This is a genomic window from Clostridium sp. 19966 (assembly GCF_032335695.1).
Classification (GTDB): Bacteria; Bacillota; Clostridia; order Clostridiales; family Clostridiaceae; genus JACTOJ01.
The window spans coordinates 1-51787 of record NZ_JACTOJ010000029.1 but is presented as its reverse complement, the minus strand read 5'-3'; the positions used below and the strand labels follow the sequence as shown (position 1 = coordinate 51787).

Below are 51787 nucleotides of genomic sequence, written 5' to 3'. Positions count from 1 at the left end.
TAACACATAACGCAAAACTACGCAAATATAAATACAGAAATTTGACAAAACAATAAGCCTATTTCAAGGCTTGCGAGGATTTTTTTTGTTATTTAACTGTCAAAGACCCGGAATATAATAATTATAAGAAAACCAGTATAAATTTGTATATACAAGAGAATCTGCTATTGACTATTCTTTCAAATTAATATTAAATAAATATATACTTCGTATTACGGCTTATGAAAGTGAGGAATGTTTAATGACTGAATTGAAGGTATTACCTCTTATCCCTTTAAGAGGAATTACTATTTTTCCATATATGGTTTTACATTTTGATGTGGGAAGAGAAAAATCAATTCTTGCGTTAGAGGCAGCGATGCTTAACTCTCAAGAAATTTTTCTTATATCACAAAAAGATGCAAAAAAAGAGGAGCCAGCAGAAGAAGATATATTTCAAATTGGTACTGTGTGCACTATAAAACAATTGCTTAAGCTTCCTGGTGATACTGTAAGAGTGCTAGTTGAAGGAATGTATAGAGGCAAAATAATCAAGTACATAGATGAAGAAAATTATTTTAAAGCAGAGATAGAAGAAATTAAAGAAGTCGATGCGAAGGAGAATAATAATAATACAGAAGCTCTTGTAAGAATGTTAAAAGACGCTTTTGATGAATATATAAAGTTATCAGGTGCCATGCCTGTGGAATCCTTAGTGACTTTTGAGGATTACTTGGATTCTCCAGGAAGACTGTCAGATATGATAGCTTCATATTTAATGTTAAAGCAAGATAAGAAACAAGAGCTTCTAGAAGCTTGCAACATTACTCAGAGAATTGAAAAGCTTCTAGTCATAGTAGAAAATGAAACTGAAATATTAAAATTAGAGAAAAAGATAGGCGTAAGGGTAAAAAACAAAATAGATAAAGTTCAAAAGGACTATTACCTTAGAGAACAGCTTAAAGCTATACAGGAAGAGCTTGGAGAAGATGACGAAGATAAAAAAGAGATTAATAAGTATAAGAGTAAAATAAATAAGGCTAAGTTACCTAAAAGTGTCAAAGAAAAAGCTCTATACGAATTGGATAGACTTAAAGGTACAGGAGTTAATTCAGCTGAGGGCAATGTAATAAGGACTTATTTAGATTGGATACTAGATCTTCCATGGAACAATGAAACAAAAGATAATAAAGATATTAAAAAAGCTAGAGAAATATTAGATAATGAACATTTTGGACTTAAAGATGTTAAAGATAGAATTATAGAGTATCTGGCAGTAAAGCAAATGAGTAATTCCCTTAAAGGGCCTATATTATGTTTGGTGGGACCTCCAGGTGTAGGAAAAACTTCTATAGCTAAATCTGTAGCTCACGCCCTAGGAAGAAATTTTGTAAGAATGTCCCTAGGAGGAGTTCGTGACGAAGCAGAAATAAGAGGACATAGAAGAACTTATGTAGGTGCAATTCCAGGCAGAATTGTATATGGGATGAAGCAAGCAAAATCAAAAAATCCATTATTTTTGTTGGATGAAATAGATAAAATGAATAGTGACTTTCGAGGAGATCCTTCAGATGCATTGCTTGAAGTGTTAGATGCAGAACAAAACAATACATTTAGAGATCATTATTTAGAATTAGAAATGGATTTATCTAATGTGTTATTCATAACCACAGCCAATTCTCTACATACTATTCCTAGACCTCTAATGGATAGAATGGAAATCATAGAGGTAGAAGGATATACATATGATGAAAAACTGAATATAGCAAAAAAATATTTAGTACCTAAAAAATTAAAAGAGCATGGAGTAGAGGATAATAAAATTACTATTTCTGATGCTAGTATAAGTGTAATAATAGAAGAATATACAAGAGAATCTGGAGTTAGAAGTCTTGAAAGAAATATAGGTTCAGTAATTAGAAAGAGCATAGCAGATATGCTTGAGAATAATAAGAAAAAAATAAATATCACTGTTAACCATGTTAGAAAATATTTAGGAGCAGGAATCTTTAGCTATGATAAAGCTGATAAAGAAGATAAGGTAGGAGTAGTTACAGGACTAGCATGGACTGCTTACGGCGGAGATACGCTTCCAGTAGAAGTATCTGTAATGGATGGTAATGGAAGACTTGAACTTACAGGTAAGCTTGGAGATGTTATGAAAGAATCAGCAAAAGCTGCTTATAGCTATGTAAGGGCTAATTCTGAGAAATATCATATACAAAGCGACTTCTATAAAAATAAGGATATACATATCCACGTACCAGAGGGGGCAGTACCTAAGGATGGACCTTCAGCTGGTGTAACAATGATAACCGCATTAGTATCAGCATTATCCAGCAGGAAGGTTAAGCATAACGTTGCTATGACTGGAGAAATTACTTTGATAGGAAGAGTGCTTCCTATAGGGGGACTTAAGGAAAAAAGTCTTGCAGCCTATAGAGCGGGAATTGATACAATAATATTTCCTAAAGAAAATCAAAAGGATTTAGAAAAAATTCCTGGCAGCGTAAAAAATAAAATTAAATTTATACCGGCAGCAATGGTAGATGATGTTGTAAAGGAAGCTCTATTGGAGGAAGAAACTCATGGAAATTAAGCAGTCTGAATTTATTACTTCAGCGGTAGTTAAAGGTCAGTATCCTAAGGATGAACTACCAGAAATAGCTTTTGTAGGACGTTCTAATGTGGGTAAGTCATCTATAATAAATGCTTTCACCAACAGAAGACATCTAGCAAAAGTAGGAAATACGCCTGGGAAAACTCGATTAATAAATTTTTTCCTCATTAATAATTCTTTTTATCTTGTGGATTTACCTGGATATGGTTATGCGAAGGTTTCTAAAGTAGAAAAAGAAAAATGGGGAAAGATCATGGAAGAATATTTAGTAGGCAGGGCTTTTCTTAAAAAAGTAGTTCTGCTGGTAGATAGCAGGCGTGCCCCAACTGAAGATGACATACTTATGCTGGATTGGATAAAATATCATGGATATAAAGTGGTAGTAATAGCTACAAAGATAGATAAACTTACAAAAAATGAATTGGCTAAAAATCAAAAGATAATAAAAGATACATTGAAAATTTCTGATGAGGAACTTTTATTATTTTCTTCTGTCAAAAAAAATAATAAGGAAGAAATAATAAATTATCTATTTGAAGATTTAAGCTAATTACAAATAAAATCCAAATTTCATATTAGGTAAAGTATAATACTTTGCTTGATAATGAAGTTTGGATTTTTTTCTATGATTCCAAAATATATGGATAATAAATATGCTGTGGTGTCAATTTGCTAATGTAAGAATAGTATATACTATGATACAAAAGTGAAGAGAGTTTTTTGAAAGGAAGTGTTAAAAATGAATAGGGCCCTTGATGAAGTAGCTTCCACCAGTTGTAGCGATAAAAGTATTAAAAACTTATTATGCGGAAATAACTTAATATTTGTGGTAATTATTTTTGCAGTTTTATTATGTGGATGTGGAGGAAATTCTTTCTTGTGTGGAGTTAATAATCCATGTGTTAGATCAACTAGTGGATGTAATACCAGCGGTGGAGGTTTCCAAAACAATTTATGGATATGGATACTTCTAGCTCTTTTGCTTTTTGGGGGCAATGGATTGGGCGGTACGGGAGCAGGAAATATAAATACCAATGTAATAAATGTAGACCCTGATGATAATTACGGATATGATGAACTATGTTAATATGAGAAATGATTATAAAATCAATATATTTAGGGGGATAACTAATGGAATTAAGTAAATTTAAATTCCCGAGTTTTTCAAATGATATTTTTCTTTGGGTTGTTGTATTGTTCATAGTTTTGGGATTCGGAAAAGCCGGCCCGATTTTAGGATTAAATTTTTTAACACCTCCTCCTGAAAAAGATTGTGGTAATGGTAAACATGGAAATGACAATAAGTGTGAACCGCCGAAAGCACCGTTACTTATACCTCAATTAGGAGGGATGGGCAATATTTTTGGAAGCAACATCATATTTATAGTAGCCGTAGTAGCAATATTATTTTTATGTAAAGATGAAAATAAAGAAAAACCTATTTGTGATGATCCGGAGACAGTTGAATATGATGAAGTTATAGATGGTTAATATGAAAAAAAGAGGGTGGATAAAATGCCAAAACATAGAAGGCATAGGGAACCTATGTCACAGCAACAGCAACAACAACAGACTCAGACTAATAGCAGCAATAATAATTCTCTTCTTAGCAATTTAAATCTTAGTACTATTGCAAGTTTAATAAATGGCATAGATGTAAACAGTCTTATGAACTCTATGAATAATTCTAATGTAGGTACTGGCTTAGGTAGTGAATCTGATGCTGAAAATGGTAATAAGGATGATAGAAAAAAACAAAGGGAAGAAATTACAAAAGCTCTTAAGGTACTAATAGAAGCAGATAAAAGTGAATTACTGCAGACAGTTATACAACTATATGCAGCATCCAATAAAGCTAACTCCTAAGTAATAATAGAGACTACATCATTCTATTATAGTATCAATTAAGCAATCAGCAGAATATTATAATAATATAGAATTTAATACAAAAGTTAAACTTATTATAAATGAAAGGAGTGATGTACACTATGATTGGAAGAGCAAACGATGTGGCTGTGAGGGACGGCAGAGGTGGATGTGTAGAAGTTGGAAATAATAATTGCCAAGGAAATAATCAAAATATTTTGATAATAGTAATTGTTATAGTCCTCATTTGCTGTTGTGGCGGAAGCAATACTATAATGGATCCTGGCATATGCTGTGGAGGAAGACGACGAAGAAGAAGTGCTAGAAGAACTACAACAAGATCTAGTTCAAACGTAATATTATTTTTGCTGCTGTTTTTACTGCTCTTTAGAGGTAATAATGCTGGCAGGAATGCTAATACCAATATAATAAATGTAGATGGCTTAAGAGGCCAGGATGATGAGTATTTAGATTTATAGTTTTTTAATCATAGTGTAGGTTATTCTAGCATACTAAACGTATATGGAGGTGGCACAGTTTGGCTAGGCAAAGAAAAGTGATTGATGTAGATGTATATGATGAAGATAAAAAAGAACCATCAAATCAAAATACTAATAATGAGGATTCAAACAATATTAATTTAGGAAATAACAACTTAGGAAATATAGATTTTAATCAATTGGCCTCAATGATGCAAAATGTAGATATGAAGCAGTTGTCTTCACTACTTGGAGGATTAGGAGGACTAGGCAGTTTAGGAAACTTAGGTGGTGCAGGTGGACTGCTAGGAAACTTAGGCGGTGCAGGGGGGCTACTAGGAAATTTGGCTGGAATGCTTGGTGGAGCACAACCTCAGGCTCAGCCGCAAATGCAGCAGCCTAACGCTGGATTATCAGGCATACCCGTTGGAGGAGATAGAAGACTACAGATACTTGGTGCTTTAAGGCCAATGGTATCTCCAGAGAGAGCTGCCTTGATTGATATGGTACTTCAAATATATATGATCAGTAGAATTTTGAAAAGATAATACGAATTTTTTCAAGTTAAGAGGTAAGAAGTAGGAGTGAAGAATTTATGTGAGAAATCGGCTTCTGAGGAAGCCAATTTCAATTTATAAATTCGCTGAAGGCGAATTTTAGCCATAACTTTTAATTCTTACTTCTTCTTTATTACTTTTATCTCTAACTTATTATTTGTAATTTGAGGATTGAAGTAATATTTAAGCTTCAAGTACTTCGAGAATGTCCTTTTTTACAAGCGTAGTACATTTCCCATCTATGCTTCCTCCTTCTTTTACTACTAATTTTTTAACTGTAATATCACCAGAAATTTTTCCAGTAGATTCTACAACTAAGGTTTCTTGACAAATTATATTTCCTTTTAGGAATCCTGAAATATAAGCGCTATTACATGCTATATTTCCATTATAGATAGCTGAAGAGCCAAGAAGTATATCATCCTGCCATAATATATCACCATCTACACTTCCGTCAATTTTTAAAAGACCGCTTCCACTTAGGTTACCAGTTATTCTGCATTGTTCACCTATTAAAGTTTCTATTCTTTCATTATTCCTAGAATCTTTTTCTGAAAATATAGGCATAATACTCCTCCATATAAATTATTTTTAAAAATAAAAATAAAATTTGTATATTTTTATTTAAACAGGAAAGAATAATAATGTAATTGGAGATTAAGTCTCCGATAGCCGTGAATGACAGTGTTAAATCTTATAAACAAGAATTTTATACTTCCATTCATGGCTAAACCCCCCATCCCCCTTGGGACCGTGAAACGGTCCCTTTGTTTTTGTACTCACAAAAAACTTTTCAAAAAATTTTGCCTATTAATCATTGCTTTCTATAGAATGTCCTTAAAATCTAATTTTTTATTGGCTTTGTTTTAAATAAATCATATTAAATTATATGAACCTGTCATAAATTTTATTATTGCAGGAGAACATATATGTATATAGATATATTTAAAATAATTATTTTAAAATGAAAAATTATTAATGAATTATCAAGTTAGCTTTAATAGAAAGATTTTTTTAGCTATTTATATTCACATAACAATTAGAAGAAGGGGATAAAATTGAAGAAACGAAGCAAACATTTTGTCTATCTCTCTTGTTTTTTGATAATATGTATTATTGTAAGCGGATGTGGAAAAAAGGATAAAAGCGAAAAAAAGATTATAAAAGCCTATGTGGATGTAGAAGATAAATATGTATCTGATATTATAGGTACAGCTATAGATGAATATAAAAATGAGAAGAAAGATGTGCAAATAGATGTTGTAGGTTCAGTATTAGAGAGCAAAGTGCAGCAATCTATAGTTAAAGGTGACATAGATATAATACTTTCTCCAAGGAATACCATGCTTCAGTTAAGTGAAAAAGGAGTGCTTTCCGATTTAGATGACTTTTATAAAGAAAATATAGATGAAAGATACTATAATATAATGGGATCTTATGGATTGGTAGGAGATAAACATTATGCAATAGGATTGATTCCAACTAGTCTTAATATATTCTATAATATTAGCGCTATAACAAAAATAGGATTAAAATCACCTAATAATGTTATGGATATACTGCCAATATTATCAAAACTTAAAGATTTGCAAATTAAAATACCTGTACAAATTAATTCAGGAGATAATTTTCAAAATACCACTGCTTCATTAGTGTTTTCTAATACTGTAAATGGAAATGATTTAATGAAAATATATAACAAAAGTAAAGAAGATTATAAAAATGTTAATGTACAATACTTTTTTGATGAGTTAAATAGAATAATAAAAGAAACAAAATTATCAGAAAGCAATTTTGAAGCTGCTGGAGATAGCACAGTTACAAGAATTAATTCTGGTGATACACCATTATTTATATCTTATTCATCAAATGCGAGCAAAATGGATAATTCTGCAGTAGGAATGGTACAAAACTATGACATCAATTCTAAAAAAGGGAATATGCCCATAGTTGTTAACTGCTTAATTGCAAAACCTGTAAATACCAAAAACGAAGATGAAGTTAATAATTTTATGACATTTCTTTTTAGTGACAAATTTCAAGAAAAATTAGCTAAAAATGGTATTATAACTGGAAATATAAAAGTTAATGAAAAAACATTAACAAATGATATAGAAAAATCTATAGCTAAATTAATTTCTGAAAGTGATGCTAATAGCATGTATTTTATGGAGTATTTTCCAGAAAAATTCTATGCATATATTGAATCAGCTATAAAAGATATATATTCAGGAAAGTATACAGGGAAAGAATGGAATAACATACTTGAAAGTGTATATAAAAGCTAATTTAGAAGAGAATTATAGTAGAAATATATTGAAAAAGTAAAAGAGGGTATGTCTGATACCCTGCTTTTTACTGTTCAGAAGTACTGCAGTCTTTGCAAATTCCGTAAAAGTATACTTGATTATATAAAATATTGTAATCAGTACATTCACTAACCTTTGTATTTAATCCTTCTAAACAAGAATCCTGGATGTCGTCTACTTTACCACAATTTAAGCACTGTATATGGGAATGAGGAGTTGTAGTACCATCATACCTAAAGTTACCTTCTCCCAAGTTTATTTCTTGAACAAGCTTTACTTCCACTAGAGTCTTTAGAGCTTTATAGACTGTCGCTAAACTCATAGTTGGATAAGAAGGCTGAAGTGCCTTGTATATGGTTTCAGCTGAAGGATGTTCTTTAGTAGATTTTAAGAATTTGTATACTGCAATTCTCTGGGGTGTCAATTTTAATTTTTTTTCGCGGAATATAGTAGTTATGCTGTCCATACACACCATCCTTATAAAATATAGTTATATTAACATTATATATAAGTATTCATTGTTTGTCAAAACTTGTTTTGAATTAATAATGATTATTATTAAAAAGTATAAAAATAATTTAGTTACCTTTTTAGTAGAAATATGATTATATTTTGATATTAGTATGAAAAAAACAAAAAAATACTTGAAATTTTTTTAAAACATGATAGAATTAAATATGTTAATAAATTAACAAACTAAATTAGTCCATGTTCATTTTATATTATATATTTATTTTGGGAACAGTACGAAAAGACTGTTCTTTTTGTTTTATGTATTTTTTTCCTTTTTGTTTGTCAATAATGAAGATGTCACTAAATATTAGTTGATACGTATAGAATAACAATAGCGCAATATGGTAAATTCATAGTATCATATTAAATATAGTAAACACATCCATTGTACTATTGTAGCTTTTTGAGTTATAATCTTATTGTTGTGTTTATTTTGGTGCATTAATTTTTATAGTATGATAAAATATAAACTTATTATAACTTATAACGAGGTAAGATAATTATGAATAAAAAGAATAAGAAAAATATAAAGAAGAAGAAGTTTTCTTTTAAGAAGCTTGCGATGTTTATTGCTTTTGAATTTCTATTTGTATGCGTAACTTCTCCGTTTATAGTGTTCTATGGACCTTTTAGCAATTTAAAAAGAATTGTAGTTAACAGTGCTATGGAAAGTATGACTCACCAATGGATAGCAACTACTTTCCTATCAATGGATCAGATAAATAAAATCAGAAATAAACAAACTAGTACTGCAGTTTCAGCTAATGCACAGGATGCTACAGAAGACTTGGGAGCACTTAGTATACCTAAGAGTCATGATGATAATATAGCCTTACAGAGAATACCTTTAAATAAGTCTACTGGGTATATTATGACTGTAAGCGACCCTAGCCGTGTTAGGATAGGTGTCACAAAGAAATTAAATGTAGCTGGACAAAAAACCAGCGAAATAGCTGAGGAATACGGTGGGATAGCAGCAATAAATGGAGGAGCCTTCGGTAATTCTTCTGCAGATGGGAAGCAGAACTATGGAAATGGGGGAATACCAAAGGGATTAATAATGGTGGATGGAAAATTAATTAATAATCCTGCAGGCAGTAATTCTCCATATAATGATGTTATAGCTTTCAAAAGTGATGGCACCTTAGTTGTTGGTACACATACTGTAAATGAGCTTATTTCTATGGGAGTAAGAGATGCTATAAACTTTGGACCAACTCTAATTATGAATGGAAAGCCACTTACTCAAGACGATTCGTCTTCAGGTATAAGTGGAAGAACTGCCATAGCTCAAACTAGAGATGGTAGAACTCTTTTATTTGTAATTGATGGAAGACAGTTAAGTAGCAGAGGGGCTACCTATAGTGAGGTTAGGGATATATTACTTCAAGCTGGAGCTTATAATGCTGTTTTGTTAGATGGCGGATCTTCAACAACCATGTATTATGATGGCGATATTGTTAATAGCCCTAGTGATCCATCAGGGGAGAGAACAGTTTGCACAGCAATATACGTGGCTAGTTAAAGGAGAGTATTAATGAAAAGATTAAGAAATATAATAGTTTGGATGCTTATTGCAGTAGTTTCAGAATCAGCAATATTTTTATATGTTGATAAGGATTATCTAGCAGCTGATACGAAATTTAAACCAGTAAATATAGACTTAAAGAGTAAATCTAAAAATGAATCTCTTAAATTAGCGTTACCAAGTGACTATAAAACCAGCATAAAATTATCTACTGACGGGAAATATATAGCTTTCAAAAATGGCAACAATCTAAAGGTTGTGAATACTACTACAGGAGAATCTACAGAAGTGGTTCCAGCTGCAAATGAAATTATAGATTGTTTTACATGGGTTTATGGCAATGATAGAATATTGCTTACTAAGAAGAACACAAAGCTTGGGAAATTTCATTTATATCATTATGATCCTAGAAACAAGGATTCTTTAACAGAGGAAAGAAATTATTTAAGTGCAGATGATACAACGGGAGAAGAAGAAGCTATATATTCTAAAAGCTCTAAATCTGCGGTTACAGATATATTCAATTCTCCTCTAAGCGGTGGAACATATATAAGAGTAAAGGCAAATGGCGCCGGTGGAAGGGATCAAATATATCTTATGGACAGAATGAATCAGCTAGAACCAGTTTCAAGCACCAATTTGAAAACTGCATCCATAGGAAGGAGCCTTGCTACTTATAATTCGGCGAAATTTGTTTATGAAGATACTATTAAAGGAAAGATATATTCTACGGATTACAAAGGAGTTATCCCAACAGGAACTCAAAAGGCAAGACTCTTGGGCGTGGATTATGATACAGATGATGTATATATAGGAATCATATATCAAGGGAATAAGGATCAAGTTGAGACTATATATAGTGGCGATATAGGGAAGAGCTTTGATACTTGGAACAAAATATCATTAAGTAAACCAGCTTATGTAGATAACATTATAGTTGATAATGGTACAATTTATGTTAATGATGCTATGGAAGGTAAAATTACAGATGTTGTTAAAAACAAACAAATGAGCTATGATGGCAATTTTATTGGAGTGTTTAAGAGCGGTATAGTTTCATATACTTCGGACAATATGCTTAAGAAACAGCTTTTTAAGAATATGAAGTAACCAAACAGTTTCAATTATATAAATAATTAAAGGTATCCTATTTATTACTCGCTTAATTAAGAGTAAATTGGGTACCTTTTTTTAAAACACAAATTATATTATAATGAATTATGTCAATTTACATAATCAAAGGTGGGAAACTATGAAATTGCACAAAAAAATATTTCTCTTTATTTTTATTGCATTGCTTGTTCAAGGAGGAATTTTATTTTATATCAACTCATTTTTTCTAACAGCTTTTTCAAAAGACATAAAGGTGGTTAATAGGAATAGTAATAGTGATGATTCTCAAATACTTATACAAGATAATTTAGATAAAATAGATATATCTTATGATGGAAAATTTGGAGCTTATATTTATGACCACAAATTTTATTGCCTAGACTTAAGTAACGGAGTAAGAAAGTCTATAGACTTAAACTCTCAATCAATAAATATAGTTTTTTACAAATGGATTGAAAATACTGATAATATTTTTATATGCGAAAAAGATACTTCTGATAAGTGGAATTCATTTAAAATAGATACCTATAATGCTAGTACCTTTGAATTAAAGCTCTTCAAAGACTTAACATGGACAGATATATCTAGCGTAGAAGAGATGGAAAGCTATAATAATAGCAATTTTATTATAAAGGCAAAGAACAAATCAGATAAGTATGAATTATATAAATTGGGTAATGATGTAGAAAAGATTAATACAAATAATGATAGCATAGGAGCCTTTATGGAAGCAAGCGATGGCAATATAATTTATGAGGATAAAACTAAAAATAGAATTATTAATAGCAGCAAAAAAACATTCATAGATCTCAAAGGAAATAAAATATTAGCCTTTGATAATAATGGATATGTATATGCTATTAATGGTAAAAATGATATAATAGATAAAATATATTATAGTCAGGTAAATAATAATTGGCAGGCCTTGGATTTAAAAGCAAGTACCTCTGATAAAAACATATTTATAACAAGTGATGGAAATTTATATATAAATTATTCTGCTAATGAAAAACTTATAAATATAAAGTCTAATAAGCAGATAACCTATGAAGGAAAGCTCATAGGAATATATAATGGAGGAGCTTACTTTGCGAAAGATGGTAAGCTGGTAAAAAAGATCTTTAATTAGACAAATTTAATTGCAAATAGGAGTGGTTTAATGCAAGAATTTATATTGAATAGAATTTACATGATTCCTGCTATATTAGTGGGATTCGCATTTCATGAATTTGCTCATGCTTTAGTAGCAGATAGACTTGGAGATAAAACCCCAAGATTTCAAGGAAGATTAACTTTGAATCCAATGGCTCATATAGATCTGATTGGATTTGTTATGACTATAATAGCTGGATTTGGATGGGCTAAGCCTGTTCAAGTTAATCCAAGTGCATTTAAGAATTATCGTAAGGATGATTTTAAGGTATCAATAGCAGGTCCTTTAGCCAACATAATAACTGCATTTATTTTTACAGTTATTATGGTTCTATATGCGCGATATGTTTATACGCCAATGATTGATAATCAATTGGTGGGAATCATATTTTATATGCTTTATTATATATCTTATATAAATATAGCGTTGTTTTTATTTAATTTGATTCCTATTCCTGGATTAGATGGATTCAGGATTTTAGCAGATTTATTTCCTAGAGCTTTTGATAAAATAGGAGAGGCGCTTTATCAGTATCAAATATTTATAATGCTAATATTTTTGGCTACACCTATAACTAGATATATAATCAGCAAACCGGCATCTATTATATATAGTTTATTTATAAATATACTTTCGGTAATATAAAAAATATTTTCTAATAATGGAGGACAATATGAGACTAAGGAAAAAATGGTGGGCGAGGCCTGAGATGGAGGCAAGCCCTAAAGTTATAATAAATGCAGAAGAGCTAAAAGGAAATTGGAATAAAGAATTTAAAAATGCTAATCCAATATATCTGGAATTAGGCTGCGGAAGGGGCAGGTTCATAAAAAACAATGCAGAATTGAATCCAGAAATAAATTATATAGGCATAGATCTAAAGGATGAAGTTCTTATATATGCCTTAAGGAAAGCGGAGGAACTGGAAAGCGACAATGTGAGACTGATACCTCTAAATATAGTCAAGGTATCAGAGTTATTTGATAGTGATGAGATTTCTAGAATATATATAAATTTCTGCAATCCTTGGCCTAAGGAGAGGCACAAAAAGAGAAGGCTTACTCACACAAATTTTTTAAATATGTATAAGAAATTTATAAAACCAAATTCAGAAATATGGTTTAAAACTGATGATACGGGACTTTTTGAAGAATCAAAAATATATTTTGAAGAAAGTGGTTTTGATATAAAGTATATAACCTATGATCTGCATAATAGTGATTTCAAAGAAAATATAGTTACGGAATATGAAGAAAAATTTGCTTCTTTAGGAATGAAAACAATGTTTATACTTGCTAAGCTTAGGTAAATTAATATATAAAATTCATACTTTATTAATACTTCATTAAGCGATATTTAATACCATTATATTTAATTCGTGATACAATATATATAAATAAAATTATGGAGGGATATATATGAGCTATAATATTAAAGGGTTAATAAAAGGGATGTTTCCATACATAGTAGCGTTTTTCATTATAGCTGCTATAATGAAGTTGCTAGTATATATAATACCAATAGCTCTCATTGGGTATGGGATATACAAATTATATTTTTTAGTAAAAGAAAAAATTAATAGCTATAGAAATAGAGTGGCGTTTAATCATAAACAGCAAAAAACGTTTGCATATTATCGAAAAAAGAGTTATACTAGCTTTGTAAATATTTTCACTAAGAGTAGAAATAATGAATACAAAGTTTCAGGAGAAAATACAACTTTCTATACTTCCTCTAATTCTGATAATAATTCAAAGGTTATTGATGTTGACTATGAAGAAGTAAAATAAAAATTGAAATTTAAGTGTACAAATTTCTTAATAAAAATCGACTTTGGTCGATTTTTTTATTGCTAGCGATATATAGATATAGCAATGAGGTTGTTAACAGTTTGTTAACAAAATTGACTATGGACTGACACATATGATAGCTAATATTTATATGGTATAATGTGGTTTGGGCATGGCGCTGAAAATAATGTACAGGGGTGAAGTTAAAGTGATAGAAATTGAAAATGTAACCAAAAAATTTGGCAATCATGTAGCCTTGGACAATCTTAACTTTAAAGTGGAAAAAGGTGAAATATTAGGCTTTTTAGGACCTAACGGTGCAGGAAAATCTACTACCATGAATATTATAACAGGCTATATTTCTCCTACAGAGGGAACTGTTAGAGTTGATGGGATAGATGTTTTGGAAGAACCAGAAGCCGTTAAGAAAAAAATAGGATATTTACCTGAAATTCCACCTCTATATTTAGACTTTACTGTAAACGAATATCTAAGATTTGTAAGCAGACTTAAGCTTGTAAAAAAGGATGCCATAGAACCTAGTCTTCAAAGAATAAGATCTTTGGTAAGGATAGAGCATGTTAGAGATAGGTTAATAAAGAACTTATCAAAGGGGTATAAGCAAAGAGTCGGACTTGCGCAAGCGCTCATTGGTGATCCGGAGGTACTTATACTTGATGAACCTACGGTAGGATTAGATCCTAAGGAAATAATCGAAATAAGAAACCTAATAAAAAGCATAGGAAAAGAAAAAACAGTAATATTAAGCTCTCATATCTTACCTGAAGTAAGTGCAGTGTGTGATAAAATCTTAATAATAAACAAAGGTAAGATTGTTGTTACGGGAACTGCTCAGGAACTTTCTAGAAAGATGAGCTATAGCAACAAGCTGCAGCTTAGAGTTAAATCTAGCAGAGGAGAAGCTGTTGAGACAGCAAAGAGCATAGCTGATGTGAAATATGTTGAGGAGCATGGAGTATATGAGCAGGGCACTGTTGATATAGTTGTGGAAGCAAACGATGGAACAGACGTAAGAGAAAAGCTATTTAATAAGTTCAGTGAGAAGGGATTCCCTATTTTGATGATGAAAAATATAGACTTAAGCCTAGAGGAAATATTCCTTCAAGTGACTACAGGAGACAAGGGGGAAAATGAAAATGTTAGCAATATTGAATAAAGAGTTAAGAACATATTTTTGCTCCGGAATTGCTTATATATTTATGACAATATTATTATTTTTCGGAGGAATATTCACATTCTTATACAATGTTTATTCTAAAAGCGGAGATTATGCTTCTACTCTAAGCTCTTTAAGTTTTATATTCGTATTTATAATGCCAATATTAACAATGAAAACAATAGCTGATGAAACAAAAACTAGGACGGATCAATTGCTTTTAACAAGTCCTCAAAAGATTTCATCCATAGTTTTTGGTAAATTTCTTGCAGCACTTATATTGTTCGGAATTACACTTTTAATAACATTCTTATATCCATTGCTTCTTACTTCCTTTGGTAAGGTAGCTATAGGAGAAACAATTTCAGCCTACATAGGAGTTTTTCTTTTAGGTGCTTGTTTTATAGCAGTGGGAATATTTATCTCTGCACTTTCAGACAGCCAGGTGGTAGCTGCAGTAGGTACTTTAGGGGTAACCTTTGTACTTTGGATATTAAAGATAGCTATTCAAGGTATTCCTAGCTCACTCAATACATCTACTTCTGGAATAATATTTACTTTGATTTTAATAATAGCAATATCGCTAATTATATATATTAATACTAAAAATTACTATTTCGGCGGTGGAGTATTTTTACTTGGAGCAATAATATTGCTGATAACGGCTATAAAGGATAAAGCAATATTTGAAGGATTTATAGGAAAATTTTTCGGATGGATTTCAGTTGTACAAAGAAACGATACATTTACCACTGGCATAATAAGTGTTAACTCCATAATATATTTTATTTCATTTACTTTTATATTTTTATTTCTCACAGCCAGAACTCTTGATAAGAAGAGATGGAGTTAAGGAGGGGTTACGATGGCTAAGTTTAATATACGAGAGTCCTTTAAAAATAATAAATCTAAATATGGCGGCTACTCAGCTATGATTACAATAATTATTCTTGCTATAGTAGTTGTAGTTAATTTGGTTTTTGCTCAAGGAGTAAAACAGGTTGCTGGCAAGGATGATATTACTTTTGATTTGACTACTAATAAGCTTTTTTCTCTTTCTAAGGAAAGCGTACAGATAGTTAAAGGGTTAACTAAACAGGTAACAATAACAGCTTTGTTTGAAGAAAATAAAGACGATAGTTATATAAAACAGGTAAAATACGCATTAGATAAATATGCAAACGCATCTAAGAATATCAAAGTTGAATATGTAGATCCGGTACTGCATCCCAATGCATTAAGAGAATATAAGTCAAATGATAATGTTACTACTAATGATGTTATAGTAAAATGCGGCAGTAAATATAAGGTGTTATCACTTAATGATATGTTCACAGTTTCTCAGGGATCAGATGGTTCTAGCCAGGTTACTCAAAATAATATAGAGCAGAAGATATCAGGAGCCATAACATATGTAATGCAAGAAAAAACTATTAATGCATACATTCTTCAGGGACATAATGAGGCTGAATTAGATACAAGTTTTGATACTTACATGGAAAATGAAAACTATAAAACAAGCAAGGTTAACTTGCTAACTCAGGAATGGAATCCTCAGAGTGGAGATATATTGCTCATAGGATCGCCTCAAAAAGATTTGACAGATGACGAATATAGTAAAATCAAAAAGTTTGTTGATAATGGCGGAAAAGTAATGTATTTGGCCAACTTGCTAGAAAATGATATACCTAACTTCAGAAAGCTTTTAAATTATTTTGGAGTAGATTTAAGCAAAAGCTTGATAATTGAAAGTGACCAGAATCATATAATTAGTCAGCCATATATATTGGTTCCTGTACAGCAGAGCCATGATATCACTAGTAATTTAGGCAGTGAAACTTTGATACTTCCTCAATGTCAGCCTATTACTACAATAAAAGAGAAAAAGGATACTGTTAAGGTGGAATCCATACTAAAGACCAGCGATTCTTCTTATTCAAAAGTTAACTTACAAAGCAGTACTATTGAGAAGGAAAAAGATGATTTAACTGGACCTTTCGATGTAGCTGTAGCTTCAACAAATACAGTAAGCAGCACTGATTCAAGCAAAAATTCGCAATTAGTTCTTATATCCTCTGGTATAAGCAGCATGTTTAATTCAAGTGTATTAGCTGAAAGCAATGGAGGAAATACAGACTTATTCATGAATAGTATGAATTGGCTGGCTGAAAAGAAAGCTACTTCAAATGTAAGAGCTAAGGATTTACAGACAGAATCATTAACTATAAGCGAGAATCAAAATGTGATCATGGCAGGAGTATTAATAGTTTTAATACCAGCCTTAGCAATAGCAGCAGGAGTAGGTGTGTGGCTTAGGAGGAGACATCTATGAGAAAAAAGAAAAACATAATAGCATTAGTGGTTGGACTGGTAATATTAGTGGGATGCTATGCTTTTCTTGCAACAAGACCTAAAAAACAAAACACTGCCACTAATAGCACCGATTCTACCAAAGCTCTTCAGGTACTTAAGATAGATGCTAGTAGTATAAAGAAAATAGAAGTTAAAGCTCCTAAAGGTAACATAACTTTGGATTACAGCGGTGGAAAATGGAAGGTTGATGGAGTTAATAGTAAAATAAATCAGGACACAGTAGATGCTATGGCTGCTACTGTAATAAATCTTACATCAACTAAGCTTGTGGAAAAAAATGCATCAGATTTAAGTAAGTATGGATTAAGCAATCCAGCTATCACTGCTACAGTTTATTTAAATGATAATTCGAAGAAAATTCTTCTTGTAGGAGATGGAGTAATTGGCGGAAGTGAAAATTATGTAAAACTACAGGATAGCAACGATGTTTATACTGCTAATGTTGAAAGTTATTTAAATGTAACAATAAATGATTTATTGGATAAGACTTTACCTTCCATTGACACTAGCAATATCACTGATGTGGTATATGAAAAAGATGGCAAGAAAGCAGAGATCAAGAAGAGGGAAAGCGATGGGAATATTCAATATGACTCCCTTACTTATGTACTATATAATTATTATAGTTATCCTACAGGAGTAAGTGCAGATTCGCTGAGCAAAGCTATGCAGAATATAAGCAGCATATCAGCTAGTGATATAGTGGAAGAGAATGCTAAAGATTTATCTAAGTATGGCTTAGATAAACCCAAACTTCATATAGCAGTGAAAGATTCTAATAATCAGACCCTAGATTTAATGATGGGAAATGACAAGGACAGCAGTATGGTTTATTTCAAACTTGCAGGTTCCAACACTGTTTATGATGGAGATAAGAGTTCCTTTGATTCGCTTTACAAATTAGATTTCAATACTTTGTTAGATAAATTTGTGTTTATAGTAAATATTGATAATGTAGATAGTGTACAAATTACAGCACCTTCCAAAAACTATGATATAAATATTAAGCATACAACTAAAACTTCTAATGGAAGCACTAGCACTGATAATTCTGCAGAAATCAATGGCAAGGCTATAGCAAAGGATGATTTTACGCAAATATATCAAGATATAATAGGTCTTAGCTTAGATACGGATACTGACAAGAAAGTACCTGAAAAGCCTGAAATAACCATGACATTTAATTTAAATGCAGGCAATAGTAAAAAGTTTACAGTTACTTATACACCATATAATGATGATTTTTATAGCATATATATAAATGGTCAATCATCATTTATAATATCAAAATCAAAATTAGATCAGTTATTTAAAGTACTTGGTAACATAAAATAATCATGAAATAGAGGCATGTTCTTAGATATATACTAGGAACATGCCTCTATTTTATTTATAATGGGGCTCTAAATAGGTTGAGCCGTCTAAAGGTATTAATACTTGAAGAGGAGGTCTTCCTCCTAAAAGTCCTACAGCATATACTGTATATATTTTACCTGGAGCTAATTTAATATTAGGCACAATTAAGACAACTTTATCAGTGCCTGCAGCTCTTAGCTGAAAAGTATAAGTACTTGGAACTAAAGGAATATATCCGGTGACTTCTTTATATTCCACATTTTTAAATAGTTTTTTCCCATCCGGTGAAGTTAAATCTACCGCTGGTGCATTTGGAGAAAGATGAACAAGTCTTATCATGGCATGACTTTGAGCTTTAGTGGGTAATGGTTCCATTATTGGCATTAATGAAATCTTATCATCTGTGCCTATCACGGCTAAAGTGTATATAGAATTAGGGGATATGTTAATTCTTGTACTAATTAAAGGATTAGTATTTTTCCCAGCGGTATACACTGTTACCTCATAATAACCGCCGGATCTCTTAAAATAGTTCGTAAAGTACTGATATCGTAGATTAGGAACTAAAAGTTTTCCGTTAATATAAACATCCACAGGAGCCGTTCCGGGGGATGCATGTAAAAATCTAAAATAAGATTCATTTATTGGGGCTCTAAAATTTGATTCGTATGAAGAATAATACATACCATCATCCTTTCACAATAATACATTATCATAATATGCATTAAGAAGTGTTTAGTTGACTAATATATAAAATTTATATATCAGCATATTTTTAAAGCACATTAGGACTGGGAACTTAATAAAATGATTAAGAGGTGGTGGAGCATTATGGATTATAGAGATCTTATAGCAGGAGTAGATGTTCAAATTCCTTTAAAAGATGGAAGATTTGTTAAAGCTATAAATTTTGATAATGCTGCAACTACTCCCCCATTTATATCTGTGGTGGAGTCTGTAGTGGAATTTTCTAAATGGTATTCTTCAATACATCGAGGAGTAGGATATAAATCAAAATTTTGTTCAGAGTTCTATGAAGATGCAAGAGAAAGAGTATTAAAATTTGTAGGAGCTGGAAGAAAAAATACAGTTATTTTTGTAAAGAACTCTACAGAAGCTTTAAATAAACTTTCTTATAGGTTAATTAAAGATAAAGATTGGGTAGTGTTATCAACATTTATGGAACATCATTCTAATGATTTGCCTTGGAGAGATAAATGCATAGTTGATTATATTGATATAGATGAAGAAGGAAAGCTTTTAAAGGAAGATTTAATTAAGAAACTGGAAAAGCATAAGGGAAAGGTAAAATTTGTAACTGTAACCGGAGCATCCAATGTTACTGGATATGTAAATGATATAGATTATATAGCGGAAATAGTCCACAAAAATGGGGCTAAACTTATTGTTGATGGTGCTCAATTAGCGGGACATAAAGGTATTAATATGAAAAGTGATGAGGATATACATCATATTGATTACTTGGTGTTTTCTGCCCATAAGATGTATGCTCCTTTTGGAATTGGAGCAATAGTAGGACCAAAGGAAAGCTTTGAGCATGGTGATCCTGAATATAAGGGTGGAGGTACAGTAGATTTAGTCACAAAGGATAGCGTAACCTGGGATGAGCCGCCTTATAAAGAAGAGGCTGGTACACCTAATATCATGGGAGTATCAGCATTGGTAGCAGCAATGGAACAACTAAGCTATATAGGAATGAATAATATAGAAAGCTATGAAAATATAATTTCGGAATATACGCTTGAAAGGCTGAAAAAGTTGCCTTATGTAACTATATACGGTCATTATGATAACAATACAAAAAAGGTAGGAATAATAACCTTTAATATTAATAATATGTATCATCAAAGTGTAGCTAAATTATTATCAGAAAACTATGGAATAGCTCTTAGAGATGGATGTTTTTGTGCTCAGCCATATATGCAGAGACTTCTTGGGATGAGTACTAATACTGAGGATATAAATCAATATTTAAAAAGCTATGAAAAGCCTGGAGCCATAAGAATAAGCTTTGGATTGTACAATAATATTCTTGAAGTAGATTACTTTATTAATTCATTAAATAATATCTATCAAAATTATAAGAGAGGGCTTTCCTAAGCCCTCCCTTATTTTAACATCCATTTCAGAAATTTAACAGAATTATCTTTGTTTGTGGTATTAACAATTATAGCTACGACTTTATCTTTATAATCATAGTTAATGGAATTAAATGAACTTGAAAAATCATTGGCATCAATTCCGTAAGGCTTAGTGATTTTTCCTTTATCTGAATCATTAGTTGCCTCAATAAAATTAAGCTTTGATAAATCTTTATCGTTTTTTAAATCACTTAAATCTAAAAGAGAGCCAAGTTTTGCATAATTATTGAAATCACTTTTTGAAAGCACAAGTATATCTATGTCTTTGGCAGCAATCCTAGCAGTTAAGGCTTGATCAGCATTGTAAGAATTAGAATCATCACCCTTTTGGAGAAAAGTAATAGTGATTTCACTCTTTTTATTATTAGGAAGAAGTGAAGCATTAGCTTTTTTATTGTAGTCTGAGAGCTTGCTATTATCAACATAATCTCCAAGTAATGTGATGCTTGCATAAGTACTTTTTCTAGTCACTAAAGTTGACACGAAGCTTCCTACCATGGCTACTATCACTATAGTAACAATAATATGGAACTTATAGTAATACCAAATATATTTAAGTTTTTCTTTTTTGTTCATATTAGCAGTGTTTTCTTTAAAAGTTTTTTTCTCCTCCATCCAAACCATCCTTTTTATGCATAAATTTTTTGCAGTGAAATAAAAATCCCCCAATATTATTATAATTAAATATTGAGGAATAATAAACCCTTTACATTATTATTTTTTACTTGAATAATTTTTAACAGCCAATTATAAGATTACTTTTATCAATGCAGAAATAGTTAGGAAGATTAATGCTGTTATTATCACTTATCAAAGGCTTAATATAAGATAAGGCATCTTCATTAATAAAATTCCCTCTGTCATTTATCCAATTTGCAGGAAAGTATTTCACTTTATTACATACATTATTTACGTCGGTAAGAGCAAATTTAATTTCATAAGGATCATCACTTAATCTTTTCATATATACCATGGAGCCAGTGCTTCCTTCTGAAGCATAATTAACTGCGGATACTCCGGCCTTAAAAGCTTCTTCTACATCAGTGGAAGAGGAGATATGCATACCGCATCGCTGCAGCACTCCTAACTCTAAACTTTTAACTCTTCTAGTTATTTTATGCTTTTTAATTAATGAGGATAAAAAGCTTGCAGCGCCGCCTAGTTGAGCATGACCAAATTTATCGTGCTGAATAGCAGAGTTCATTTGAGCTACAAAGTTTCCGTTAGCATCTTTTATTCCCTCAGATACAACCACATATACATGCTTCTTTTCTTTATATTTTTTTTCTATATCCTGAAGGAAATTATCTATATTAAAAGCTTTTTCAGGCAGGTATAAGTAGTCAACCACATTTTCATCATTAATTTGTGCCATAGCGGCACTAGCTGAAAGCCAACCCGTATCTCTTCCCATGGTTTCTAATATAAAAACCCCATTATCAGAATATACGGAGGAATCTAGATAAGTCTCTAGCACAGACATAGCAATGAATTTAGCGGCACTGCCGTAGCCTGGACAATGATCGGTTATCATAAGATCGTTATCTATGGTTTTAGGAATTCCTATTATGTTTTTGGATATGGAATGCTCTTTAGCATAACTGCTGAGTTTGCTAACAGTATCCATGGAATCATTACCGCCAATATAAAAGAAATCATCTATGTCAAATTTGTCCATTATGGTAAAAAATTTATCATATTCTTCATTATTATCGCTAATATTTTTTAATTTATATCTGCAAGAACCTAATGCAGAGGCTGGGGTATATTTTAATCTGTCTATATCGCTGCCTGAAAGTTGTGAGAGCTCAGTTATTTTTTCATTTAGTATTCCTTCTATACCATTTAATCCACCATAAACTTTATCATAATATTTACTTTCACTAGCCTGTGATATTACTCCGCATAAACTTGAATTGATAACTGGAGTAGGACCGCCAGATTGTGCAACTATACATTTTTTCATTTATATGCCTCCTAATTAAAATAATCACCTTATATATTATATACTAATAAAATAAAAAGTATAGTACATTTAACAAAAAATAATACATTTAGGCTACATATTTCTTGAAAACAATATCATTAAGCTATACATTTTACGTGGCAGAAAAGCTTAAAATGTAAAATGTTGAATATAGTTTTAAAATAGGACTTAAAATCTTTAAATATAGGTCATTAAAGCAGTTTACTGTAATATATTTTTATAGTAGTCATATTTTAAGGAGTGAGCATCTGTGCATTTAAATTTTCTTATTATGATAGCTTTAGCACTATCCTTTGATGCCTTCGGTGTAGCATTAAGCTTAGGATTAAATTCAAAAATAAATAGCGTTAATAAAATAGCTTTTTGCTTTTCTTTTGGATATTTTCAATTTTTATTTTCATATCTTGGATGTTATTTTGGAATAATATTTAATAAATACTTTTTAGCACTTCCTAAACTTATAGGTGGTGGTATAGTTTTTTGGGTTGGGGTTATGATGATAAAAGATGGACTTCAAGAAAAAGGCAATAAATTCATAATAGCTACTAAAATGTACATAATACTTGGTGCTTCTGTAAGCGTGGATGCTTTAATAATAGGATTTACAACATTCAACAGCATAAGGTCTCATGAAATAATATTGTTTTCTACGCTAACTATAGGTTTTATAACAATGCTTATGACAGCTTTAGCGTTTATAGTGTCAAAAAAATTAAAAAATATTCCCATACTATCGTCTTATGCTGACTATCTAGGAGGATTAATTCTAATTGCTTTTGGCTTAAAAATGATGTTTATATAATGTAACTCATTTATAATAAATGCCATAATTTATTACTATGTGAAAGTTTCTGTGCTATAATGTACTAAAGGAAACTTTCGTTTATCAAATATATTAAGGTGATGGTTATGGGACGATATAATCTTCTAAAAGAAAAAAATATAAAGATAACATCTGCTAGAAAGGTAATATTAAATATACTTGAGGAAGCAGATGAAGCTGTAAGCGCTGAATATGTTTATGAGAAATGTACAGAAATAGGAGATAATATAAATTTATCTACAGTTTATCGAACTTTGGAGACTTTTGAGGAAAAGGGAATTGTTAAAAAGTTTAATCTGGGAGATGATCGTTACAGCTATTCTATAAGTCACGACGAGCATAAACATATAGTGGAGTGCAACATGTGTCATAAATGTGTAGAGGTAGAATGCCCAATTCAGGTATTTGAAGAAATTATAAAAAATAAAACAGGTTTTACTATAATGGAACATGATTTTCATATAAAAGGAATATGTAAGCAATGCAGAGATAAACTATTAAAATAGCAAGGTTGAAAATATAAAGAAAAAGGAGAAATGTTAATGGATTTTTCGTCTATAGTATTAATGGAAAAAGATAAAGATACAGGCATACTTACAAAAGAATTAGGAAGTTACAAAGTAGATGAGGGAGCAGAACACATAACAAGAGCATTTTGCCATGCTGGAATTGTAAATGTTATTTTTGATACAGCAAGAGATGTGGAAGATTGGGAGTATTCAGCTATATGCGACGAATTTAATGAAGAAGTATTCACGGATGAAGGCTTTGCTATAGAATTTATGGAAGACGAATATAATCCTACATGGCTTATAACCTTTTCCTTTGATGAAGACTACGATGTGGTACAGGATAAAATATCTGTATTGTGCAGTATCCTTAATGAAGAATTCAGCAGAGTCTTTGAAGATATAAAATCAAAGCAGGATGAATATACAGAATAAATATATCAATTAGCGTAAGGAGTGTAATTTGTATGGCAGAAGTAAAGAAAATAAAACTAAGACAGGAGATTAAGGCAGAAGATACTTGGAATGTAGAAGCAATATATGAAAGTAATGCTGACTGGGAAAAGGACTTAGAAAACCTTAAAGCAGTGGCAGCAAGCATAAAAGATTTTTCTGGTAAGCTTTCTGATTCTAAAAAGCTATTGGAGTACTTTAAGGAAAGTGAAATAATTTCAAGAAAAGCGGAAAAGCTGTTTATATATGCACATCTTAGAAGTGATGAAGATACTGCTAATGCAGAATATCAGGCTATGAGGGATAAAATAGATAGTTATCTTCCAGAGATAAGAAGCTATGAAGCCTTTTTTGTACCAGAAATATTAAGCTTGCCTGAAGCATATATTGGAGAGGCTATAAAGCAGCAGCCAGAGCTTGAGATGTATAAATTCTTACTGGATGATGTATTGAAGATGAAGCCTCATACATTATCAAGAGCTGAAGAAGAATTATTAGCTTCTGTTTCTGATTGCTTGGATGCTCCAGAAAATATATTTGGCAGGTTATCTAATGCTGACATGACTTTTCCTGTTATTGAGGATGAAGGCGGCAATAAGGTAGAACTTACAGAAGTAAATTATATGGCTTTTATAAAAAGTAAAAAAAGAGAAGTTAGAGAAAATGCTTTCAAGGCTCTTTTTGGAACCTATGAAAATTATAAGAATACTTTTGCTGCAACTCTTACTTCTTCCGTTAAAAACTTTGTATTTAAGTCTAAGACTAAAAAATATCAAAGCTCCTTGGAGAGCTCTTTGAAGCCTAACAATATACCAGTAGAAGTTTATGAGAAGGCTTTGGAGACCATAGATAAAAATATATCGGTTTTACATAGATATGTAAGCATAAAGAAGAAATTGCTTGGACTTGATGAAATACATATGTATGATTTGTATGTTCCTATCGTAGAGGTAGAAAGCGAACATATAGAATTTGAAGAAGCTGTAAATATGGCTGTAAAAGGGATTGCGCCTCTTGGAGAAGAATATTTGAATATATTCCAAGAAGGAATTAACAGCAGATGGATAGATAAGTATGAGAATAAAGGAAAGAGAGGCGGGGCATATTCTTGGGGGTCCTATGATACAATGCCTTATGTTCTTCTTAATTATAATTATGAATTAAGCGATGTATCCACATTAGTGCATGAAATGGGACATTCCATACATTCCTATTATTCAAGAAAAACTCAGCCTTATATTTATGCTGACTATACATTATTTTGTGCAGAAGTAGCCTCTACTACAAATGAAGCTCTGCTCATAAATTATCTTATAGATAATGAAAAAGATAAAAATAAGAAAAAGTATCTTATAAATCAACAGCTTGAGCAGATCAGGACAACAGTATTTAGGCAGCTTATGTTCGCTGAATTTGAGAAGATAACTCATGAGAGTATAGAAGCAGGAAATCCTTTAACAGCAGTTAATCTTTGTGATATATGGCATAAATTAAATAAAAAGTACTTTGGGCCAGAAATGATAGTTGATAAAGAGATAGATATGGAGTGGGCAAGAATACCTCATTTTTATTCAGATTTCTACGTATATCAATATGCCACTGGATATGCAGCTGCCACATCCTTTGCTAAATCAATTTTAAGCTTAGGAGATGCAGGGGTAGATAAGTATAAAGGTTTCTTAAAAAGCGGAGGAAGCGATTATCCAATAAACATACTAAAGAATGCTGGTGTAGATATGACTACTTCTAAGCCTCTTGAAGATACACTTGCAAGATTTAGTGAGTTATTAGACTTACTTGAAGAAAAATAAGTTTCATAAATAAATTTTGAAATGTGGATATCTATAATCATAATAGGAATATCTGAAATAATAATATTTTTGCCTTTCAGATATTTTGAAAGATGTAGATATCCTTTTATTATTATATTCAATAGTAAAATTAAATTTGTCCAGTTAATTAATATTTCTTGCGAATATTATGTTAGAGTGTAGATGTTGATATTACACAGTATTTCTATATTATACAATATATTTTAAATTTTATTTTAAAATAATTAATAAACATAGGTAAATAGTTAAAAATTTGTTCTAAAAAGATGAAATGTAGTCCTTTTGATAGTATAATATAAGTCGTAGTAATTTTTTTGAGGTGTTTTTATGAGATTTGAATTTATAAATAGGGTAGTGAGCGGTGAAGTTTTAGGTAAAAGCATATTGACCAGCGACGGAAGAGTGCTTCTAAGAGCCGGGGTTACTCTGACTAGCGAATATATTTTAAAATTAAGAGAGCTTGGTATAACCTATGTTTACATAGAAGATGATAGATTATCAGATGTACCAAGTGAAGATGAAAAATTAGTAGAACTGAAAAAATCGGCTATAAAAAATATGGATATAATAATGAAAAATGTTAATAATTACAATAAAAGGCAGTTAAAGGAAGCTGTGAAAAAAATAGAGGAATTAGTGGACTATGTTATAGAATCATCAGATTTGGGTAAGTATATGGCAGATATAAAAACTCATGATAATTATACTTATCTTCATAGTGTAGATACAGGAATAATGGCTATATTTATGGGGACGGAGATGAAATATAGCGAAGATAAATTAAAAAAATTAGGATTAGGCGGAATATTGCATGATATTGGTAAGTTAAAAATCAGCAACAGCATTATAAACAAACCAGGTAAGCTTACAGAGGAAGAATATGAACAAATGAAGAATCACCCAATATTTGGAGCGGATATATTAAAGAGCAACTATAGAATACCTGAAGAGGTCATAGACATTGCTATGCAGCACCATGAAAGAGTGGATGGCTATGGATATCCTAGGGGACTAGATAAGGATAACATAAATAAGATGGCCAATATAGTAAGTCTATGTGATGTATATGATGCAGTGGTGAATGACAGGAGCTATAGAAAAAAATTAAAGCCTTATGATGCATATGAATTAATAATAGCTGCCAGCGAAGTTATGTTTTACCAAGATGTAGTTCTGGCATTTAAAAATACTTTTGGAGTTTATCCGTTAGGAAGCTGTTTAAAATTGTCTAATGGCATTGAAGGGTATGTAATTAAACAGAACAAAGGATTTCCAGATAAACCAGTGATAAGAGTGCTTTATGACAAGGAAACTAAAAAGCCTATTCCATTTTATGAAATTAATTTGTCTGAAAGCAGAGAAGTGGTGGTAGATAATATAATATAGGTGGTGAAGTATGTCAAATAAACTTGAAAAAGAACTGGTGAATTACATATTAAGCACTGGGCTATTTAAACTTGATGAGTTAAGCAGAGATACTTCAGGAAATTCTATTTGGATGCTTCAATCCTCTGATTCTAATAAGTTTGATGAAATTGCAGTGTTTTTAACAGAAAAAAATTATATTTATGGCAGAGATAAAGCGATCGATTATGTTAGCTCCAGATATATAGGAGAAAAAGGTATAAGATTAAGCTTTGTGGTAATAAGTGAAGCAGATATAAATAAAAATGAATTAATGGTATATCCCGCTGGATACATAATTGGAAGTTCTATTATAGTTGTTAATCCAAGAGAATTAAAGATAACATATAGCTACGGAGAAGGATATGCTGCTGCTGTAATCAATTATTATATTAAAAATAAAAACATAGAGAAAGAGGCCACAGGATTTTTTAAGGTACCTGTTACCAACATATTAATAATAACTAATATACTTGTGTTCGCTATTATGGTGCTAAGCAGTGGCAATATTGTAAACAGTTTATTTAGCATTGACAATGAGACGCTGCTGAACTTTGGAGCGCTCTATGGACCCTATGTAAGAGCAGGACAGTATCATAGAATTATTAGTTCAATGTTTTTACATGCAAATTTAATTCATCTTTTGCTGAACATGTATGCGTTAAAGATAATAGGAACTTTAGTTGAAAACATATATAAGAGTAAAAAATTTTCTATTATTTACGCAGTGTCTGGAATATATGGAGCCATTGGAAGTCTGATTTTTTCTAATAGTATATCTGTTGGAGCTTCTGGAGCCATTTTTGGTCTTTTAGGTGCAGCTTTTGTTTATGCTTTTATGATGAGAAAAAAAATAGGAAGAGCTTTTATTAATGAAATTTTTAAAGCTATAGTTATTAATCTATTAATAGGATTATCCGTAAGCAATATAGATAATGCTGCTCATATAGGAGGGCTTATAGGCGGGATGCTTATAGCTATATTTTTTGAACTTAGAAGATCTGGGAAATAAAAGGATTGCCATCTTATCAGGCAATCCTTTTAATGAGTACAATATAAACTTAGAAATATTTTAGTCGCAATTATAAACTGCTGCTGGGGAAATTATTTCTTTAAGTTCTTCAAAATATAGAGTCTCTTTTTTCAATAATTTTTCAGCCATAATTTTTAGCAAGGCTTCATTAGATTTTAATAATTGTAATGTATCCTCATATAGTGCGGACACAATGTTTTTACATTCTTCTACTAGTTCGTTAGGAGAAGGTGAAATGAAATTCTTCAATTCATTTAAATTAAGCAGTCCTAAGCTTTCGCCCATTCCGTATTGAGTAACCATCTTTGTTACTAAGTTTGTGGAATGCTGCAGGTCTCCATATGCACCAGTAGTTATTTTATCCTTACCAAGTGTAAGTTCTTCTGCAGCACGGCCGCCTAGCATTACCATTATCCTTCTTCTTAAATAATCTAAGTCGTGATACATTAAATCTTCTGGTATGCTCATGGTATAGCCGCCAGCACCTTTGGTACTTGGGATTATAGTCACTTTTGACACTTTTTCATTTGGAAGCTTTAATAAAGATACTAAAGCATGTCCACATTCATGATAAGAAGTTATTAGCAAGTCTTTTTCTTTTATATGTCCTCTATCGATTTTCTCATGCCCTGCTACTACTATAGAAAAAGCTTTATCCATGTATTCTGAAGTTATAAATGGACTCATATCTTTGCATGCTAATATAGCAGCTTCATTAACTAGACTTTCAATTTTAGCTCCAGAGAAATATGCTGTGGAATGTGCCCAATCCTTTACATCTATATCTTTTACGGGTTTGTTTTTCAGGTGTAGATTTAATATTTTTTCTCTAGCACTTACATCTGGGAGAGTTACTTCTATGTGTCTATCGAATCTTCCTGGTCTTAAAAGAGCGGAATCCAGCATATCTAGCCTATTTGTAGCTGCAATAACCACTATTCCTTCACTTTCATTAAAGCCGGACATCTCTGTAAGGAGTGCATTTAAGGTCTGATCACGTTCATCATTACCTCCAGACCTTCCAGAATCTCTCTTTTTGCCTATAGCATCAATTTCATCTATAAAAATTACCGCTTTTCCATGACTTCTTGCTTTTTTGAATAAATTTCTTATCCTGCCTGCTCCAACTCCAACGTATACCTGAACGAAATCAGATCCGGACATTGCGAAAAATGGAACACCGGCTTCCCCTGCAACGGCCTTTGCAAGAAGAGTTTTCCCTGTGCCTGGTTCACCATAAAGTATTATTCCTTTTGGCATTCTAGCTCCGTAGACAGAATATTTTTCTGGATTTTTAAGAAAATCCACTATATCTTTTACACTTTCTTTAGCTTCTTCATTTCCTGCTACTTTGTCAAAAGTATATTTTGTTCTGCTGCCAGCAGAAACATCAACGGTATCAACGACCCCAAGCTTATTGGAAGATAATTTTGATGTCTTTATTAAAATAAACAGAACCGAAATTAAAGATAAACCCATAACGAGAGATAAAGCTATCTCTGGAAGGCTGTAATCAGAATTCTCATCAACATTTATCCCGTCACTTAGAAGGCTTTGCTTGAAATCGCTGCTTCTAGGGTTATCAGTTGAATATATTGTACCATCCTTCAATTTTACTTTTATTTTTGAAGTATCTGTTAAATATACAGTAGCTACATTCTTATTTTCTACATCTGTTTGAAAAGCTGAATAACTTTCAGATTTATTAGAAGCAAAGGCTAAATTATAAATTACTAAGAAGGTCATAGCTACTATAGCTATTATTGCAGGAATAAATATATGTTTCTTTTTTAATCTATTCATATGTTCGACTTCCTTTCTTATGAAGAATTTTAAATGTTTTTATCCTATTTAAATACCTAATTATTATTAGATTTACATACAATGAATGAAAATTCCGAAAATTACAACTATAACTAATTTAACTACAAGCATCACGTTTAGATAATTTAATTCTGCTTACTTTATCTATTATAAATATTTTTAATAGCTTGTCTAATGATATTCATAAAATTTGTTATAGTAATTTATGGTACTATGGTATAATTACAGATATAATTATGGATTGAATAAAAAGGCTATGTTTTAAAAAAATGTGAAATCAACACTGATTTAAAACAGAACCAATTAAAAAAATGAGAAAAGGTTTAAATAAGTGTTTCTGGGGGGATATACTAAGTGAATATTAGTGAAGTAAACTTAAGATTTACAACAAAAGACATAATGTCTATAATAGAAGATTTTGTTGAAGTTTCTGGATTAACAATTGAAGCTGTGACCATCGGTAAAAACATTGAAATCAAGGGAAGATATAAAAAAATTATCAATATAAATTTTAAAGGGGTAGTTTCTTTAGTAGGAGTAACAGAATCAAGTGTGGAATTAAAATTAATAAGTTTTTCTGTTTTAAAATTACCCATTTTTAAATGGATAACAAATATAGTACTCAAAAAGGTTTTAAAAGAGCTAAGTGATATAGGCATTAATTATAAAGATGGCTTGGTAGTACTTAAGATAAATGACCTGCTTAAGCTGTCACCGATAAAATTAGGAGTAAAACTGAAAGCTTTAAAACTTGAATTGAATTCAGTTATCATAGAGGCTGTAGACATAAATATAGGAATGAAAAATAATGTCGCAGAAGATAAAACTGAAAAAGAAGAAGTGGTTAAACAAGCAGTTATGTGTAAAAGCGATAAATATTCACAAGTAAGAAGGAGAATTAAGGAAAAGATTCCGTCAAAGTTTAATGATATTACTCCTTATATAATGATAATGCCTGATTTAGCAGCACTTTTAGTAAGGCTTTATAAAGATTCCAGAGTACCTTTCAAAACGAAAGCTATATGCGCAGGGGCTTTTGCCTATGCAGTATCTCCCTTTGATATAGTTCCTGATTTTATACCTGTTGTAGGAGAAATGGACGATTTTGGAGTGGTTTTTTATGCCTTAAATAAAATATTGAACGATGTACCTGAAGACATAATAATAGAGAATTGGCAAGGAAGAGAGGATATAATTAAGATTATACGAGGTGGAGTGAATTACATAAATAATATAACTAGTAAAAACAAGCTTTCTGCTGTATTTAAAATAGCAAAGGATAAAATTAAAAATAGAAAAAAGAGTAGAGAAATAAAAGCAATTGAAAAGGAGAAAAATTAGATGCCTAAAAAAGTATATGCAATAAAAGAAGGCTTTGATTTTAATAAGAATGAAAAAATTATAGATACGATAACATATAGCTGGAGTGAATGCGAGAAATATATAAAAGGAGTAAAGGGGGCTAAATATAAAAGCTTTGAAAATATAGAAGCTGCCCGAAAATATTTAAGTGAAGGTAATAATTCTCTAAAAAAGGGAAAAGATCAATATCCTATGGATTGCTTACATATATATGTAGATGGCAGCTATAATTCAAGCAGTGAAAAATATGCATATGGATTGGTGGCTGTGAGAAATGAAGTAATAGAATATATAGAAGCAAATTCATCAATAGATAACTCTCAAAAAAGTATTAGACAGATAGCTGGAGAATTGGAGGCAGCCGTAAAAGCAGTGGAGTATGCTCTAGGTAAGGGAGATAAAAAAGTAGTCATATTTCATGATTATGAGGGAGTATGCCATCATGCAACAGGATTTTGGGATAGGAAAGAAAAATCATCCGAGGAGTACTATAATAAAATGCAAAGTTTATTTAAACAAGGCATTGAAGTTATATTTGTTAAGGTAGACAGCCATACCGGAGATTTTTTTAATGAACTTGTTGATGAGGAATGCAAAGAAAAACTATCAATAAAGTCTGATAAAGTTGTTTCAAAGTGGCTTAGTACTAATATTGTAAAAGTTGCAAATGAAGAATTAAAAGCGCAAATATTGAAGATTGCACCGGATAGTTCTGAAAACATAGCAGTTGTTAATAATAGTTCTAATAATGTTTCTAATACTATAGATGAATCTCATAGCTATATGATAGAAAAATTTAAGTCTCTAGTTGAGGAATATAAAAGTTTCTCTAAATCAAAAGAACAAATATTATCAGAACTTATTGAAAAAGAACAAATAGAGTTTATTAAATATCTTTTAAATCTTATTTAGTGCATAATAAAAAATTAATTCCTACTATAGATATAGTAGGAAAAAATACCATGTTTAAAATTATGGATAATGGCACATTCTAATTAATAGATACAGTTAGTTATTTTCGAAATAAATTTAAAGGAGTGTGTGATATATGAAAGGCTTTATTAGTGGTATAACTACCGGAGCAATTATAGGAGCTGCAGTTGGTGTAATGATGGTTCCGGAACTGGACAGATCAACAAGAAAAAAAATCAAAAGATTTGATAGGATGCTTATGAATGTGGCTGGAGACATGTACAATCCAATCAAGAAGGCTATGTTTTAAATCAGAACTATTAAGAAAAATAAATTCTTTTAAATATTGTTAAAAAGTAGCTAAAAACATTGTTGTATTAACAAATTTTACAAAAAATATTTTTGATTTTTACATTAGTGAGCTAGATTTCTATTTTCAAATCTAGCTCTTTAATTTTTTATAGCAAAAATAAACCATTATATGGTAAAAAAATAAACAAAATGTAAGTGAATACATTTACTTGAATAAAAAAATGCGTTAAATTAAAAAAAAATTAAAAAATATAGGTGTTTTTTTAAAAAATATGGTATAATTAAAACAGTTTTGAGAAATGTTTAATGGAATTATATTAAAAAAATTTAACTTAAAATTCTATAAAAGGAAGAGTGATTATGGAAATATTATCTCTAGGGGAAAAGATAAAAAGAAGAAGGAAAGAACTTGGGATGACATTGAAAGATCTAGCTGGGGATAGAATTACCCCAGGGCAAATTTCTCTAGTTGAATCAGGAAAGTCAAATCCAAGTATGGATTTACTTGAGTATTTAGCTCTTACCCTTAAAACCACAGTAGAATATTTAATGGAATCTGAAGAATCGCAGGCGGAAAAGATTTGCTTGTACTATGAAAATATAGCCGAAGCGCATATATTGAATGATGATTTGATTTCAGGCGAAAACAATCTTGAAATCTGTTTATACTATGCAGAAAAATATAAACTTGAATATAGAAAAGCTAAAAACCTATATTTACTTGCAAAAACTCATGAAAAGAGGAAGGAATTTGCTGCTGCACAACAATTTTATCTTTCGGCTAATGTAATCTTTATAAAGAATAATAATTATGAAGAAATAGTAAATACGTTTTTGAATCTAGGCAAAATTACTTTTATATTAGAAGCATATCATTCTTCTAATAGTTATTTTCAGCAAGCAGAAAAAGTATTTATTGACAATGACATTGGAAATGATTTTTTAATAGCTGAAATATATTATAATATGGCTAAAACATATTTTAAGCTAGATAATATAGATAAAGCTATGAACTATGCCTTTTTATCAAAGGAAAAGTTTGAAGCGTTGAACAACAAGAAAGAATATGCTAAAACTCTAATGCTTCTTTCGGATGAGTATAATAAAAAAGGTGATATTTTAAGTGCTATAAAGTATTCTAAAAAAACATTAGCTATATACAAAGAGATAGACGGGTTAAATGATGTGGCTGAGATAGAGAACAGCCTTGGAAAATTATTCTATGAGTTTGAAAATTTTGAGGAATCCTTTAAGCATCTTTATGTAGCTAAGAATTTAAGAGAAAAGAATGAAGATGGAAAACTTAATGATACTCTTATAAACATTTGTGAAAATTATATAAGGTTAAAAGACATAAGAAATTGTACAAAGATATTAGAAGAAATCCTTAGAAATATTAAAGATGGGGATAATGAAACTTTAATAGGATACTACCTATTAAAATATAGGGTTAGCATGCTTGAAGGTAATTTAAAAGAAGCTGAGAACATACTACTTATTGCTTTTAATTTTGCGAAAAACATTGATTGTTTAAAACAGGCAGCAGAAATTTCGATTATTTTAGGAAAGTTTTATATAGATAATAAAATGGACGCGATTGCCGCTAAACATTTAAATGAGGGCGTAGAATTGTTTAAACAAACAGGTATAATAAGCTAAAGTAAGTTCAAAGCTTAAATGTTGGATAGGTGGTATATTATGGAGATATTAACTACAGGTGAAAAAATTCGGCGAGCAAGAATATATAAGGGGCTTACATTAAAAGATATATGCGGAGATATGATTTCGGTTTCAAAATTAAGTTGTATAGAAAACAATAAAATTGAAGCTGAACCAGAAATACTTGAATCAATTTCTGAAAAGCTTGGCTTGGATTATGAATACCTTGTACAAGATATTCAATATCAGATAAAGAATAATATAGAAGAGTTAACAAAGACAAGCACTGATCAGCAATATGAGAGTGGAATATACTACAATTTAAGCTACTGCACAGAAAATGCATATTATGATCTAGCTTTTGAATTAGTTCATTTGCTTTTCGCATATTATAGAAAAAACAGCAGAATTGATAAGATTGAAGAGGTTCTTTCCATATATTTTCAGCTTAATAATAAATCTCATACAAGTCAGAATATAGTTACTTATAATGGAGATATGGGAGACTACTTTTATCTAAATGAAGAGTACGATCAAGCTATATACTATTATGATAACGCAATAAATATTTTGAATGAAAATAAGGAACTTTCTCAAGAATCCATAGCTATCTTGCTAAACAATAAAGTGAAATGTATGATTAAGCTGTTTCAATACGGTGATATAGAAGAATCAGCTGATTTGCTTAAGAATTACGCTGGTTTTGTTAAAAATGACATGAATAGAGCTGATATATATAAGACATTGGTTTTGGCGAAAATCAGCCAAAATGGTGAAACAGACAAGGGCTATGAAGAGCAGATATATATGCTGCTAAATGATAGCATAGAAGATATATGCGAAGCAAAACTCGAATTTGCTCAAGCTTTATTTTTAAGGAAAAGCACAGAAAAAGCCATGGAATATATTGAGTTTGGTATATCAAATTATCCTGCCAAGCTTAAAGAAAAGAAAGTAGCTTTTGTGCTTAACTGTGTAAATGAGCTTATAAATAATAATATATTGGAAGAGGCTAAAAAAATCTGTGATGATGCTCTTAATTATGCTATTATGCTGGACAATATAAATTATATTGAAAAGGCTTACTATTTTAAATCTACTATATTGCAAAAGATGGGTGACTATAATTCAGCAGAAATGTATATGAATTTATCAGTGGATGCACTTATGAAATACGGTAATAAAAAGGAACGATACTTAAGATATATGGAACTGGGTAATATGTACTATAAATTAGGACAACCAGCTGAATCAATTAAGTATTTTAATATTGCTATTAATGTGAAAAAAAAGTTATAATATAAGTGTACCGCATAGACTTAAGGGTAGTTTATGCGGTTTTTGCTCTAGTATTTTATAAAAAATGCTATATTTTAAGATAAGAATGATAACAGAGTCTAAAAATATAAGACTAATGGATTTTAAGAGGTGGTAAAATGGATATTGAAAAAATGACAATAAAGGTACAACAGGCACTTTCTGAAGCGCATGCAACAGCAGTAAGGTCTAATCATCAGCAGGTAGACATAATTCATTTATTTAGCGCTATCGTAAATGATGAAGACGGATTAGTTCCAAATGTACTAAGCAAAATGGGGAGAGATATAAAACTTATAAGGGAAGCTGTTAAAAAGAATATAGATAGAATGCCTAAAGTTTTGGGTGATGCTGCAGGAGCATCTGGAGTCTATGCAACAAGAAGAATAGAAGAAGTGCTTGTGAAGGCATCAGATATTGCTGAAGACTTTAAAGATTCATATATAAGTGTAGAACATGTTATGCTATCCATGATGGAAGTAGATAAAAAAGGAACAGTTGGTGAGATATTAAAACAATTTAATATTGAAAAAAATGATTTTTTGAATGCGCTTAGAGAAATAAGAGGAAATCAAAGGGTGGATTCTCAGGATCCGGAGGGTACATACGAGGCTTTAGTTAAATATGGGAGAAACCTGGTTGAGGATGCAAAAAAGCATAAATTAGATCCTGTAATAGGCAGAGATGAAGAAATAAGGAGAACAGTTAGAATACTTTCAAGGAGAACAAAAAATAATCCAGTGCTAATAGGTGAACCCGGAGTAGGAAAGACTGCTATTGTAGAAGGCTTAGCTGAAAGAATAGTTAGGGGAGATGTACCAGAAGGGCTAAAGGATAAAATAATTTTTTCTTTAGATATGGGGTCGCTTATTGCGGGAGCTAAGTTTAGAGGAGAGTTTGAAGAGAGACTTAAAGCTGTGCTAAAGGAAGTTGAAAGCAGCGAAGGGAAGATAATTTTATTTATAGACGAAATACACACTATAGTTGGTGCAGGTAAAACTGATGGTGCTATGGATGCTGGAAATATCATAAAGCCAATGCTGGCAAGAGGAGAATTGCACTGTATAGGAGCAACTACTTTCGATGAATATAGAAGATATATAGAAAAGGATAAAGCCTTGGAAAGAAGATTTCAGCCTGTAACGGTAGAAGAACCTTCCGTGGAAGATACCGTATCTATTTTAAGAGGATTAAAGGAAAGATTTGAGATTCACCATGGAGTTAGGATACACGATTCTGCCATAGTAGCTGCGGCAAAACTTTCTCATAGATATATAACTGACAGATTCTTACCAGATAAGGCTATTGATTTAATAGATGAAGCCGGAGCTATGATAAGATCTGAAATAGATAGTATGCCTGAAGAAATTGATGTAGTAAGAAGAAAAATATTTCAATTAGAAATAGAAAAAGAAGCTCTTACTAATGAAAAAGATATAGCATCTTTAGAAAGGCTTAAGTATTTAGAAAAGGAACTTGGAGATTTAAAAGAAAAGGACTCTGAAATGTCTGCTAAATACGAAAAAGAAAAATCCTATATTACGGATATTAGGGCGTTAAAAGAAAAGTTAGAGGAAGCTAGAGGGTTACTTGAAAAATATGAAAGAGAATATGAACTTAACAAAGTTGCTGAATACAAGTATGGAGTGATACCTCAGCTTGAAGAACAAATAGCAGAAAAAGAGAAGATAATGAAGGAAAATTCCAATGGAGCTCTCCTGAAAGAAGAAGTTACTGAAGAGGAAATTTCACAAATTGTAGCTAATTGGACAGGAATTCCTATAACTAATTTGGTAGAGAGTGAACGCCAAAAACTGTTAAGAATGGAAGAGGAGCTTTCTAAAAGAGTTATTGGTCAAGAATATGCAGTAACAGCTGTCACAAATTCTGTGATAAGGGCAAGAGCAGGACTCAAGGACAGTAAAAAGCCTATTGGATCATTTATATTTTTAGGACCTACTGGAGTGGGTAAAACAGAACTAGCAAAGACTTTAGCTAGAACATTATTTGATACAGAGGATAATATTGTTAGGATAGATATGTCAGAGTATATGGAAAAGTATTCTGTATCTAGACTTATCGGAGCGCCTCCTGGATATGTAGGATATGAAGAGGGAGGGCAGCTTACTGAAGCTGTCAGAAGAAATCCATATAGTGTTGTTCTTTTCGATGAAATAGAAAAGGCTCATGATGACGTATTTAATATATTTCTCCAAATCTTAGATGATGGAAGACTTACAGATAACAAAGGAAAGGTTGTTGATTTTAAAAACACTATAATAATAATGACCTCAAATCTTGGTAGCGAATATCTGCTTGAAAATAATGAAGAAGGAGAAATAAGCGAGGAAATAAGACAGCAGGTTATGGAGGAACTTAAGGATAGGTTTAAACCTGAGTTTTTAAATAGACTTGATGATGTAATATTGTTTAAACCTCTTGGAAGCAAGGAAATTAAAAAGATTATTGATATATTTGTAGAAGAATTTAAAGTAAGGCTGGAAGAAAAAAATATTCAACTGAAAATTTCTGATGAAGCAAAGGATATTATGGTAGAAGAAGGCTATGATCCTATATATGGAGCAAGGCCAATGAAAAGATATATTGAGAACACATTAGAAACGAGCATTGCTAGAAAGATAGTAGCGGGAGAAATATATGATGGATGTACAGTGTCTTTAGAGGTAGCAAAAGGAAATATAGAAATCCTAGTAGAAAAAAATTAATTATTTAAAACATAGCTATTATTAACTGTATTATAATTCAAATTAATTTGCATTATAATACAGTTTGTGTTAGAATATATATAGAAAAGGTTTTCTATAAGGAGGTATTGTAATGTCAATTTTAGTTTGTGGAGGAGCTGGCTATATAGGAAGTCACATGGTAGCAGAGCTTTTAGAAAATGGCAAAGAGGTTGTTATATTAGATAACTTTCAAAAAGGTCATAGAGATGCAGTAAAAGGCAAAAAAGTATATGAAGGTGATTTACGAGACAGAAAAATACTAGATAAAGTATTCACTGAAAATGATATAGAAGCAGTTATAGATTTCGCAGCAGATTCTTTAGTTGGTGAAAGTGTAACAGAGCCTCTTAAGTATTTTAATAACAATGTAGGTGGAACAATAAGCCTTTTAGAAGCTATGAGAGATCACGGCGTAAAGTATATAGTATTTTCATCAACTGCAGCAACTTACGGTGAACCAGAGAGAATTCCTATAGATGAAGAGGATAAAACTTTTCCAACTAATCCATATGGTGAATCAAAGCTTACAGTAGAAAAAATATTAAAATGGAGCGACAAAGCTTATGGAATAAAGTACACTGCACTAAGATATTTTAATGCAGCAGGGGCTCATCCAAGCGGAGAAATAGGAGAAGATCATAGACCAGAAACACATCTCATTCCTCTAATACTTCAGGTAGCATTAGGAAAAAGAGATAAGATAATGATCTTTGGAAATGATTATGATACAGAAGATGGAACTTGTGTAAGAGATTATGTTCATGTGATGGATTTAGCTAACGCTCACCTTCTAGCATTAGATAGATTAAAAAATGGTGGAGATAGTGCAATTTTTAATCTTGGTAATGGAAAAGGATTTTCCAATATGCAGATGGTAGAAGCTGTTAGAAAAGTTACAGGAGTAAATATTAAAGCAGAAATGGCTCCAAGGAGAGCTGGAGATCCAGCTACCTTAATTGCTTCCTCAGAAAAGGCAATCAAAGAATTAAATTGGAAACCAAAGTACAACTCATTAGAACAAATTATTGAAACTGCATGGAAGTGGCACCAAGCACATCCAAATGGATATGAAAAATAAAACAGTGTTAACTAGCAATTAAAATCGGCTCGGCTAATAGCATTAAAAATATTGATGCTATTGGACGAGTTTTTTTAACATCTAGATAACTAGCATTCTAGATGTACTGGTATCAAGGCATCAGCTAAAATTATATGGATTTTAGTATTTAAGAATAAATTACCACTATAATTATAAAAAATAAACAGAAACTATATGTGGTGATGTAAAATGGGGAAAAAAATAAAAGTGGCATTTATATTAATTACTGTAATTTTGATTGGGTGGAGAGTAAGCTTCACTCAAGAAATAGTAAATAAAAAGCTTAAAGCAAATATCTTCCAAGAAAATAGTCTTGACTTATGGGACAATTATGGAATTAAAGTGGTGCCTAAAAAATCTAATGGCATAAATGATAAAGAATTTCATAAAAAAGTGTTTTTAACTTTTGATGATGGACCTTCAAGAAATAATACTCCAAAAATATTAGAAATACTTAAAGAAAATGATGTGAAGGCTACTTTTTTTGTGATTGGCACAAATGCTGAAAGAAACAAGGATATATTAAAAAGCTTAGATGATAGCAAAATGTGTGTGCTTCCGCATTCATATAGTCATGAAAAAAATATTTATAAAAGCAGTGAATTATATTTTGAGGATTTGAAGAAATGTGAAATCACTGTAGAAAAAATTCTGGGAAGAGGAATAAGAAATATTGTAAGGATGCCTGGAGGATCTGGCACTGGGAGTGGCAAAAGAACAGTCATAGAACAGATTAAAAATGGACTTAAAAATCAAGAAATGATGTATGTAGATTGGAATGTAAGTTCAGCAGATGCTTCTGCACCTACTGTAGATAGATCTTTAATAATTAATGGAGTTAAAAATCACTGTAAAAATGTTAATTTTGTAGTTATGCTAATGCATGATTCAGCCACTAAAACTACTACGGTGGAAGCCCTTCCTGAGATAATACAATATTTAAAAGCTAGCGGATATGAATTTAGAGATTTTAATGAACTTACATATGCAGAAAGAAATGAATTAATAAAGAGAAAGATAGCTTACAGGTAATAAAAAATGAGTTGATATATTTTTTACCAACTCATTTTTTCATTTATCAACATTCGTTTAAAATATAGTTTTTTATTTTGTCGCCAGCAGACTTTTTATATATTCCTTAGCTTTAGACTCCAATTCATTATTTATAGGGGATAAATCAATTTTACCGTACCTTTTGGAAAGTGCAAGATAAATAAGTCTGTCAGCAAGTTCAGGATTCTTAGATAAAAGGGAACCGTGGAAGTAAGTACAGAAGGTATTTTTATATATGCAGCCTTCTTTTTTATCTTCGCCATTATTTCCGTACCCAAGCTTAACTTCTCCAAGAGGAGATAGGTTTCCGATATAAGTTCTTCCAGAATGATTTTCAAAGCCTACATAGGTTTCATTAAATTCGGGATTATAAACTATGGTATTTCCTATAAATCTTTTATTGCCGCCCTCAGTATAGATGTCTAATATAGAAAGACCATTTAATTTTTCTCCTTCAGGAGTGGTGTAATATTTACCAAGAAGCTGATAACCTCCACAAATAGAAAGAAATACTCCATTATCCTCTATGTAACTCTCAATAGCATCTCTTTTATTATCCATAAGATCCTTAGAAACTATTGACTGCTCGAAATCCTGACCGCCTCCAAAGAAGACTATATCATACTTATCTTTTTCAAAATCGTCTCCTAAGGATAAATTTATAACATTTACTTTTATCCCCCTTTTTTCAGCTCTGTATTTTAATATAAGAATATTTCCTATATCCCCATATACATTTAAGAGATCAGGGTATAGATGACATATGTTAATTTCCATAAATAAAAGCTCCTTTACCAAAGTTTTTTAATATAACCCTTGCTGTTTAAGAATTTTCTAAAATCTATCATAGCTGTATAAGTGGCTAGAATATAAACAGTTTCGCCGCTGCTATTCTTTATGCTATTAAGAATATCTTCAAAATTTGAAGATATATGAAATTGATCTTCGTTAAAGCCGGCAATCTTTAGTCTTATAGCCATATCATAAAGTCTGATTCCTCCAATTATAACGTCATTTACATCTAGAGTATTTATTTTCTCAAAATTTACATCCCATATCCATGAAACGTCTCGTCCATCTGCATAATTATCATTCAGTAAAAAAGCTATGCTCATGCTCCTTTTATCAATAGCAATTGTATCTATTGCCTGATTGTAGCCAGCAGGATTTTTTACAAGGATTATCTTTGCTTCTTTACCTTCGATATTTATTGATTCCTGCCTGCCAAAGTGGCTGTCCTGATTCTTTAAGGATTCACCAATTACACTTTCTTCAATTCCAAGTTCTTTGCATATAGCATAGGCACAAAGTCCATTATAGATGTTGTAGACACCAGGCTGACCAATAGTAATATCATTACCGTTTATGCTTACTGCAGAATTATATGGAGTTAGGTCATGAACTGAATCTAATTTATATTTTAATTCAGCTCTTTTATAGCCACAGTTTGGACAATAAAAATCACCTAGGTGATTGTAGGTTATGAAATTATATTCATAAGGATGCTGGCACTTTTTACAGAACTTAGCATCAGCATTTATATCAATTTTATCAGAACTATTGATGCTCGTGCCAAAACCATAGTAGCATATATCATTTTTTAGTGATAATTCTCCAAGCAGAGATTCATCGCCATTTAAAACAAGCTTGGCTCCATTACAATTCTTTAAGCCTTCTAAAATTTTATTAAGAGTGGTATAAACTTCCCCATATCTATCGAGCTGATCTCTAAAAAGATTAGTGATAGTAATAATTTTAGGAGTAATAGCAGAAGTTATAAATTTTACATTTGCTTCGTCAACTTCAATTACTGCATATTTTTTCTCATTATTAGAGAAGTGGTAGTTGTTAACGAAACAAGCAACTATTCCAGGGAGCATATTAGCTCCTGTGCTGTTTGTAATTACTTTTTTTCCTGATTTTTTTAGTATATTATAAATCATGCTAGTGGTAGTAGTTTTACCGTTAGTACCAGTAACTAATATTACATTATAATTTGAGGCTACTGTCTTAAGAATATTATTGTCTAATTTTAATGCTACCCTGCCAGGGAAATTACTGCCTCCTTTAAAAAGCCCTTTTGAAATATTTAATACGAGTTTTGATATTAATATACTTATAGTTGATTTAATACTAATTTTAGACACTCCCTTTTTAAAAACAAATATATAATTTATTGAAAATCATCAGTTATTTTAAAATCCAAGTTCATGGAGAGCTTATTTAATTTTTCTAATAACTTTAATTTTTCATTTCCTTCTAATGGTGTAGGCTTATAATCATTGTAAGCATCAGTTGATGAGATTCTGCAAGGAATAGCCTTCACCTCCTGTTTGCTTATTTTATTGTTTTCAATATATAATTTTGTTTGAAATATAAATGTATCTTTATCTGAAGGGTTTGAGTTCCCGCCAAAACAAAAATTAGCTAAGCTATAGCATATGTATTTATTGTTATATTTTTCTATACCTTCAATGACATGAGGATGGTGACCAATAACTAAATCAGCGCCATTATCTATAGAAAAATGAGCTAGATTCGTTTGTATGCTGCTAGGTGAGTAGCTTGCCTCTATTCCCCAATGAAAGGATACTATAACAATATTGCCTTTAGCTTTTTCCTGGGCAATATCAGCTTTTATTTTATTTTCAATAGTTTTATCAGAGGACCAACCTTGATAACCTAAAAAAGCAATACCAATTCCTTTTACGAAAGTATTCCATTTATAACCTTCACCAAAATAATTAACCTCATTACTTTTAAGAGCTGCCAGAGTATCGTTAAAACCAGCTGTTCCATAATCATAAATATGGTTATTTGATAAATTAACACCTTCAATGGAGCCAGACTTTAGTGAAGAAGCTAAACTAGGATCTCCTTTAAAGGCAAAAGTTTTATCTTGTCTACTATTAGAGGTGGTGAAAGTTGTTTCCAAATTGGCAATAGTTAAATCATCCTTATCTAATATGGATTTAACATTCCCAAAAAGATAGTTTGGATCATTGTGATTTTTCTCAACAAAAGCTGGAAGAGACACCGATTTATTAAATTTAATATCAGTGCCTATGGTACAATCTCCAATAGCACTAATCAAAACAGAGATCTCGGAATTAGCAGCATTATTCGGCTTATTGTCATAAGCAGCTGTATAATTATTAGACTGCTTTGAAGTATTATCTGTACTATTTTCATTAGATGCAACTAGAGGTGAAGAGGTATTGCTGCTGTCTTTATACATTATATATTTGACACCGAAATAAGATAATATACAAATAGTGATTAATAAAAATGACATTACAACAATAAATCTATTTTTCTTCTTTTTCTTTCTTCTTTTCATTGCACTGCCCCTTCCTCAATAATTTATTATAACAGATATAGATTTAAAAGTTTAAAATTATCATAATAAAAAATGATTTTTGTAAAAAATTTATTGCCGTATTTAAAATACGGATATTTTTGACAAAAGTATTGAGATATAGTGGTATTAATAAATTTAATTTGGTAAAATAGCATTGATTAAGTCTATGAAGGAAGGGAGATTATGAATAATAAGCTTAGGACATATATAGGTAAGCGAAAGAAAATTATTAACAAAGTACATAGGACATGTTTAGATATAAAAAGACTAGTCATTAGAAAAAAGATACTTTCAATATGCATACTAGTGGCAATAGCAGTATTAGGCACAGGTACATATTTACTTTATAAATCTGATAAGAAAATTTCTGAACCGGCAGTAAATATAACCTCTAATGATGCTGAGAAATATTTTTACGCGGCAGATTATTCTAAGGCTATCGAGGAATATAATAAATTATTTTGTAAGGACAAAGCAAATCCTTTATGGCTAATAAAAATAGCTGAAGTTTACTCAGTAAAAGGTGATATAGAAAATTCCAATAAATATGAAGAAGAAGCAATTCAGTTAAAAAATAAAAATAAAGAGGATAGTAAAATAATATCTCAAAAGAATTATTTGCAAAAAGACTCGGAAGTAGCAAATTATATAATATTCACAAGTTATATGAATAAAGATTTTACTAAAGCCTTGCAATATGGAGACAATGCATTAAAAGAATTTAAAACTGATAAAAAGATAATAAAGACTATGATTCCTGTTTATATGGCAAATGGTGAAAAGGATAAAGCCAAGAGCTTGATTGACAACTATCCCTTAGATAAGACTTCCTCTTTTGATACAGCTCTGTATGCTTCCTTGGAATTAAGTGTAGACAACTGGGATAGCGGTTTGAAGCTATTAAAAGACGCCTGGTATATTAGTAGAGATGAATATAAAGTATTTGATGTACTTGCACAAATGTCGGCCTATAACAAGGATGAGCTGCTTGAAAAAATAACAGATATATTCAATAAAAATCCGGATGAACCAGCTTATAAAATGTGGTTAGCTAAGATATATTCTATGAGGCAGGAAACAACGGATTTAGCTCAAAAATATCTGGATGATGCTTCAAAAACAAATATCGGAACCTTAGAAAAAGTTTTAGTACAAGCTTCTATTTATGAAAACAGCAATCAAATAGATAAAGCTAACAGTATGATAAACGCTCTTATAAGCAGCAATAGCGATGATTATAGAATTTTACATACAGCAGCATGGTTTTATTTGGAGAAAAAGGATTATGATGAGGCATTAAAATATTGTAAAATGTCTATAGTTAAGAATAAGCAGTATGCAGATAATTATGGAATGCTGATGCCTGAGATATTAAAAGCCATGGATAAAAGCGGCGAAGGGGAACCTTATTTTAGAACGGCACTTTACATAGAACCATATAACAGCAATATAATGAATAATCTAGCTAATTACTATTGGAACACAGCTAAGAATACAGATAAAGCTTTAGAATATTTTAATTTTGCCGAAATAGTAAGGCCTGCTGATCCGGAAATAAAGTACAATATATCAATGATTAACATTAGTAATAATAAATTTGATGAAGCTATAAATAAGCTTAATGAATGTATGCAAATAGATGCTACAGTTCCCAAATATCATAGAACCTTAGGAACTATATATATGCAGCAGCAAAAATATGATTTGGCCATAAAAGAGATAAGAAATGCTTATCAATCTGATAATAACGATATTATGTCTCTTAATAATGCAGGCTGCTATTATATAATAGTTGAAAATAATTTGGACAAAGGCTTGTATAATATTCAAAAAGCCAAGGAAGGTATAGCTAACTCTAGCGATGAGTATACCAAAAATACCATAAATGATAATTATTCTAAGGTGCAAAAACTGATAGAGCAATATAAGAGCTCTCCTAACAATACATCTATTAAACTGCCTGACTTTGTCTTGTTTTATTAATTTGCAGAAATAGGCTATTATTAAAAATAGATTAAATTTTCATATTTAGAAATATATATGTTGATATATCGTATTAATATTATATAATAATAAAGGAAAAGGAGATTATATAATATCTTATTGACACTAATTAAAAAGTAAATAATATTAAATTTATATTTTGCATTAAAACATCAGAAAGAGAAGTGAAAAAATGGATTTATTATTTATGTTAAAGGCAGTAATTATAGGTATAGTAGAGGGTATAACAGAATTCTTACCTATATCTTCCACAGGACACATGATTATAGCAGAAAGTTTGATTGGATTTAACAGCCCTTATGGAAAAGAATATGCAAACTTATTTACTATAGTTATTCAATTAGGAGCTATACTTGCTATAGTAGTTTTATATTGGGAAAAGATAAAGCATTCATTTACTGATATAAAAGGGTATGGTTTTAAACTTTGGTCTACAATAATTATAGGATTCTTACCAGCAGCGGTACTAGGATTTTTATTAGATAATACTATAGATGCACATTTAATGAATGCGCCTACAGTAATAGCTGCTCTCATAATAGGTGCAATATTAATGATCTATATGGAAAATAAATATAGAAAAAAAGCTACAGTAAGAAATATGGAAGATGTTACATATTCACAAGCAATAAAGATAGGTTTCTTCCAGTGTTTGGCTATGTGGCCAGGAATGTCAAGATCTGCGTCAACAATCATGGGCGGCTGGTTCACTGGACTTGATAGCGTGGCAGCATCAGAATTTTCCTTTTTTCTAGCAATACCAACCATGGTGGGCGCTACAGGACTTAAGCTAATAAAAGCTTTAAAGAGTCATACAGTTACTTTTAATGCAGGAAATACAGTAGCTTTAATAGTAGGTTTTGTGATAGCCTTTTTAGTAGCTTTAGTAGTAGTAGAAAAATTCATAGCTTTCTTAAAGAAGAAACCAATGAGAGTGTTTGCTATATACAGAATATTCATAGGTATATTGCTATTAATATTAGCAGCAGCTAAGCTCATAACAATTTAATAATATAGATATGCTTTAATTTATAAGTATTATAATTAGGTTCTGTTTTAAATCGGTGTTGATTTTTAAGCTGATTTAAAGCATTCCTTTAGTTAAATTAGACTCTGTTTAAAATAGGTGAAATGATGAACACTTATTTTTAAGCAGAGTCTTTTTAAATATGTTCTGTTTTAATCAGCGTTGATCTTTAATACTGATTTAAAACATTACTTTAGTTATTTATTTTTAGAATAATATACGAGTATATGTAAATAATAAAATCTATTGAAAGAAAATAATTAATTATAGGGGTGATGATTATGAATAACATAGAAAGATTAAAAAAAATAATAAAAGATAAAAAGTGGATACAAAATGATATCGGCATGGGAAGAATTCAATGTGCTAAGCTTTGCAGAATAAATGATGATTTAGTATTAATAATATCATCTAACATAAGTAATACCCCTACTTGGGCGAGGGTTGAAAAGATGTTATATGTAAACGAAGAAATAGTTGTTTTTTATGACGGAGAATATTGCGAAAAAATACCTTATGATGATTATGATGAGTATAGTGAGTACTTGGATAGAGAAGAGTGGAATTTTATATTTGATGAAGATGCAGCAAATAATTTAAAAGATAATGATTTGGTTAGCAAAGAAGATGGGTTTTATATAGATATTCATCAGAATATTGAATGCTATAATGGGCAGTATGATGAAGAAGAAAGTGACAAATTAAATGAAGCATATAATCTTATAGCATATCATGGGTGACATATTCGTCAACTGTATTAGAGTATCTTCAATTTGTAATATGAAATTTTTCAATATGTAAGAGCAGTTAATGAGTAAAAATTCAACCTTGATTAATTTTTTATAAATATATAATTATTTTTTCCCTGGCATCAAACTGCAGCAAGAGGAAAAATTTAAAAGAAATCGGCTCACAAAAAGACGATTACATCAATAACTATTACTTTTTACCTCTTGCTTCTTAATTGAAATTTACCATTTATCTATTACTTATAATCTGTGAATTAAGAATTGAAGATATAAAGTTTAAGGTATCTTTTAAATGTATAGTAAATACTAATTGTAAAAAAATACAATAATTGAAAAAATATTTAAATATCTGTGCCGTTATAGTATAATTAAAGAAAACTGTCTTGGGGGAGATATAATGGCAAACACGATCAAAAAAATAGCACTTTTAACTGGTGGAGGAGACTGTCCTGGTTTAAATGCAGTCATAAGGGCGGTGACTAGAACAGCTATATTGCAGTATGGTTACGAAGTAATAGGGTATAAATTTGGGTATAGAGGATTGTATAATAATGATTTCATGCCTTTAACACTAAATTCTGTATCAGGTATATTGCATAGAGGAGGAACTATTCTATACAGCTCAAACAAGGATAACCTTTTCAACTATTCTGTTGAAAGAAATGGCAAAATTGTAAAAGAAGATGTCTCGGATGTAGCAGTAGAAAATCTCAGAAAAGAAGGCGTTGATGTATTAGTAGTAATAGGAGGAGATGGCACACTAACTAGTGCAAGAGATTTTTCTAGAAAAGGAGTAAACGTTATAGGAGTCCCCAAAACTATAGATAATGATTTGGCTGCCACAGATGTAACCTTTGGATTTAATACAGCAATTGGTGTTGCTACAGAAGCGTTGGACAGATTGCATACTACAGCTGAATCACATCACAGAATAATGCTTTGTGAAGTAATGGGGAGAAATGCAGGATGGATAGCTTTGCATTCAGGAATAGCTGGATCTGCAGATGTTATTTTAATACCAGAAATACCCTATGACATAGAAAAAATAGTAGACAAAGTAAGAGAAAGAGAAAGCGAAGGAAAACCATTTACGATTATAGTGGTAGCAGAAGGTGCAAAACCTAAAAATGGAGACGTGGTAATCAGCAAAATAGTAGAGGATAGTCCAGATCCTATACGATTAGGAGGAATAGCAAATAAAATCGCCTATGATTTGGAAAAATTGATTAAGAATCATGAAGTGAGAAGTACTGTACTAGGTCATGTACAGAGGGGTGGAAATACGTCTACATATGATAGAATATTATCGACAAGATATGGAGTAGCTGCAGTTGAATTAATAAGAGAAGGTAAATTTGGAAATATGGTATGCTTAAAAGGGGACGAGGTCTGTTATGAAAGTTTGGAGAACGTGATAGGCAATAATAAAAATGTAAATCCGGATGGGGAATTAGTTAAAATAGCTAAAGAGATAGGAATAAGCTTTGGCGATTAAACCTATGCTGGAGCTATGGCACTTTTAAGATATGCTATGTTTTAAAAGGATGTTGATAAAGTCTTTGATCACCTAGACATGGTTTCTTTGAGAACCCAACTGAGTTAAAACAGAGCCTTAAGATAAAGTTATTTTAAAGAGAGATAGCTAAGAACAAGTTAATAAATAAAAGGTAAGAAGTAAAAATAAAGGTAAGAAAATTCAGCGACTATTAATTTTTACCTCTTACTTCTTACTTGAAATTTATCCTTACGAATCTTATCTTAATATGTGAAAATAAATAATTTTTTTGGCACAACTCTGTTAAAAATTTTAAAAAAAATTATTATTTCATACTATTTGAAATATTTTAAAAATTAGAAAAATATTATAGAAAATATATACAAAAACGTATATAATATAATAAATATTATAAATATTATAAGTATAGAGGTGTATTGAATTTGAAAGATGTAAAAAGATTCATAGATAGTCGATTAGGGATGTATAGTTTTTATTTCGAAGATTTAAACAGTGGATATTGTTATGTAACAAATGAAAACGTTATTATGCCAGCTGCAGGGTGCATAAAACTTCCTATTGCTATTAGTTTGATGCATCAAGCCGAAGAAGGAAATATAGATTTTAAGGACAAGATATTTATTGGAAAAAAGGACATGATATATAATGGCGGGATACTAAACGAATTAGATGAAAGAGAATATAGTATAAATGAACTTATGATTGCTATGTTAATGCAAAATGATGATACAGCAACAAATAAATTAATAGATATAATGGGAATAGATGAAATAAATAGTGGACTATACGACATGGGACTTATGAATACAAAGCTTACTGGCAAGTTTTCACAGAAAAATTTGCAGGCAAATAAAAACGTTAGTACCTGTAAAGACATATCTAAATGCTGGAAGCTTCTTCTAGACGAAAAATTCTTATCTCAAGAACACAGCAGCAGAATCATTAATATACTTAAAAAGCAGCAAGTAAAAAATAGAATAACATTTTTTTATCTAGAAAAGATTAAGGATACTGTGGCATCTAATCCAGGAGAAGAAGAATATGTTGAAAATGACACTGCTTATATAGATATAGATAAGGGAAAGTTTATAGTAACTGTTATGTCAAATAATCTTCCAAACAATGTTTATGGTATGGTAACAGTTTCAAAAATAGGCAAAATGGTATTGGATATAATTCAGACAAGCTGGAATTAGTTTATATTTCAAAGACATGAAAAATTTCTAACAATGTATGTAGAGTTTTAAATAGGCATATATTTATGCTTATTTAAGACTTATCTATTTTAAATCAAAAATCAACACAGATTTAAAATAAATTCGAAATTAAAAATGTTGAGTTAAAAGCTTATTTCATAGTTTCAGTTATATCAACTTTTATTGTACATTTTTCAAGATAAAAATGATAAACAAATAAAAATATAAAAAATTTAAAAATCTATTGACAACCTATAAGTAGAAATGATATTATGATTAAGCTGTAGCAATGCAGTAATGAAGACAAGGTCTTTGAAAATTGAACAGAAGGAAAAATATCAATTCTTTGATATAAGGTAAATCCAGCAGATTTTACAAATGTAAATAGCATTTGTAAGATATCGTTAGAACCAAGTAGTACGCGAAAGCTAGGAGTGAGTACCGGAGTTGGCTTGCGCCAATGAGGAACAGAGCGACGACGCTGACAAAGTAATACACAGGTTATCACGATATTGTACAACAAGTAATGAGCAATTCAAACTTTTTAAATTGAGAGTTTGATCCTGGCTCAGGACGAACGCTGGCGGCGTGCCTAACACATGCAAGTCGAGCGAGGAACTTCGGTTCCTAGCG

47 protein-coding genes and 1 rRNA gene are annotated in these 51787 nt (G+C 30.9%); 39 read left to right on the top strand and 9 right to left on the bottom strand.

The features are described from left to right. Nucleotides 1-241: 241 nt before the first annotated feature. The 7 genes from lon (at nt 242) to IAI10_RS21080 (ending at nt 5492) form a co-directional block, all read left to right on the top strand. A complete protein-coding gene (gene lon, locus IAI10_RS21110) occupies nt 242-2578 on the top strand; it encodes an endopeptidase La (RefSeq protein ID WP_315675293.1) in 2337 nt (778 codons plus the stop codon). After that, the gene (yihA, locus tag IAI10_RS21105; RefSeq protein WP_315675292.1) at nt 2568-3149 is read left to right on the top strand and encodes a ribosome biogenesis GTP-binding protein YihA/YsxC; all 582 of its coding nucleotides are present in this window, start codon (nt 2568-2570) and stop codon (nt 3147-3149) included. Before lon ends, yihA begins: the two co-directional genes overlap by 11 nt. 189 nt (nt 3150-3338) lie before the next feature. After that, nucleotides 3339-3686: a hypothetical protein gene (locus IAI10_RS21100; RefSeq protein ID WP_315675291.1), complete on the top strand. Its 348-nt coding sequence runs from the start codon at nt 3339-3341 to the stop codon at nt 3684-3686. 44 nt (nt 3687-3730) lie between these two features. Next, nucleotides 3731-4090: a hypothetical protein gene (locus IAI10_RS21095; RefSeq protein WP_315675290.1), complete on the top strand. Its 360-nt coding sequence runs from the start codon at nt 3731-3733 to the stop codon at nt 4088-4090. A 24-nt stretch (nt 4091-4114) separates the two neighbouring features. Next, the gene (locus IAI10_RS21090) at nt 4115-4465 is read left to right on the top strand and encodes a hypothetical protein (protein ID WP_315675289.1); all 351 of its coding nucleotides are present in this window, start codon (nt 4115-4117) and stop codon (nt 4463-4465) included. A 122-nt stretch (nt 4466-4587) separates the two neighbouring features. Continuing rightward, nucleotides 4588-4944 carry a hypothetical protein gene (locus IAI10_RS21085; RefSeq protein ID WP_315675288.1) on the top strand — a complete coding sequence of 119 codons (357 nt, stop codon included), beginning with the start codon at nt 4588-4590 and terminating at the stop codon, nt 4942-4944. A gap of 59 nt (nt 4945-5003) precedes the next feature. Beyond that, nucleotides 5004-5492, top strand: coding sequence for a hypothetical protein (locus IAI10_RS21080; protein WP_315675287.1), 489 nt, complete (start codon nt 5004-5006; stop codon nt 5490-5492). A 192-nt stretch (nt 5493-5684) separates the two neighbouring features. Here IAI10_RS21080 and IAI10_RS21075 read toward each other — a convergent pair whose 3' ends face one another. Next, entirely contained in the window at nt 5685-6068 is a 384-nt protein-coding gene (locus IAI10_RS21075) for a polymer-forming cytoskeletal protein (RefSeq protein WP_315675286.1), read from the bottom strand. Between the two features lie 491 nt (nt 6069-6559). Between IAI10_RS21075 and IAI10_RS21070 the strand changes: the two genes are divergently transcribed. Then, a complete protein-coding gene (locus IAI10_RS21070) occupies nt 6560-7789 on the top strand; it encodes an extracellular solute-binding protein (protein ID WP_315675285.1) in 1230 nt (409 codons plus the stop codon). 67 nt (nt 7790-7856) lie between these two features. On the opposite strand, the gene IAI10_RS21065 is transcribed toward IAI10_RS21070, so the two are convergent. Next, entirely contained in the window at nt 7857-8276 is a 420-nt protein-coding gene (locus IAI10_RS21065) for a Fur family transcriptional regulator (RefSeq protein ID WP_315675284.1), read from the bottom strand. A 549-nt stretch (nt 8277-8825) separates the two neighbouring features. On the opposite strand from IAI10_RS21065, the gene IAI10_RS21060 reads away from it, so the two are divergent. From IAI10_RS21060 to IAI10_RS21015, 10 genes are all read left to right on the top strand, one after another. Further along, entirely contained in the window at nt 8826-9848 is a 1023-nt protein-coding gene (locus tag IAI10_RS21060; protein ID WP_315675283.1) for a phosphodiester glycosidase family protein, read from the top strand. Between the two features lie 12 nt (nt 9849-9860). After that, nucleotides 9861-10961, top strand: a complete 1101-nt coding sequence (locus IAI10_RS21055; protein ID WP_315675282.1) for a hypothetical protein — start codon at nt 9861-9863, stop codon at nt 10959-10961. 142 nt (nt 10962-11103) lie between these two features. Then, entirely contained in the window at nt 11104-12093 is a 990-nt protein-coding gene (locus tag IAI10_RS21050) for a hypothetical protein (protein ID WP_315675281.1), read from the top strand. Between the two features lie 30 nt (nt 12094-12123). Next, a complete protein-coding gene (locus IAI10_RS21045) occupies nt 12124-12762 on the top strand; it encodes a site-2 protease family protein (protein WP_315675280.1) in 639 nt (212 codons plus the stop codon). 28 nt (nt 12763-12790) lie between these two features. Then, complete coding sequence (gene trmB / locus IAI10_RS21040) at nt 12791-13426, top strand: tRNA (guanosine(46)-N7)-methyltransferase TrmB (RefSeq protein WP_315675279.1); 636 nt, start codon at nt 12791-12793, stop codon at nt 13424-13426. A gap of 109 nt (nt 13427-13535) precedes the next feature. Continuing rightward, nucleotides 13536-13907 (top strand): hypothetical protein, encoded by a 372-nt coding sequence (locus tag IAI10_RS21035; protein ID WP_315675278.1) that lies wholly within the window; start codon nt 13536-13538, stop codon nt 13905-13907. Nucleotides 13908-14115: 208 nt separating this feature from the next. Beyond that, a complete protein-coding gene (locus IAI10_RS21030; RefSeq protein WP_315675294.1) occupies nt 14116-15084 on the top strand; it encodes an ABC transporter ATP-binding protein in 969 nt (322 codons plus the stop codon). Continuing rightward, nucleotides 15065-15937, top strand: a complete 873-nt coding sequence (locus IAI10_RS21025; RefSeq protein ID WP_315675277.1) for an ABC transporter permease — start codon at nt 15065-15067, stop codon at nt 15935-15937. Before IAI10_RS21030 ends, IAI10_RS21025 begins: the two co-directional genes overlap by 20 nt. A 12-nt stretch (nt 15938-15949) precedes the next feature. After that, on the top strand, nt 15950-17416 hold the full coding sequence (locus tag IAI10_RS21020; protein WP_315675276.1) for a GldG family protein: 1467 nt from the start codon (nt 15950-15952) through the stop codon (nt 17414-17416). Then, a complete protein-coding gene (locus IAI10_RS21015) occupies nt 17413-18792 on the top strand; it encodes a DUF4340 domain-containing protein (RefSeq protein ID WP_315675275.1) in 1380 nt (459 codons plus the stop codon). Before IAI10_RS21020 ends, IAI10_RS21015 begins: the two co-directional genes overlap by 4 nt. 51 nt (nt 18793-18843) lie before the next feature. On the opposite strand, the gene IAI10_RS21010 is transcribed toward IAI10_RS21015, so the two are convergent. Further along, nucleotides 18844-19497 carry a DUF4397 domain-containing protein gene (locus tag IAI10_RS21010; RefSeq protein WP_315675274.1) on the bottom strand — a complete coding sequence of 218 codons (654 nt, stop codon included), beginning with the start codon at nt 19495-19497 and terminating at the stop codon, nt 18844-18846. Between the two features lie 147 nt (nt 19498-19644). Between IAI10_RS21010 and IAI10_RS21005 the strand changes: the two genes are divergently transcribed. Further along, complete coding sequence (locus IAI10_RS21005) at nt 19645-20934, top strand: aminotransferase class V-fold PLP-dependent enzyme (RefSeq protein ID WP_315675273.1); 1290 nt, start codon at nt 19645-19647, stop codon at nt 20932-20934. A gap of 8 nt (nt 20935-20942) precedes the next feature. On the opposite strand, the gene IAI10_RS21000 is transcribed toward IAI10_RS21005, so the two are convergent. Both IAI10_RS21000 and IAI10_RS20995 read right to left on the bottom strand, forming a co-directional pair. Continuing rightward, nucleotides 20943-21590, bottom strand: coding sequence for a hypothetical protein (locus IAI10_RS21000; protein WP_315675272.1), 648 nt, complete (start codon nt 21588-21590; stop codon nt 20943-20945). A 121-nt stretch (nt 21591-21711) separates the two neighbouring features. Next, entirely contained in the window at nt 21712-22941 is a 1230-nt protein-coding gene (locus IAI10_RS20995; RefSeq protein WP_315675271.1) for a 6-phosphofructokinase, read from the bottom strand. A gap of 292 nt (nt 22942-23233) precedes the next feature. Between IAI10_RS20995 and IAI10_RS20990 the strand changes: the two genes are divergently transcribed. The 6 genes from IAI10_RS20990 (at nt 23234) to IAI10_RS20965 (ending at nt 28995) form a co-directional block, all read left to right on the top strand. Beyond that, entirely contained in the window at nt 23234-23764 is a 531-nt protein-coding gene (locus IAI10_RS20990; protein WP_396334413.1) for a manganese efflux pump MntP family protein, read from the top strand. A gap of 107 nt (nt 23765-23871) precedes the next feature. Continuing rightward, on the top strand, nt 23872-24291 hold the full coding sequence (locus IAI10_RS20985) for a Fur family transcriptional regulator (RefSeq protein ID WP_315675269.1): 420 nt from the start codon (nt 23872-23874) through the stop codon (nt 24289-24291). 36 nt (nt 24292-24327) lie between these two features. Further along, nucleotides 24328-24729, top strand: coding sequence for a DUF6762 family protein (locus tag IAI10_RS20980; RefSeq protein ID WP_315675268.1), 402 nt, complete (start codon nt 24328-24330; stop codon nt 24727-24729). 32 nt (nt 24730-24761) lie between these two features. Continuing rightward, a complete protein-coding gene (pepF, locus tag IAI10_RS20975) occupies nt 24762-26558 on the top strand; it encodes an oligoendopeptidase F (protein WP_315675267.1) in 1797 nt (598 codons plus the stop codon). A gap of 348 nt (nt 26559-26906) precedes the next feature. Continuing rightward, nucleotides 26907-27965: an HD-GYP domain-containing protein gene (locus IAI10_RS20970; RefSeq protein ID WP_315675266.1), complete on the top strand. Its 1059-nt coding sequence runs from the start codon at nt 26907-26909 to the stop codon at nt 27963-27965. A 10-nt stretch (nt 27966-27975) separates the two neighbouring features. Beyond that, nucleotides 27976-28995: a rhomboid family intramembrane serine protease gene (locus IAI10_RS20965; RefSeq protein WP_315675265.1), complete on the top strand. Its 1020-nt coding sequence runs from the start codon at nt 27976-27978 to the stop codon at nt 28993-28995. Nucleotides 28996-29055: 60 nt separating this feature from the next. On the opposite strand, the gene IAI10_RS20960 is transcribed toward IAI10_RS20965, so the two are convergent. Then, nucleotides 29056-30819, bottom strand: coding sequence for an ATP-dependent metallopeptidase FtsH/Yme1/Tma family protein (locus IAI10_RS20960; protein ID WP_315675264.1), 1764 nt, complete (start codon nt 30817-30819; stop codon nt 29056-29058). A 375-nt stretch (nt 30820-31194) separates the two neighbouring features. Here IAI10_RS20960 and IAI10_RS20955 point away from each other — a divergent pair, with 375 nt between their 5' ends. From IAI10_RS20955 to IAI10_RS20920, 8 genes are all read left to right on the top strand, one after another. After that, a complete protein-coding gene (locus tag IAI10_RS20955) occupies nt 31195-32181 on the top strand; it encodes a DUF1232 domain-containing protein (protein WP_315675263.1) in 987 nt (328 codons plus the stop codon). After that, nucleotides 32182-33114: a ribonuclease H family protein gene (locus IAI10_RS20950; protein ID WP_315675262.1), complete on the top strand. Its 933-nt coding sequence runs from the start codon at nt 32182-32184 to the stop codon at nt 33112-33114. A gap of 136 nt (nt 33115-33250) precedes the next feature. Beyond that, nucleotides 33251-33424 (top strand): YtxH domain-containing protein, encoded by a 174-nt coding sequence (locus IAI10_RS20945; protein ID WP_315675261.1) that lies wholly within the window; start codon nt 33251-33253, stop codon nt 33422-33424. 362 nt (nt 33425-33786) lie between these two features. Continuing rightward, complete coding sequence (locus IAI10_RS20940; protein ID WP_315675260.1) at nt 33787-35085, top strand: helix-turn-helix transcriptional regulator; 1299 nt, start codon at nt 33787-33789, stop codon at nt 35083-35085. A gap of 39 nt (nt 35086-35124) precedes the next feature. After that, complete coding sequence (locus IAI10_RS20935; RefSeq protein ID WP_315675259.1) at nt 35125-36384, top strand: helix-turn-helix transcriptional regulator; 1260 nt, start codon at nt 35125-35127, stop codon at nt 36382-36384. Between the two features lie 137 nt (nt 36385-36521). Further along, nucleotides 36522-39128 carry an ATP-dependent chaperone ClpB gene (gene clpB / locus IAI10_RS20930; RefSeq protein WP_315675258.1) on the top strand — a complete coding sequence of 869 codons (2607 nt, stop codon included), beginning with the start codon at nt 36522-36524 and terminating at the stop codon, nt 39126-39128. Between the two features lie 112 nt (nt 39129-39240). Then, nucleotides 39241-40227 carry a UDP-glucose 4-epimerase GalE gene (galE, locus tag IAI10_RS20925; protein ID WP_315675257.1) on the top strand — a complete coding sequence of 329 codons (987 nt, stop codon included), beginning with the start codon at nt 39241-39243 and terminating at the stop codon, nt 40225-40227. A gap of 210 nt (nt 40228-40437) precedes the next feature. Further along, the gene (locus IAI10_RS20920; RefSeq protein WP_315675256.1) at nt 40438-41280 is read left to right on the top strand and encodes a polysaccharide deacetylase family protein; all 843 of its coding nucleotides are present in this window, start codon (nt 40438-40440) and stop codon (nt 41278-41280) included. Between the two features lie 72 nt (nt 41281-41352). Here the strand turns inward: IAI10_RS20920 and IAI10_RS20915 are convergent, their stop codons facing one another. The 3 genes from IAI10_RS20915 to IAI10_RS20905 are packed head-to-tail and all read right to left on the bottom strand — an operon-like array spanning nt 41353 to nt 44641. Beyond that, the gene (locus IAI10_RS20915; RefSeq protein WP_315675255.1) at nt 41353-42078 is read right to left on the bottom strand and encodes a type 1 glutamine amidotransferase; all 726 of its coding nucleotides are present in this window, start codon (nt 42076-42078) and stop codon (nt 41353-41355) included. 14 nt (nt 42079-42092) lie between these two features. Further along, nucleotides 42093-43448, bottom strand: coding sequence for a Mur ligase family protein (locus IAI10_RS20910; protein WP_315675254.1), 1356 nt, complete (start codon nt 43446-43448; stop codon nt 42093-42095). A gap of 26 nt (nt 43449-43474) precedes the next feature. Continuing rightward, nucleotides 43475-44641, bottom strand: coding sequence for a CapA family protein (locus IAI10_RS20905; RefSeq protein WP_315675253.1), 1167 nt, complete (start codon nt 44639-44641; stop codon nt 43475-43477). Between the two features lie 204 nt (nt 44642-44845). Here IAI10_RS20905 and IAI10_RS20900 point away from each other — a divergent pair, with 204 nt between their 5' ends. The 6 genes from IAI10_RS20900 to IAI10_RS20875 form a co-directional block, all read left to right on the top strand. Next, complete coding sequence (locus IAI10_RS20900) at nt 44846-46645, top strand: hypothetical protein (RefSeq protein WP_315675252.1); 1800 nt, start codon at nt 44846-44848, stop codon at nt 46643-46645. Nucleotides 46646-46838: 193 nt separating this feature from the next. Next, nucleotides 46839-47675, top strand: coding sequence for an undecaprenyl-diphosphate phosphatase (locus IAI10_RS20895; RefSeq protein ID WP_315675251.1), 837 nt, complete (start codon nt 46839-46841; stop codon nt 47673-47675). A gap of 299 nt (nt 47676-47974) precedes the next feature. Beyond that, a complete protein-coding gene (locus tag IAI10_RS20890; RefSeq protein WP_315675250.1) occupies nt 47975-48433 on the top strand; it encodes a hypothetical protein in 459 nt (152 codons plus the stop codon). 406 nt (nt 48434-48839) lie between these two features. Next, nucleotides 48840-49937: a 6-phosphofructokinase gene (locus tag IAI10_RS20885; RefSeq protein WP_315675249.1), complete on the top strand. Its 1098-nt coding sequence runs from the start codon at nt 48840-48842 to the stop codon at nt 49935-49937. Between the two features lie 443 nt (nt 49938-50380). Continuing rightward, complete coding sequence (locus tag IAI10_RS20880; protein WP_315675248.1) at nt 50381-51154, top strand: serine hydrolase; 774 nt, start codon at nt 50381-50383, stop codon at nt 51152-51154. Nucleotides 51155-51699: 545 nt separating this feature from the next. Continuing rightward, a 16S ribosomal RNA gene (locus IAI10_RS20875) occupies nt 51700-51787 on the top strand; the annotation flags it as partial.

Coding starts and splice junctions, on each gene's coding strand:
- IAI10_RS20905 (WP_315675253.1), bottom strand. CDS start 44,641: ATGAAAAGAAGAAAGAAAAAGAAGAAAAATAGATTTATTGTTGTAATG.
- IAI10_RS21035 (WP_315675278.1), top strand. CDS start 13,536: ATGAGCTATAATATTAAAGGGTTAATAAAAGGGATGTTTCCATACATA.
- clpB (WP_315675258.1), top strand. CDS start 36,522: ATGGATATTGAAAAAATGACAATAAAGGTACAACAGGCACTTTCTGAA.
- IAI10_RS21045 (WP_315675280.1), top strand. CDS start 12,124: ATGCAAGAATTTATATTGAATAGAATTTACATGATTCCTGCTATATTA.
- IAI10_RS21090 (WP_315675289.1), top strand. CDS start 4,115: ATGCCAAAACATAGAAGGCATAGGGAACCTATGTCACAGCAACAGCAA.
- IAI10_RS21015 (WP_315675275.1), top strand. CDS start 17,413: ATGAGAAAAAAGAAAAACATAATAGCATTAGTGGTTGGACTGGTAATA.
- galE (WP_315675257.1), top strand. CDS start 39,241: ATGTCAATTTTAGTTTGTGGAGGAGCTGGCTATATAGGAAGTCACATG.
- IAI10_RS21010 (WP_315675274.1), bottom strand. CDS start 19,497: ATGTATTATTCTTCATACGAATCAAATTTTAGAGCCCCAATAAATGAA.
- IAI10_RS21025 (WP_315675277.1), top strand. CDS start 15,065: ATGTTAGCAATATTGAATAAAGAGTTAAGAACATATTTTTGCTCCGGA.
- IAI10_RS20940 (WP_315675260.1), top strand. CDS start 33,787: ATGGAAATATTATCTCTAGGGGAAAAGATAAAAAGAAGAAGGAAAGAA.
- IAI10_RS20890 (WP_315675250.1), top strand. CDS start 47,975: ATGAATAACATAGAAAGATTAAAAAAAATAATAAAAGATAAAAAGTGG.
- IAI10_RS20895 (WP_315675251.1), top strand. CDS start 46,839: ATGGATTTATTATTTATGTTAAAGGCAGTAATTATAGGTATAGTAGAG.
- IAI10_RS20935 (WP_315675259.1), top strand. CDS start 35,125: ATGGAGATATTAACTACAGGTGAAAAAATTCGGCGAGCAAGAATATAT.
- IAI10_RS20970 (WP_315675266.1), top strand. CDS start 26,907: ATGAGATTTGAATTTATAAATAGGGTAGTGAGCGGTGAAGTTTTAGGT.
- IAI10_RS21055 (WP_315675282.1), top strand. CDS start 9,861: ATGAAAAGATTAAGAAATATAATAGTTTGGATGCTTATTGCAGTAGTT.
- lon (WP_315675293.1), top strand. CDS start 242: ATGACTGAATTGAAGGTATTACCTCTTATCCCTTTAAGAGGAATTACT.
- IAI10_RS20980 (WP_315675268.1), top strand. CDS start 24,328: ATGGATTTTTCGTCTATAGTATTAATGGAAAAAGATAAAGATACAGGC.
- IAI10_RS21060 (WP_315675283.1), top strand. CDS start 8,826: ATGAATAAAAAGAATAAGAAAAATATAAAGAAGAAGAAGTTTTCTTTT.
- yihA (WP_315675292.1), top strand. CDS start 2,568: ATGGAAATTAAGCAGTCTGAATTTATTACTTCAGCGGTAGTTAAAGGT.
- trmB (WP_315675279.1), top strand. CDS start 12,791: ATGAGACTAAGGAAAAAATGGTGGGCGAGGCCTGAGATGGAGGCAAGC.
- IAI10_RS20950 (WP_315675262.1), top strand. CDS start 32,182: ATGCCTAAAAAAGTATATGCAATAAAAGAAGGCTTTGATTTTAATAAG.
- IAI10_RS21095 (WP_315675290.1), top strand. CDS start 3,731: ATGGAATTAAGTAAATTTAAATTCCCGAGTTTTTCAAATGATATTTTT.
- IAI10_RS20900 (WP_315675252.1), top strand. CDS start 44,846: ATGAATAATAAGCTTAGGACATATATAGGTAAGCGAAAGAAAATTATT.
- IAI10_RS20915 (WP_315675255.1), bottom strand. CDS start 42,078: ATGGAAATTAACATATGTCATCTATACCCTGATCTCTTAAATGTATAT.
- IAI10_RS21100 (WP_315675291.1), top strand. CDS start 3,339: ATGAATAGGGCCCTTGATGAAGTAGCTTCCACCAGTTGTAGCGATAAA.
- IAI10_RS20990 (WP_396334413.1), top strand. CDS start 23,234: ATGATAGCTTTAGCACTATCCTTTGATGCCTTCGGTGTAGCATTAAGC.
- IAI10_RS21085 (WP_315675288.1), top strand. CDS start 4,588: ATGATTGGAAGAGCAAACGATGTGGCTGTGAGGGACGGCAGAGGTGGA.
- pepF (WP_315675267.1), top strand. CDS start 24,762: ATGGCAGAAGTAAAGAAAATAAAACTAAGACAGGAGATTAAGGCAGAA.
- IAI10_RS20960 (WP_315675264.1), bottom strand. CDS start 30,819: ATGAATAGATTAAAAAAGAAACATATATTTATTCCTGCAATAATAGCT.
- IAI10_RS21050 (WP_315675281.1), top strand. CDS start 11,104: ATGAAATTGCACAAAAAAATATTTCTCTTTATTTTTATTGCATTGCTT.
- IAI10_RS21075 (WP_315675286.1), bottom strand. CDS start 6,068: ATGCCTATATTTTCAGAAAAAGATTCTAGGAATAATGAAAGAATAGAA.
- IAI10_RS20945 (WP_315675261.1), top strand. CDS start 33,251: ATGAAAGGCTTTATTAGTGGTATAACTACCGGAGCAATTATAGGAGCT.
- IAI10_RS20985 (WP_315675269.1), top strand. CDS start 23,872: ATGGGACGATATAATCTTCTAAAAGAAAAAAATATAAAGATAACATCT.
- IAI10_RS20995 (WP_315675271.1), bottom strand. CDS start 22,941: ATGAAAAAATGTATAGTTGCACAATCTGGCGGTCCTACTCCAGTTATC.
- IAI10_RS20920 (WP_315675256.1), top strand. CDS start 40,438: ATGGGGAAAAAAATAAAAGTGGCATTTATATTAATTACTGTAATTTTG.
- IAI10_RS21065 (WP_315675284.1), bottom strand. CDS start 8,276: ATGGACAGCATAACTACTATATTCCGCGAAAAAAAATTAAAATTGACA.
- IAI10_RS20885 (WP_315675249.1), top strand. CDS start 48,840: ATGGCAAACACGATCAAAAAAATAGCACTTTTAACTGGTGGAGGAGAC.
- IAI10_RS21000 (WP_315675272.1), bottom strand. CDS start 21,590: ATGGAGGAGAAAAAAACTTTTAAAGAAAACACTGCTAATATGAACAAA.
- IAI10_RS21005 (WP_315675273.1), top strand. CDS start 19,645: ATGGATTATAGAGATCTTATAGCAGGAGTAGATGTTCAAATTCCTTTA.
- IAI10_RS21020 (WP_315675276.1), top strand. CDS start 15,950: ATGGCTAAGTTTAATATACGAGAGTCCTTTAAAAATAATAAATCTAAA.
- IAI10_RS20965 (WP_315675265.1), top strand. CDS start 27,976: ATGTCAAATAAACTTGAAAAAGAACTGGTGAATTACATATTAAGCACT.